This window comes from Arthrobacter sunyaminii, from assembly GCF_018866305.1.
Taxonomy (GTDB): Bacteria; Actinomycetota; Actinomycetes; order Actinomycetales; family Micrococcaceae; genus Arthrobacter_B; species Arthrobacter_B sunyaminii.
On the sequence record NZ_CP076456.1, the window covers coordinates 1029673 to 1086505 of the forward strand.

Annotated in this window: 56 protein-coding genes, 1 tRNA gene, 3 pseudogenes and 1 riboswitch (2 of these 61 running past the window's edge); of the genes and pseudogenes, 44 read left to right on the plus strand and 16 right to left on the minus strand. The window is 64.8% G+C overall.

Going from position 1 to position 56833, the window contains the following annotated elements:
* Window positions 1–95, minus strand: partial view of an FAD-dependent oxidoreductase gene (locus KG104_RS04530; protein WP_207347630.1) — the 5' end (the start) only. 1033 nt of this gene lie to the left of the window's left edge; only the first 95 of its 1128 coding nucleotides appear in the window; its start codon is at window positions 93–95; the stop codon falls past the left edge of the window.
* A 135-nt stretch (window positions 96–230) separates the two neighbouring features.
* Window positions 231–318: riboswitch (ZMP/ZTP riboswitch) on the plus strand.
* A 102-nt stretch (window positions 319–420) separates the two neighbouring features.
* Here KG104_RS04530 and glyA point away from each other — a divergent pair.
* From glyA to KG104_RS04555, 5 genes are read left to right on the plus strand one after another with little or no spacing between them, the layout of a single operon-like run.
* The gene (gene glyA, locus KG104_RS04535) at window positions 421–1704 is read left to right on the plus strand and encodes a serine hydroxymethyltransferase (protein WP_372434145.1); all 1284 of its coding nucleotides are present in this window, start codon (window positions 421–423) and stop codon (window positions 1702–1704) included.
* Window positions 1705–1709: 5 nt separating this feature from the next.
* Window positions 1710–2708, plus strand: a complete 999-nt coding sequence (locus KG104_RS04540; protein WP_237688663.1) for a bifunctional methylenetetrahydrofolate dehydrogenase/methenyltetrahydrofolate cyclohydrolase — start codon at window positions 1710–1712, stop codon at window positions 2706–2708.
* 39 nt (window positions 2709–2747) lie between these two features.
* Complete coding sequence (locus tag KG104_RS04545; RefSeq protein ID WP_104161653.1) at window positions 2748–3713, plus strand: ABC transporter ATP-binding protein; 966 nt, start codon at window positions 2748–2750, stop codon at window positions 3711–3713.
* Entirely contained in the window at window positions 3706–4611 is a 906-nt protein-coding gene (locus KG104_RS04550) for an ABC transporter permease (protein ID WP_104161654.1), read from the plus strand. The genes KG104_RS04545 and KG104_RS04550 overlap by 8 nt, the downstream gene beginning before the upstream one ends.
* Window positions 4608–5456, plus strand: a complete 849-nt coding sequence (locus KG104_RS04555) for an ABC transporter permease (RefSeq protein ID WP_207347417.1) — start codon at window positions 4608–4610, stop codon at window positions 5454–5456. Before KG104_RS04550 ends, KG104_RS04555 begins: the two co-directional genes overlap by 4 nt.
* Here KG104_RS04555 and KG104_RS04560 read toward each other — a convergent pair.
* The gene (locus tag KG104_RS04560) at window positions 5422–5988 is read right to left on the minus strand and encodes an O-acetyl-ADP-ribose deacetylase (protein ID WP_207347418.1); all 567 of its coding nucleotides are present in this window, start codon (window positions 5986–5988) and stop codon (window positions 5422–5424) included. The genes KG104_RS04555 and KG104_RS04560 overlap by 35 nt on opposite strands.
* 187 nt (window positions 5989–6175) lie before the next feature.
* Between KG104_RS04560 and KG104_RS04565 the strand changes: the two genes are divergently transcribed.
* The 6 genes from KG104_RS04565 to KG104_RS04590 all read left to right on the plus strand — a co-directional run bounded on the left by KG104_RS04565 (window position 6176) and on the right by KG104_RS04590 (window position 10464).
* Window positions 6176–6928: an SDR family NAD(P)-dependent oxidoreductase gene (locus KG104_RS04565; RefSeq protein ID WP_104055143.1), complete on the plus strand. Its 753-nt coding sequence runs from the start codon at window positions 6176–6178 to the stop codon at window positions 6926–6928.
* 11 nt (window positions 6929–6939) lie between these two features.
* A complete protein-coding gene (locus tag KG104_RS04570; RefSeq protein ID WP_104055144.1) occupies window positions 6940–7302 on the plus strand; it encodes a VOC family protein in 363 nt (120 codons plus the stop codon).
* A 73-nt stretch (window positions 7303–7375) separates the two neighbouring features.
* A complete protein-coding gene (locus tag KG104_RS04575; RefSeq protein ID WP_104055145.1) occupies window positions 7376–7891 on the plus strand; it encodes a hypothetical protein in 516 nt (171 codons plus the stop codon).
* Window positions 7892–7986: 95 nt separating this feature from the next.
* On the plus strand, window positions 7987–8835 hold the full coding sequence (locus tag KG104_RS04580) for an exodeoxyribonuclease III (RefSeq protein WP_237688664.1): 849 nt from the start codon (window positions 7987–7989) through the stop codon (window positions 8833–8835).
* Window positions 8836–8847: 12 nt separating this feature from the next.
* On the plus strand, window positions 8848–9882 hold the full coding sequence (gene trpS / locus KG104_RS04585; protein WP_104161658.1) for a tryptophan--tRNA ligase: 1035 nt from the start codon (window positions 8848–8850) through the stop codon (window positions 9880–9882).
* Window positions 9883–9903: 21 nt separating this feature from the next.
* Window positions 9904–10464, plus strand: coding sequence for a 2'-5' RNA ligase family protein (locus tag KG104_RS04590; protein WP_104161659.1), 561 nt, complete (start codon window positions 9904–9906; stop codon window positions 10462–10464).
* On the opposite strand, the gene KG104_RS04595 is transcribed toward KG104_RS04590, so the two are convergent.
* The 5 genes from KG104_RS04595 to sdhC all read right to left on the minus strand — a co-directional run bounded on the left by KG104_RS04595 (window position 10461) and on the right by sdhC (window position 14815).
* Window positions 10461–11252 (minus strand): alpha/beta hydrolase family protein, encoded by a 792-nt coding sequence (locus KG104_RS04595; RefSeq protein WP_104055149.1) that lies wholly within the window; start codon window positions 11250–11252, stop codon window positions 10461–10463. The two genes, KG104_RS04590 and KG104_RS04595, sit on opposite strands and share 4 nt — an antisense overlap.
* A 90-nt stretch (window positions 11253–11342) precedes the next feature.
* Window positions 11343–12119, minus strand: coding sequence for a succinate dehydrogenase iron-sulfur subunit (locus tag KG104_RS04600; protein ID WP_104055150.1), 777 nt, complete (start codon window positions 12117–12119; stop codon window positions 11343–11345).
* Complete coding sequence (gene sdhA / locus KG104_RS04605; RefSeq protein ID WP_207347420.1) at window positions 12119–13885, minus strand: succinate dehydrogenase flavoprotein subunit; 1767 nt, start codon at window positions 13883–13885, stop codon at window positions 12119–12121. Before sdhA ends, KG104_RS04600 begins: the two co-directional genes overlap by 1 nt.
* A gap of 66 nt (window positions 13886–13951) precedes the next feature.
* Window positions 13952–14431 (minus strand): succinate dehydrogenase hydrophobic membrane anchor subunit, encoded by a 480-nt coding sequence (locus KG104_RS04610; RefSeq protein WP_104055152.1) that lies wholly within the window; start codon window positions 14429–14431, stop codon window positions 13952–13954.
* Between the two features lie 3 nt (window positions 14432–14434).
* A complete protein-coding gene (gene sdhC, locus KG104_RS04615; RefSeq protein WP_104055153.1) occupies window positions 14435–14815 on the minus strand; it encodes a succinate dehydrogenase, cytochrome b556 subunit in 381 nt (126 codons plus the stop codon).
* A gap of 235 nt (window positions 14816–15050) precedes the next feature.
* Here sdhC and KG104_RS04620 point away from each other — a divergent pair, with 235 nt between their 5' ends.
* The 18 genes and pseudogenes from KG104_RS04620 (at window position 15051) to KG104_RS04700 (ending at window position 35042) form a co-directional block, all read left to right on the plus strand.
* Complete coding sequence (locus tag KG104_RS04620; RefSeq protein ID WP_104055154.1) at window positions 15051–16190, plus strand: mannose-1-phosphate guanylyltransferase; 1140 nt, start codon at window positions 15051–15053, stop codon at window positions 16188–16190.
* Window positions 16191–16309: 119 nt separating this feature from the next.
* The gene (locus tag KG104_RS04625; protein ID WP_181032353.1) at window positions 16310–17476 is read left to right on the plus strand and encodes an amidohydrolase; all 1167 of its coding nucleotides are present in this window, start codon (window positions 16310–16312) and stop codon (window positions 17474–17476) included.
* Between the two features lie 256 nt (window positions 17477–17732).
* On the plus strand, window positions 17733–18845 hold the full coding sequence (locus KG104_RS04630) for a BMP family lipoprotein (RefSeq protein ID WP_372434146.1): 1113 nt from the start codon (window positions 17733–17735) through the stop codon (window positions 18843–18845).
* Between the two features lie 133 nt (window positions 18846–18978).
* The gene (locus tag KG104_RS04635) at window positions 18979–20523 is read left to right on the plus strand and encodes an ABC transporter ATP-binding protein (RefSeq protein ID WP_207347421.1); all 1545 of its coding nucleotides are present in this window, start codon (window positions 18979–18981) and stop codon (window positions 20521–20523) included.
* A gap of 68 nt (window positions 20524–20591) precedes the next feature.
* A complete protein-coding gene (locus tag KG104_RS04640; protein ID WP_104055502.1) occupies window positions 20592–21887 on the plus strand; it encodes an ABC transporter permease in 1296 nt (431 codons plus the stop codon).
* Window positions 21884–23173, plus strand: a complete 1290-nt coding sequence (locus KG104_RS04645) for an ABC transporter permease (RefSeq protein WP_104055157.1) — start codon at window positions 21884–21886, stop codon at window positions 23171–23173. Before KG104_RS04640 ends, KG104_RS04645 begins: the two co-directional genes overlap by 4 nt.
* A 113-nt stretch (window positions 23174–23286) precedes the next feature.
* Window positions 23287–23700 (plus strand): cytidine deaminase, encoded by a 414-nt coding sequence (locus KG104_RS04650; protein WP_104104376.1) that lies wholly within the window; start codon window positions 23287–23289, stop codon window positions 23698–23700.
* A 5-nt stretch (window positions 23701–23705) separates the two neighbouring features.
* Window positions 23706–24995, plus strand: coding sequence for a thymidine phosphorylase (locus tag KG104_RS04655; RefSeq protein ID WP_207347422.1), 1290 nt, complete (start codon window positions 23706–23708; stop codon window positions 24993–24995).
* Window positions 24996–25130: 135 nt separating this feature from the next.
* Window positions 25131–25730, plus strand: a pseudogene (locus KG104_RS04660) (DedA family protein); the annotation flags it as partial.
* Window positions 25731–25968: 238 nt separating this feature from the next.
* On the plus strand, window positions 25969–27129 hold the full coding sequence (locus KG104_RS04665) for an adenosine deaminase (protein ID WP_237688665.1): 1161 nt from the start codon (window positions 25969–25971) through the stop codon (window positions 27127–27129).
* Window positions 27122–27814, plus strand: a complete 693-nt coding sequence (locus KG104_RS04670; RefSeq protein ID WP_237688666.1) for a MazG nucleotide pyrophosphohydrolase domain-containing protein — start codon at window positions 27122–27124, stop codon at window positions 27812–27814. The genes KG104_RS04665 and KG104_RS04670 overlap by 8 nt, the downstream gene beginning before the upstream one ends.
* A 157-nt stretch (window positions 27815–27971) precedes the next feature.
* Entirely contained in the window at window positions 27972–29255 is a 1284-nt protein-coding gene (eno, locus tag KG104_RS04675; protein ID WP_104055161.1) for a phosphopyruvate hydratase, read from the plus strand.
* 111 nt (window positions 29256–29366) lie between these two features.
* On the plus strand, window positions 29367–30203 hold the full coding sequence (locus tag KG104_RS17970; protein WP_237686982.1) for an FtsB family cell division protein: 837 nt from the start codon (window positions 29367–29369) through the stop codon (window positions 30201–30203).
* 124 nt (window positions 30204–30327) lie between these two features.
* Window positions 30328–30984, plus strand: a pseudogene (locus tag KG104_RS18345) (DUF501 domain-containing protein); the annotation flags it as partial.
* A gap of 216 nt (window positions 30985–31200) precedes the next feature.
* Window positions 31201–32019: pseudogene (locus KG104_RS18350) on the plus strand (Ppx/GppA phosphatase family protein); the annotation flags it as partial.
* Window positions 32016–33434: a S8 family serine peptidase gene (locus KG104_RS04690; protein WP_372434147.1), complete on the plus strand. Its 1419-nt coding sequence runs from the start codon at window positions 32016–32018 to the stop codon at window positions 33432–33434. The pseudogene KG104_RS18350 and the gene KG104_RS04690, both read left to right, overlap by 4 nt.
* Window positions 33435–33465: 31 nt before the next feature.
* Window positions 33466–34854 carry an NAD(P)/FAD-dependent oxidoreductase gene (locus tag KG104_RS04695; protein ID WP_104161668.1) on the plus strand — a complete coding sequence of 463 codons (1389 nt, stop codon included), beginning with the start codon at window positions 33466–33468 and terminating at the stop codon, window positions 34852–34854.
* Between the two features lie 115 nt (window positions 34855–34969).
* A tRNA-Leu gene (locus tag KG104_RS04700) sits at window positions 34970–35042 on the plus strand.
* 9 nt (window positions 35043–35051) lie between these two features.
* Here KG104_RS04700 and KG104_RS04705 read toward each other — a convergent pair.
* The gene (locus tag KG104_RS04705; RefSeq protein WP_104055164.1) at window positions 35052–35324 is read right to left on the minus strand and encodes a hypothetical protein; all 273 of its coding nucleotides are present in this window, start codon (window positions 35322–35324) and stop codon (window positions 35052–35054) included.
* 328 nt (window positions 35325–35652) lie between these two features.
* Here KG104_RS04705 and KG104_RS04710 point away from each other — a divergent pair, with 328 nt between their 5' ends.
* Window positions 35653–37053 (plus strand): ABC transporter substrate-binding protein, encoded by a 1401-nt coding sequence (locus KG104_RS04710; protein WP_104055165.1) that lies wholly within the window; start codon window positions 35653–35655, stop codon window positions 37051–37053.
* Between the two features lie 124 nt (window positions 37054–37177).
* Here the strand turns inward: KG104_RS04710 and KG104_RS04715 are convergent, their stop codons facing one another.
* The 4 genes from KG104_RS04715 to KG104_RS04730 all read right to left on the minus strand — a co-directional run bounded on the left by KG104_RS04715 (window position 37178) and on the right by KG104_RS04730 (window position 41310).
* Window positions 37178–37924 carry an ABC transporter ATP-binding protein gene (locus KG104_RS04715; RefSeq protein ID WP_104055166.1) on the minus strand — a complete coding sequence of 249 codons (747 nt, stop codon included), beginning with the start codon at window positions 37922–37924 and terminating at the stop codon, window positions 37178–37180.
* On the minus strand, window positions 37921–38868 hold the full coding sequence (locus KG104_RS04720) for an ABC transporter ATP-binding protein (protein WP_104055514.1): 948 nt from the start codon (window positions 38866–38868) through the stop codon (window positions 37921–37923). Before KG104_RS04720 ends, KG104_RS04715 begins: the two co-directional genes overlap by 4 nt.
* Window positions 38869–39008: 140 nt before the next feature.
* Window positions 39009–39989 (minus strand): branched-chain amino acid ABC transporter permease, encoded by a 981-nt coding sequence (locus tag KG104_RS04725; RefSeq protein WP_104055167.1) that lies wholly within the window; start codon window positions 39987–39989, stop codon window positions 39009–39011.
* A gap of 13 nt (window positions 39990–40002) precedes the next feature.
* Window positions 40003–41310: a branched-chain amino acid ABC transporter permease gene (locus KG104_RS04730; RefSeq protein ID WP_237688706.1), complete on the minus strand. Its 1308-nt coding sequence runs from the start codon at window positions 41308–41310 to the stop codon at window positions 40003–40005.
* Here KG104_RS04730 and KG104_RS17985 point away from each other — a divergent pair.
* From KG104_RS17985 to KG104_RS04760, 7 genes are all read left to right on the plus strand, one after another.
* Window positions 41231–41419 carry a hypothetical protein gene (locus tag KG104_RS17985; RefSeq protein WP_237688729.1) on the plus strand — a complete coding sequence of 63 codons (189 nt, stop codon included), beginning with the start codon at window positions 41231–41233 and terminating at the stop codon, window positions 41417–41419. The genes KG104_RS04730 and KG104_RS17985 overlap by 80 nt on opposite strands.
* Before the next feature lie 266 nt (window positions 41420–41685).
* Window positions 41686–42531 carry a Bax inhibitor-1/YccA family protein gene (locus tag KG104_RS04735; RefSeq protein ID WP_104055169.1) on the plus strand — a complete coding sequence of 282 codons (846 nt, stop codon included), beginning with the start codon at window positions 41686–41688 and terminating at the stop codon, window positions 42529–42531.
* A gap of 203 nt (window positions 42532–42734) precedes the next feature.
* Window positions 42735–43358 (plus strand): ANTAR domain-containing protein, encoded by a 624-nt coding sequence (locus tag KG104_RS04740; protein WP_181032567.1) that lies wholly within the window; start codon window positions 42735–42737, stop codon window positions 43356–43358.
* 20 nt (window positions 43359–43378) lie between these two features.
* Complete coding sequence (locus KG104_RS04745; RefSeq protein WP_104055171.1) at window positions 43379–44332, plus strand: aldose 1-epimerase family protein; 954 nt, start codon at window positions 43379–43381, stop codon at window positions 44330–44332.
* 53 nt (window positions 44333–44385) lie between these two features.
* On the plus strand, window positions 44386–45615 hold the full coding sequence (locus KG104_RS04750; protein ID WP_104055172.1) for an AI-2E family transporter: 1230 nt from the start codon (window positions 44386–44388) through the stop codon (window positions 45613–45615).
* Entirely contained in the window at window positions 45612–46853 is a 1242-nt protein-coding gene (ilvA, locus tag KG104_RS04755) for a threonine ammonia-lyase (RefSeq protein ID WP_207347424.1), read from the plus strand. The genes KG104_RS04750 and ilvA overlap by 4 nt, the downstream gene beginning before the upstream one ends.
* A 3-nt stretch (window positions 46854–46856) precedes the next feature.
* Window positions 46857–47459 (plus strand): rhomboid family intramembrane serine protease, encoded by a 603-nt coding sequence (locus KG104_RS04760; RefSeq protein ID WP_104055174.1) that lies wholly within the window; start codon window positions 46857–46859, stop codon window positions 47457–47459.
* 26 nt (window positions 47460–47485) lie between these two features.
* On the opposite strand, the gene greA is transcribed toward KG104_RS04760, so the two are convergent.
* Both greA and KG104_RS04770 read right to left on the minus strand, forming a co-directional pair.
* Entirely contained in the window at window positions 47486–47977 is a 492-nt protein-coding gene (gene greA / locus KG104_RS04765) for a transcription elongation factor GreA (RefSeq protein ID WP_104055175.1), read from the minus strand.
* Window positions 47978–48272: 295 nt separating this feature from the next.
* On the minus strand, window positions 48273–48731 hold the full coding sequence (locus tag KG104_RS04770; RefSeq protein WP_237688667.1) for a DUF4307 domain-containing protein: 459 nt from the start codon (window positions 48729–48731) through the stop codon (window positions 48273–48275).
* Between the two features lie 59 nt (window positions 48732–48790).
* Between KG104_RS04770 and mca the strand changes: the two genes are divergently transcribed.
* The 3 genes from mca to KG104_RS04785 are packed head-to-tail and all read left to right on the plus strand — an operon-like array spanning window position 48791 to window position 52282.
* Window positions 48791–49708 carry a mycothiol conjugate amidase Mca gene (gene mca, locus KG104_RS04775; RefSeq protein ID WP_207347425.1) on the plus strand — a complete coding sequence of 306 codons (918 nt, stop codon included), beginning with the start codon at window positions 48791–48793 and terminating at the stop codon, window positions 49706–49708.
* A gap of 48 nt (window positions 49709–49756) precedes the next feature.
* Window positions 49757–50107 (plus strand): hypothetical protein, encoded by a 351-nt coding sequence (locus tag KG104_RS04780; protein ID WP_207347426.1) that lies wholly within the window; start codon window positions 49757–49759, stop codon window positions 50105–50107.
* A gap of 9 nt (window positions 50108–50116) precedes the next feature.
* Complete coding sequence (locus tag KG104_RS04785) at window positions 50117–52282, plus strand: thioredoxin domain-containing protein (protein ID WP_207347427.1); 2166 nt, start codon at window positions 50117–50119, stop codon at window positions 52280–52282.
* A 17-nt stretch (window positions 52283–52299) separates the two neighbouring features.
* On the opposite strand, the gene trhA is transcribed toward KG104_RS04785, so the two are convergent.
* Complete coding sequence (trhA, locus tag KG104_RS04790) at window positions 52300–53043, minus strand: PAQR family membrane homeostasis protein TrhA (RefSeq protein WP_104055179.1); 744 nt, start codon at window positions 53041–53043, stop codon at window positions 52300–52302.
* Here trhA and KG104_RS04795 point away from each other — a divergent pair.
* The 3 genes from KG104_RS04795 (at window position 53042) to KG104_RS04805 (ending at window position 55637) form a co-directional block, all read left to right on the plus strand.
* Window positions 53042–53197 carry a hypothetical protein gene (locus KG104_RS04795; protein WP_181032568.1) on the plus strand — a complete coding sequence of 52 codons (156 nt, stop codon included), beginning with the start codon at window positions 53042–53044 and terminating at the stop codon, window positions 53195–53197. The two genes, trhA and KG104_RS04795, sit on opposite strands and share 2 nt — an antisense overlap.
* Window positions 53198–53278: 81 nt before the next feature.
* Complete coding sequence (locus KG104_RS04800; RefSeq protein ID WP_104055519.1) at window positions 53279–54040, plus strand: isoprenyl transferase; 762 nt, start codon at window positions 53279–53281, stop codon at window positions 54038–54040.
* Between the two features lie 265 nt (window positions 54041–54305).
* The gene (locus KG104_RS04805) at window positions 54306–55637 is read left to right on the plus strand and encodes a PhoH family protein (RefSeq protein ID WP_237688668.1); all 1332 of its coding nucleotides are present in this window, start codon (window positions 54306–54308) and stop codon (window positions 55635–55637) included.
* 19 nt (window positions 55638–55656) lie between these two features.
* On the opposite strand, the gene KG104_RS04810 is transcribed toward KG104_RS04805, so the two are convergent.
* On the minus strand, window positions 55657–56571 hold the full coding sequence (locus KG104_RS04810; protein ID WP_237686983.1) for a DUF1206 domain-containing protein: 915 nt from the start codon (window positions 56569–56571) through the stop codon (window positions 55657–55659).
* A gap of 103 nt (window positions 56572–56674) precedes the next feature.
* Here KG104_RS04810 and KG104_RS04815 point away from each other — a divergent pair, with 103 nt between their 5' ends.
* Window positions 56675–56833, plus strand: partial view of a prepilin peptidase gene (locus KG104_RS04815; RefSeq protein ID WP_104055522.1) — the start only. 354 nt of this gene lie beyond the right edge of the window; 159 of the gene's 513 nt are visible here — the first part of the coding sequence; it begins with the start codon at window positions 56675–56677; the stop codon falls past the right edge of the window.

Below are 56833 nucleotides of genomic sequence, written 5' to 3' on the forward strand. Positions count from 1 at the left end.
GGGATAAGGCCCCGGCGTGCAAGGTAATACGCTGCGCTCAGGCCAGCCTGCCCGGCACCGATCACCGCCACGTCAATTTCGCGGTCCGCCACCATCACATCCCCTCCTGAAGGGAAAACCCTGCATGTTTCTACCTCCAACCGCTTCCTTGCCGGTGCTATTCCTCAGCCGCCGAACCGCCGCCGATGCCGAGGAAACATTCGGCCGCGGAGGAGCAGGGTCCGCTACGATGGTTAGGTCGCAACTGGCGTTAGGTGGGTCACCACCAGGGAGCGGCACAGCAGCACAGACCACGGATCGCACGCCTGGGCCGAAGGTCAAGCCTTCATCTGTTGTCATGCCCGAACTGTTTTTCAAACAGAGGCCGGGGGTGCCCGGCAGATAGCCTGACCCATAGAACCCCTTCCCCAGGAGATCCTTGTGAGACTATCCACCCAGCCCGTCACGGACGCCAAACTGTCCGACGTCGATCCGGAAATTGCCGCCGTCCTCAACGATGAACTGGCCCGTCAGCGCAACACCCTGGAAATGATCGCCTCGGAGAACTTTGCTCCGCGGTCCGTCCTCGAGGCCCAGGGGTCTGTCCTGACCAACAAGTACGCCGAGGGATACCCCGGCCGCCGTTACTACGGCGGGTGTGAACATGTGGACGTGGCGGAAAACCTGGCCATCGAGCGGGTAAAGGCCCTGTTCGGCGCCGAGTTCGCCAACGTCCAGCCGCATTCCGGTGCGCAGGCCAACGCTGCGGCGCTGGCTGCGCTCCTTCAGCCAGGTGACAAGCTCATGGGCCTGAACCTGGCCCACGGCGGGCACCTGACCCACGGCATGAAACTGAACTTCTCGGGCAAGCTCTATGAAGTGGCAGCCTACGGAGTGGATGAACAAACCTACCGGGTGGACATGGACAAGGTCCGTGAACAGGCTCTGGCCGAACGGCCGCAGGTCCTTATTGCCGGTTGGTCTGCGTACCCGCGCCAGCTGGACTTCGATGCCTTCCGCTCCATTGCCGATGAAGTGGGCGCCTACCTGTGGACCGATATGGCGCACTTCGCCGGCCTGGTGGCCGCGGGCCTGCACCCGAATCCGGTGCCGGCGTCCGACGTCGTGACCTCCACCGTGCACAAGACCCTCGCCGGCCCGCGCTCGGGGATGATCCTGGCCAAGGAGGAGTACGGCAAGAAGCTGAACTCCAGTGTGTTCCCGGGCCAGCAGGGCGGACCGCTGATGCACGTCATCGCCGCCAAGGCCGTGGCGTTTCGGATCGCCGGTTCCGAGGAATTCCGCGAACGCCAGGAGCGCGTGCTGGAAGGAGCCCGGATCATTGCCGAGCGGCTGAACGCACCCGACGTCGCAGAGCACGGAGTCTCGGTGCTCACCGGCGGCACCGATGTGCATTTGATTCTGGTGGATCTGCGCCACTCGGCGCTGGACGGCAAGCAGGCGGAGGACCTCCTGCACTCGGTGGGCATCACGGTGAACCGCAACTCCGTGCCGTTCGATCCCCGCCCGCCCATGGTCACCTCCGGCCTGCGGATCGGCACGCCGGCGCTGGCCACTCGCGGCTTTGGCGCCAAGGAGTTCACTGAGGTGGGAGAAATTATTGCCGCTGCACTGAAACCGGCCCCGGAGGTCGAAGCGCTGCGGGCACGGGTTACCGCGCTCGCCGAAAATTTCCCGCTGTATCCCGGACAGGAAGAGTGGTAACGAACATGGAGAAGGGTAACAACATGGAAGGTTCCGTCACGGAAACCCCCGAGAATGACAGCGTCAACCTGGGATGGGAGAAGAAGGAGCGAACCGAATTCGGCACCCCGGTTGCCGCAAAGATCCTCGACGGGCGCAAAGCCGCCCGGGAGATCAAGGACGAACTCGCGCAGCGCGTGCAGGTACTCAGGGATGAGCACGGGATCACCCCCGGGCTCGGAACTGTGCTGGTGGGCGATGACCCGGCGAGCCACTCCTATGTGGGCGGCAAGCACAAGGACTGTGCCCAGGTGGGCATCAACTCCATCCGCCGCGACCTGCCCGCTGACATCAGCCAGGCGGACCTGGAAAAGGTCATCGACGAACTGAACGAGGACCCGGCCACCACCGGCTACATTGTGCAGCTGCCGCTGCCGGCACACATCGACACGAACGCCATCCTGGAACGCATCAGTCCGGAAAAGGACGCTGACGGCCTGCACCCGGTGAACCTCGGCCGGCTGGTCCTGAACGTGAGCGAACCGATGACGTCGCCGCTGCCCTGCACTCCGCACGGAATTGTGCAGCTGCTGGTGCGCAACGGAATTTCCCTTACCGGCAAGAAGGTCCTGGTCGTGGGCCGCGGCGTCACCGTGGGCCGCCCGCTGGGGCTGCTGCTCACGCGCCGCCCGATCAACGCCACGGTAACCCTCGCGCACACCGGAACATTGGATCTGTTCGAGCACCTGCGCGAGGCCGACGTGGTGGTGGCCGCCGCCGGGTTCCCGGAAATGATCAAGGCCGAGGACCTCAAACCCGGCGCCATTGTGCTGGACGTTGGGGTCACCCGGGTCACCGACCCCGACACCGGCAAGACCACCCTCACCGGTGACGTGGAGAAGGCGGCCGCCGACGTCGCATCCTGGATTTCTCCCAATCCCGGGGGCGTGGGGCCGATGACCCGCGCGATGCTCCTGTCCAACGTAGTGGAGGCGGCGGAGCGCGCAGCAGGCATTCTCGCCTAACTGTTCCTCAGGTCGGGGCTGGTGCACTAGGCTGTTGCAGTGCCGCAGATCACATCAGTCCCGACCGTCCCCAAGACCGCCTCCGCCACCGTCATTTCGGCCCGGAACCTACGTAAGACCTACGGCGATTTCAATGCCGTGGACGGCATTAGCTTTGACGTCCCGGCGGGGGAGTCCTTTGGACTTCTTGGCCCCAACGGCGCCGGCAAGTCCACCACCATGAAAATGATCGGCGGGGTGTCATCGCGCACCTCCGGGGACCTCACCGTCATGGGGCTGGACCCGGACCGGTTCGGACCCGAAGTGCGCGCCCACCTGGGGGTGGTGCCGCAGCAGGACAACCTCGACGAAGACCTGCGCGTGCGGGAAAACCTCCTGGCCTACGGCCGCTATTTCGGTCTGCCCAAGAGCTATCTGGGGCCCAAGGCGGACGAACTGCTGGAATTCGCCCAGCTGACGGACAAGGCCAAGGGCCGGGTGGAATCCCTCTCCGGTGGAATGAAGCGGCGGCTGACCATCGCCCGGTCCCTGATCAATGACCCCAAGATCCTCCTGCTGGATGAGCCCACCACCGGGCTTGACCCGCAGGCGCGCCATATCCTCTGGGACCGGCTGTTCCGGCTCAAGGAAGCAGGGGTCACGTTGATCCTGACCACTCACTACATGGACGAAGCGGAACAGCTCTGCGACCGCCTGGTGGTGGTGGACAAGGGGAAAATCATGGCGGAAGGATCTCCTGCTGCCCTGATCCGAGAGCACTCCACGAGGGAAGTACTGGAACTGCGCTTTGGCTCCGAACGCAACACCACGGTGGCAGGCGAACTGCAGGGAATCGGCAGCCGGATCGAAACCCTCCCGGACCGCGTCCTGATTTACGCCGACGACGGCGAGGCCGCTCTGGAAGCTGTCAGCGCCCGAGGGCTGCAACCCATCACTTCGCTGGTGCGCCGCTCTTCGCTGGAAGACGTGTTCCTCCGGCTTACCGGCAGGAGCCTCATTGACTGATCAGCAGCTATCAGGGGCACCGGTGGGGAAAGCGGGAGCAGACCAGCATGCTGTGCTGGGGCTGCGCTCTCCGCTGACACCGGAGCAGACCGCATCCCGGGCACGGCGCTTCGGCGCCATCTACTACGCCGAGCACTGGATCCGGCGCATGCGCGGCTACCGGTGGACCGTGCTCATGACGGCGGTGGGCACCCCGCTGGTGTATCTCTTCGGTATGGGCGTGGGGCTGGCGTCGCTGGTGGACACCGGCGACGCCAGCTTCGACGCCGGCAACGGGACCACGGTCTCCTACCTCGTCTTCGTGGCTCCGGCTCTGCTGGCCACCGCAGCCATCATGGTGGCGACCGAAGAAAACACCTACATGGTGATGGGCGGCTTCAAATGGCAGCGCACGTACTACGGTCCCAACGCGTCGCCGCTTTCCAGCAGCCAGCTGGTGGACGGGCACCTGATCGGGTTTTCGGTCCGGATGCTGATCACCACCGCCCCGTACTTTGTCTTCCTGCTGCTCTTTGGTGCAGTGGAGCAGCCGGGCACTGCCTGGCTAATGATTTTCACCGCGGTTCTTGGCGGCGTGGCCTTCGGCCTGCCGCTGTTGGCCTACAGTGCTTCGCTGGAGGAAGACAAGGGGCAGTTCGCCATGGTGCAGCGCTTCATTGTGATGCCGCTGTTCCTGTTCTCCGGCACCTTCTTTCCCCTGGATTCCCTGCCCGGGGCCATCCGATGGATCGGCTGGATTTCTCCGCTGTGGCACTCCACCGAGCTGGGCCGGATCCTCAGCTACGGCTACGCCGAGGCCCCGGCACTCACCGCGGTCCATGTGGCGTATCTGCTGCTTCTCGGCTTTGTCGGCTGGGTCCTGGCACGCCGGAACTTCACCCGGAGGCTGGGAAAATGACCGCAGAACACACGACGGCGCCACCGCGCCTGGCACCCGCCCAGCTGGCCCCGAAGGGCCGTTTCCTGGGGTCCCTCTATGCCCGCAATATCCGTTCAGTGTTCGCCCGCGGGCTGAAAGCCACGTGGGGCAGCAACTGGGCCATCATGATCAGCGGGTTCGTGGAACCGGTGCTCTACCTGGTGGCGATGGGCATCGGACTCGGCTCCCTGATTGGCACCGTGGCCGGACCCGGCGGCGAACAGATTGGTTATGCCAATTACATTGCCCCGGCGCTGCTGGCCGTCTCCGCCATGAACGGCGCGGTGTACGACTCCACCATGAACGTGTTCTTCAAGCTGAACTACGCCAAGCTCTACGAAGGCATGCTCGCCACCTCGCTGGGCCCGCTCGACGTGGCACTGGGCGAAATTCTGCTGGCGCTGCTGCGCGGAGCCATGTACGCCACCGGCTTCACGGCGGTGATGGCGGCCATGGGGCTGGTGACCTCTCCCTGGGCGCTGCTCATGATTCCCGCCGCAGTGGTGGTGGCCTTCGGCTTTGCCTCCTTCGGCATGGCGATCACCAGCTGCATGAAGACCTTCCAGCAGCTGGAGTGGGTGAACTTTGTCATGCTGCCCATGTTCCTGTTCTCCGCAACGTTTTATCCGCTGAGCGTGTACCCGCAGGGCCTCCAGTGGGTTATCCAGGCGATGCCGCTATGGCACGGAGTGGAAATGATGCGGCAGATCAGCGTTGGCATGCTGACCTGGGCCACCGCGGGCCACCTGCTGTACTTCATCGTGATGATCGCGCTGGGACTGGTGGTGACTACCGGGCGTCTTCGGGCCCTGTTCCTGAAGTAGCCCCTCCCGGAGACCTCTCCAGATCCTGCCACGCGGACCGGAAGATCCGTTCGGTGCTGCGGTCAAAGAGCACAAATTCCACCGCCTGCACGGACCGGGCCGGAAAGTCCCGGACGGATCGGAGGCCGATGTCCGCTACGACGGCAGCATCCCAGCCGTACACTCCGGCGCTGACCGCGGGAAAGGCCACGGTTTCAGCCCCGAGTTCCTCGGCGACTTCGAGGGAGCGCCGGAAGCAGGATGCCAGCAGCGCGGAGTCGGTCTGTCCCGCACGGGCATTCGGTCCCACGGTATGGATGACCCAGCGGGACGGCAGATCAAAGCCGGGGGTGGCCACGGCGTCTCCGGCGGGAAGCCCCTGCGCATAGGCCCCGGACCGCAGCTCCCGGCAGGCCGCCAGCAGGCCCGGTCCCGCAGCACGGTGGATGGCGCCGTCCACGCCCCCGCCGCCCAGCAGGGAGGAATTGGCCGCATTCACGATGGCGTCTGCCGTGCTGTCCGTGATGTCTCCGGTGGAGATAGTGATCTGCATGCGGTCAGTCTGGCACTGCGCCCGCCCTCCCGCCAGTTCGCCGGGAACAGATGCCCGCCTGCTCCGGGACCTTCCGCATCGGCAGGCGGGACAGGATCATGGAACCGAAGGACGGACCGGGATCAGGACAACCGGATCCACACCAGCGTGAGGCCCGGCGGCGCCGGGAACAACGGGAGGAGTTCCAATGGCTGATCAGTTTGAGGGAAGGACGGCCCTGGTGACAGGGGCGGGCTCGGGAATCGGGCGGGCAGCGGCCGTGGCGCTCGCGGCGGAAGGCGCCAACGTCGTCGTCAATGACCTGGACCTGGAAGCGGCGCAGGACGTGGTGAACTCGATTCTGGAAACCGGCGGCACCGCCGTCCCCTCGGTTGGCGATGTTGGATCCGCCGAAGACGTCAAGGGCGCCGTGGAAACTGCGGTCAGCGAGTTCGGCGGCTTGCACCTGGCCTTCAACAACGCCGGTATCAGCGGGCCGCTGGGACTGCTGACCGATATCGACCTGGAGGGCTACCGCCGGGTCATCGATGTGAACCTCAACTCCGTGTTCTACGGGATGTATTACCAAATCCCGGAAATGCAGAAGGCCGGGGGAGGCGCCATCGTGAACATGTCCTCCATCCTGGGTGTGGTTGGTTCAGCCACCGCCGTTCCCTATGTGACGGCCAAGCACGGCGTGACCGGCATGACCCGGGCGGCAGCCCTGGGATACGCCAACCAGGGCATCCGGGTGAACTCGGTGCATCCGGGCTACATTGACACTCCGCTCCTGGCAAACCTGCCTGAGGAGGTCTACGCCTCGCTGGTGGGGCTGCATCCGGCGGGCAGGCTCGGCACTGCCGAGGAGGTGGCGCAGGTGGTCCTTTTCCTGCTCTCAGACAAGGCAGCCTTTGTGACGGGCGCCCAGTACGCCGTGGACGGCGCGTACACCACCCAATAGGAAGGAACGCAATGATCGGTTCATGGCACGCGACGGTGATTGACTGCCCCAACCCTGATTCGCTGGCCTCCTTTTACGAATCCCTTCTGGGCATGATCCGCGTAGAACATGAAGATGACGGCTCATGGGTGACCATCGGGGATGCCCCGGACCGCCCGGCGCTCGCCTTCCAGCAGGTCTCCGGTTATACCCCGCCGCAGTGGCCGGGGCAGGACAATCCCCAGCAGCTGCACCTGGACGTCCGGGTGCCTGACCTGGATCTCGCCGAAGCCCAGGTCCTGGCGCTGGGGGCAACCAGCATGGACAGCGGGAGCGCATCCTTCCGGGTGTTTCTCGACCCCGCCGGTCATCCGTTCTGCCTCGTGGCCTGGTAACCGGGTCCGTTGCCGGTTTCGCCGGAGGAGGACGGTTTAACGGCTTCGGTCCCGAGTTTGAGACAATGAAGCCATGCAGTCGCTCCCTCACGGCAACAAGCCGCAGCCCTCGTCCAAGCCCCGCCGCGGGGTGAGCCAGAAAATGGCATCCTACGGCATGACCCTGATGCTGTTCGTCTTCCTGGTTGCCGTCTTGTTTGCGGCCAATGAGAACGACGTCGTTGGCTGGATTGTGGCCATCATCTCGCTGTTCTGGCTGTGCCTGTTCACGGTTGTGGTCTTCAGCGTCCGCGGAGCCGCCCGCAAGGCCGGCGCGAAGCTGGCCGAGGCACAGGACACGCTCAACCGGGCCGCCGGCGGAACGCCGAGTGTGCAGGTCATTGACGAGGCCACCACCGTCCGGGACCAGAAACTGGACCACAGCTTCAAGATTGTCCAGGTGCAGGCCCGCGTCATCCGCGAGAACCTGGGCAAAGATGAGGACCAGGTGAGCCGCGCCCTGGAGACCATCGAAATCACCTCCCACAACGCCCGTTCCATGATCAAGAAGGACGACAGCGGTCCGGTGGAAGGCACCCTGGTGGACTGACGCCCCGGGCCCGGGGAACCGGAACCGCTGCGCGGACGCAACGCGCCCCGCGCTCCAAGATGAACCGCATGCTACTGAGGAGTATGGTTATTCGCGTGAGTTTGGCATCAGCAGGAGAATCAGCCGTTTCGGCAAAGGCGCTGCGCATTGCGACGGTGAACGTGAACGGCATCCGTGCCGCCTATAAGCGCGGAATGGCGCAGTGGCTGGCGGAACGGGACGTTGACATCCTTTGCCTGCAGGAAGTTCGAGCGCCCGATGCGGTGGTCCGTGAACTCCTCGGTGAGGAATGGCACATCCTGCACGCCGAAGCGGAAGCCAAAGGCCGGGCCGGCGTGGCCATCGCGTCCCGGATTGAGCCGGTTGCCACGCGTGAGCACATCGGTGATGACTACTTCGCGTTGTCCGGCCGCTGGGTGGAAGCGGACTTCAAGGTGACCGAAGACGGTGCGGAGAAGATACTCACGGTGGTCAGTGCCTACGTTCATTCCGGTGAAGTGGACACCCCCAAGCAGACTGACAAGTACCGTTTCCTGGACGTGATGACCGAACGCCTGCCCGCGTTGAAGCAGCAGAGCGACTTTGTCCTGGTGGTGGGTGACCTCAACGTGGGCCACACGACCCTGGACATCAAGAACTGGAAGGGCAACGTCAAGCGGGCAGGATTCCTGCCGGACGAGCGCGCCTACTTTGACCGCTTCTTCAGCGATGAGATCGGCTACACCGACGTGGCCCGCAAACTGGCCGGCGACGTGCCGGGCCCGTACACCTGGTGGTCCTGGCGCGGGCAGGCCTTCGACAATGACAGCGGTTGGCGCATTGACTACCACCTGGCCACTCCCGAGCTGGCCGAACGCGCCGTTACCGCCGTCGTCGACCGCGCGCCCACCTATGACAGCCGCTTCTCAGACCACGCTCCCGTAGTGGTCGACTACCAGTTCTAAGGGTTGAAAACCATGAGTACCTCCACTCCCTCCGGCCGCCAGCGCATCCTTTCCGGGATGCAGCCCTCCGCGGATTCCCTGCACCTGGGCAACTATCTTGGCGCGCTTGTGAACTGGGTCCGGCTGCAGGACCAGTACGACGCCTACTTCTTCATCCCTGATCTGCACGCCATCACCGTGCCGCAGGATCCCGCTGACCTGCGCCAGCGCACCCGGGTCACCGCAGCGCAGTACATTGCCGGCGGTGTGGACGTGGATAAGGCAACGCTGTTTGTCCAGTCGCAGGTCCCCGAGCACGCACAGCTGGCCTGGGTCCTGAACTGCCTGACCGGCTTCGGCGAGGCTTCCCGCATGACGCAGTTTAAGGACAAGCAGCAGCGGTTCGGTGCGGACGCCGCCTCCGTGGGACTCTTCACCTATCCGATCCTGCAGGTCGCGGATATCCTCCTTTACAACCCGCACGGCGTTCCGGTGGGGGAGGACCAGCGCCAGCATGTTGAGCTCAGCCGGGATCTGGCCAAGCGGTTCAATTCACGCTTCGGCGAGACCTTCGTCATTCCCGAGGTCTTTGTGCAGAAGGAAGCGGCGAAGATCTACGATCTGCAGAACCCCACCGCCAAAATGTCCAAGTCGGCAGCCTCCCCTGCCGGACTGATCAATCTGCTGGACCCGGACAAGGTCATCGCAAAGCGCATCAAGTCCGCAGTGACGGACGACGGCACGGAAATCCGCTTTGACCGGGAGGCCAAGCCCGGCGTCTCCAACCTGTTGTCCATTTACTCGCTGATTTCCGGCCGCAGTGTCGACACGCTGGTGAAGGAATATGAGGGCAAGATGTACGGACACCTCAAAGTGGATCTGGCCGAGGTAGTCACTGAACACGTCCGTCCCATCCGGGAGAGGGCACTGTACCTGCTGGAAGATCCGGCCGAATTGGACCGGCTCCTCGCCGTCGGCGCCGCAAAGGCACGGGAAACCGCGTCAGCTACACTGGCCGATGTGTACAGCAAAGTGGGTTTCCTGCCCCTAGGCTCTTCCGCGGTCTGACCGATGAGAATCCGGAATCCGATGATCCAAGAAGCCGCCGTCCCTGGTGACGGCGGGGTAATGGACGTGCCTGAGTGCACCGGCGTCGGGATTGTCATCGGGGTGCCGGAGCCCATGGCCACGGAACTGCGGCGGGCCAGGGCATCATTCGGGGACCCCATGGCCGCTGTCATTCCGGCCCACATCACGCTGGTCACCACCACGGAAACCGATGACTGGGAGACGATGGCAGCGCACGTGCGCAGGGTGGCCCAAGGTCATGAAGCTTTTGATGTGACCCTGCGGGGGACTGCCACGTTCCGTCCGGTGTCCCCGGTGGTCTACGTCCAGCTGGACGAAGGCTACGAAGAGTGCACAGCCCTGCACAAGGAAATGCAGAGCGGGCCGCTGGCACGGGATCTGCCCTTTCCCTACCATCCCCACGTCACCGTGGCACACGACGTCAGCGACGCCGGCATGGACCGGGCCATGCACTCGCTGCGGAACTACGAGGCGCGGTTCACTGTCCGTACCGTCGGCCTGTACGAGCATGATGTGAGCGGACTGTGGAAGATGCGCGAAGAGGTTGAGCTCCGGGGCTAGCTCCCGGCGGCGGCCTTGTCCGCTCCCGAAGACAGATACACGGCGGACCAAGCGGCGATGATGTCCGCAGCCCGGCTGGTTTGGGCACGGTCCACCATCAAATGATCGCTGCCCTCCAGGGAAATGAAGTTCCGCGGATGGCGCGCCGTGGAGAAGATCTCGCTGGCATTGTCGATGCCCACGGTGTTGTCGGTGGGGGAGTGCATGACGAGCAGGGGACGGTGCAGTTCCCTGATGCACCCGGTGAGGTCATGGGATTCAAGGTCGCTCATCAGCTCTTCCCTGATCTCCATTTTGCGTCCGCCCAGGTCCACCTTCGCTGAACCTTCCTGCAGGATGGTGTCCCTCTCATCCTCGAACAGATGAACCACATGGGACGGCCGGAACGGAGCGGCGATCGTGACCACGGCGTCGATGTCCGGAAGGCTCCCCGCCGCCGCCAGGACGGCTGCTCCGCCGAGGGAATGGCCGATCAGCAGTGACACTTCATGCCCCTGCCCGCGCATGAACTCAGCGGCGCTGCGGACGTCGGCCACCTTGGTGCTGAATGTTCCGTCCTCCCAGGCACCGCTCGATCCGCCCAACCCGGCCGCGTCGTAGCGCAGGACCCCGATGCCGTGTCCGGCCAGGGCCTTGGAGATGCGGGAAGCAGCCGCGCTGTTCTTGCCCAGCGTGAAACCGTGGCAGAACACCGCCCAGGCCCTGACATCGCCGTCGGGCACGTCGATGGTGCCGGCAAGGGTGGTGTTGTTGACGCCGGGAAAAGACACGGACTCGAAGACGGGCATGGAAACAACCTATACATGAAATGGCCGGAGGCGGCGTCCGGCTGCCCTTTCGGACTGCCAGACGCCGCCTCCGGCGGCGAAACGGAACTGCTAGACGGAGCGGCTCAGGATAGCCTGCTTGACCTCGGCAATTGCCTTGGTCACCTGAATGCCGCGGGGGCAAGCTTCGGAGCAGTTGAAGGTGGTGCGGCAGCGCCACACGCCTTCCTTGTCATTGAGGATTTCCAGGCGCATGTCTCCGGCGTCGTCGCGCGAGTCGAAGATGAAGCGGTGGGCGTTCACAATGGCGGCCGGGCCGAAGTACTGGCCGTCGGTCCAGAACACCGGGCAGGAGGACGTGCACGCAGCACACAGAATGCACTTGGTGGTGTCGTCGAACCGTTCGCGGTCCTCTGCGGACTGCAGGCGTTCCTTCGTGGGCTCGTGACCCTTGGTGACCAGGAACGGCATGATCTCGCGGTAGGACTGGAAGAACGGTTCCATGTCCACAATCAGGTCCTTCTCCACGGGGAGGCCCTTGATGGGCTCCACGAGGATGGGCTTGGATGTGTCCAGGTCCTTCAGCAGGGTCTTGCAGGCCAGCCGGTTGCGGCCGTTGATGCGCATGGCATCGGAGCCGCACACGCCGTGGGCGCAGGAGCGGCGGAACGAGACCGAGCCGTCATGCTCCCACTTGACCTTGTGCAGGGCGTCCAGCACGCGGTCCGTGCCGTACATGGTCAGCTTCCACTCATCCCAGTATCCTTCGTCAGATACCTCGGGGTTGTAGCGGCGGACCTTGAGCGTGATCTCGAACGAGGGGATGTCCCCGCCCACAGATTCCGGGAGTTCGATCTTGGAGGCAGGCTCCGCGATTTCCGTTGTCATTAGTACTTCCTCACCATCGGCTCGTAGCGCGTGAAGACGACCGGCTTGGTGTCCAGCCGAATGCCGGCGGTGTGCTCGTCATTGGCGGCCTCATCAACCTTGTACGCCATCGAATGCTTCATGAAATTCTCGTCGTCACGTTCCGGGAAGTCCTCGCGGAAGTGTCCGCCGCGTGATTCCTCGCGGTGCAGCGCCGCCACGGTCATGACCTTGGCCAGTTCCAGCAGGAAGCCCAGTTCCACGGCTTCCAGCAGGTCCAGATTGAAGCGCTTGCCCTTGTCCTGGACGCTGATCTTCTTGTACCGCTCTTCGAGCGAGGCAATGTCGGTCAGCACCTGGTTCAGCGTGTCTGCGGTGCGGAACACCTGCATGTTGGCATCCATGGTGTTCTGCAGGTCCCGGCGGATTTCCGCAACCCGCTCGGTTCCCTCGGAGTTGCGGACCATGTCCAGCAGCTCGATCGTGGTGGCTTCCGGGTTTTCCGGCAGGTCCACGAAATCAGCGCTCAGGGCATACTCGGCGGCGTAAATGCCGGCGCGCTTGCCGAAAACGTTGATGTCCAGCAGGGAGTTGGTGCCCAAGCGGTTGGAGCCGTGCACGGAGACACAAGCCACTTCACCGGCTGCGTACAGGCCGGGAATCACGGTGTCGTTGTCCTGGAGGACTTCGGCCTTGATGTTGGTCGGGATGCCGCCCATCGCGTAGTGCGCGGTGGGGAACACCGGCACCGGCTCAGTGTAGGGCTCCACACCGAGGTAAGTGCGGGCAAACTCCGTGATGTCCGGGAGCTTGGCGTCAATGTGCGCCGGCTCCAGGTGCGTCAGGTCCAGCAGGACGTAGTCCTTGTTCGGGCCGCAGCCGCGGCCTTCACGGACCTCGTTGGCCATGGAACGGGCCACGATGTCACGGGGAGCAAGGTCCTTGATGGTGGGGGCGTAACGCTCCATGAAGCGCTCACCCTCCGAGTTGCGCAGGATGGCGCCTTCGCCGCGTGCTGCTTCGGAAAGCAGGATGCCCAGGCCGGCAAGGCCTGTCGGGTGGAACTGGAAGAACTCCATGTCTTCCAGGGGGATGCCGCGGCGGAACGCGATGCCCATGCCGTCACCGGTCAGGGTGTGTGCATTGGACGTGGTCTTGAAGACCTTGCCCGCGCCGCCGGAGGCGAACACCACGGACTTGGCCTGGAAGACGTGCAGTTCGCCGCTGGCCAGGTCGTAGGACACGACGCCGGCAACGCGCTTCTGGCCGAAGGTGTCCTCGACCGTCAGCAGGTCCAGGACGTAGTACTCGTTGTAGAACTCCACGTTGTGCTTGACGCAGTTTTGGTAGAGCGTCTGGAGGATCATGTGGCCGGTGCGGTCAGCGGCATAGCAGGCACGGCGGACCGGGGCCTTGCCGTGGTCGCGGGTGTGACCGCCGAAACGGCGCTGGTCAATACGGCCTTCGGGCGTGCGGTTGAACGGCAGGCCCATCTTTTCCAGGTCGAGCACGGCGTCGATGGCTTCCTTGGCCATGACCTCCGCTGCGTCCTGGTCCACCAGGTAGTCGCCGCCCTTGACGGTGTCAAAGGTGTGCCATTCCCAGTTGTCTTCTTCGACGTTGGCCAGTGCTGCGCACATGCCGCCCTGTGCCGCACCGGTGTGCGAACGCGTGGGGTACAGCTTGGTCAGTACCGCCGTACGTGCGCGCTGGCCGGATTCGATGGCGGCACGCATACCGGCGCCGCCGGCGCCGACAATTACGACGTCGTACTTATGGACCTGCATACCAGATGCTCTTTCTGTTGAAACTTGAAAAACTGTGGGGTGGCCCGCAGGGAGCGGACCCTGCGGCTATGCCTTGCAGAAGTCCGCGATCATGTCTGCGGGGGCACCGGCCGGGCACGGATCAAAGGTGAAGATCACCAGGGTGCCGAGAACGATGATGACCACGGAGGCAATGTAGAGAATGCTCTTCAGTGTCATCCGGGTGGTGTTCTTGTCGGCGTAGTCGTTGATGATCACGCGGACACCGTTGGTGCCGTGCAGCATAGCCAGCCAGAGCATGACCAGGTCCCAGACCTGCCACAGGGGGCTGGCCCACTTGCCGGCCACAAAACCGAAGTCAACGGCATGGATTCCGTCGCCCACCATGAGGTTGACGAACAGGTGGGTGAAGATCAGCACGATCAGGATGGCACCGGAGACGCGCATGAACAGCCACGCGAGCATCTCGAAGTTGCCTTTGCCGCCTGCGGTGCGGGCGTACTTGGGGGAGATGCGGCCGGAGCGCGGAGCCTCGACGGAGACGGCCTCGTTGGTTGATGTACTCATGGCTTAGTGACCCCCGAAAACGATGGGAAGGTGGCGAATGGAGAAACCGATCATGGTAATCACCCAAAGGCCGACGACGCTCCACAGCATCTGGCGCTGGTACTTGGGGCCCTTCTTCCAAAAATCGATCAGGATCACGCGCACGCCGTTGAAGGCGTGGAACACAATGGCGCCGACGAGCCCGAGCTCGCCGAGGCCCATGACGGGGTTCTTGTACGCGCCGATCACGACGTTGTAGGCCTCAGGTGAAACGCGCACCAGTGAGGTATCCAAAACGTGGACCAACAGGAAGAAGAAAATCACCACGCCGGTAATGCGGTGGGCAACCCACGACCACTGGCCTTCACGGCCGCGGTAGAGAGTGCCTGCTGGTAACTTCGACACTGAATTTTCCTCCCTGCAACGCAGCGGCGCTGGCGTGTCTTCCACGCAGTGATGACGCCGGTGCGACAGCAATATAAGCTCAAGCATAATCTAGGTCTCCTGCTGAGCGCTTTCAATTTAGGTGGCCCTATCATGTGACCCTCGTTACACTGCGTGGCGCGCTGCGCAACGCGTGGCTGATCAGTCCAGCGTTCCTCCGGGCTGCGGCGGCCGCCGTCGGCTAATCTTGGCTCTGATGAATACAGAATCGATTGACCCTGATACTTCCGCCGCGGACTTCGACCGCTTTTACGGCGTGATTCCCGCCGGCGGCGTAGGTACGCGCCTGTGGCCGCTGTCCCGGGCCGCAGCCCCCAAGTTCCTCCATGACCTGACGGGATCAGGCTCCACGCTGATCCGGGCCACGTATGACCGGCTGCGTCCGCTCAGCGGTGACCGCGTCATGGTGGTGACCGGTACGCTGCACCGCCAGGCCGTGCGCAAGCAGCTGCCTGAGATCTCCAGTGAGAACCTGGTGCTGGAGCTGGAACCCAAGGATTCCGCGGCTGCCATCGGGCTCGCGGCAGCGATCCTCTTTAAAAGGGATCCGCACATCATCATGGGTTCCTTTGCAGCGGATCAGGTCATTGCCCCGGTGGACGTCTTCCAGGACGCGGTGCGGGAAGCCATCCACACGGCAGCACAGGGATACATCGTCACCATCGGTATCCATCCCACCCATGCCGCCACCGGATTCGGGTACATCCGTGCGGGGGATCCGCTGGAGATTGCCGGTGCCCCGAGCGCGCACGCCGTCGTCGAATTCGTGGAAAAGCCCTCGGAAGAGGTAGCCCGCACCTACCTGAAAAACGGGCATTACAGCTGGAACGCCGGAATGTTCGTGGCTCCGGTGGACCTCATGCTCAAGCATCTGGAAGCGAACGAGCCGGAACTCTACGCCGGTCTGACCGAGATCGCCGAGGCCTGGGATACACCGAAGCGGCGCGAAGTAGTGCGCCGGGTGTGGCCCACCCTGCCCAAGACGGCAATTGACTATGCCGTGGCGGAACCGGCAGCGGCGGCCGGGGACGTAGCCATGATCCCGGGCATCTTCAACTGGGACGACGTCGGGGACTTCGCTGCCATCGGACGGCTCAATCCCGCTGCAGAGAACAGTGACCTCAAGGTGATGGGTGAGGGTGCGCGCGTGTACTCGGAAAACGCATCCGGGATTGTGGTCTCCGACACCAAGCGGGTGATCGCCCTGATCGGCATTGAGGACGTTGTCATCGTCGACACCCTGGATGCACTGCTCGTGACCACGAAGGAGCACGCCCAGGAAGTGAAAAAGGCGGTGGAACACCTGAAGGCCAGCGGGGACACCGACGTCCTGTAACGGGCTTCATTTGGACGCGTAACACAGAACATCGTCACACGGTTCCCGTAACGGGAGCCTCAGTGACTACCCTAGAAAATGTGTCTACCATTCCATTGCACAGTTCATCGGTTCCGTCTATGCGGGGGAGCGTCGCACCGATTCTGGGTGAGCTAATCACGTTCCGCAGGGACCTCCATCAGCACCCGGAACTGTCGACGAAGGAATTTCGCACTACGGACCGCATCGTTGAGGCCCTGGAGGCGGCAGGCCTGCACCCGGTCCGGCTGGAGGGCACGGGTGCCTACGTTGACATCGGGGACGGTCCGCTGATGATTGGCCTGCGCGCCGACATTGATGCGCTGCCGGTGCTGGAGGAAACCGGACTGCCGTACGCCTCCGTGAACACCGGCATCACCCACGCCTGCGGCCACGACATTCACACAACGGTCATGGTGGGCGTGGCATCGATCCTCGCCAAGCTCAATGCTGCCGGCGCCCTCGGCGGACGGGTCCGGATTGTTTTTCAGCCCGCTGAAGAGGTCATGCCCGGCGGTGCGCTGGGCGTCATCAACCAGGGTGTCCTGGAAGGCATGCCGAGGATTCTCGCGCTGCACTGCGATCCGCGGATCGACGTTGGGCAGGTGGGCACCCGGATTGGGGCCATTACCTCGGCATCGGACACCATCCGCATTGAACTGACCGGCCGCGGCGGCCACACCTCCCGGCCGCATCTCACCGAGGACCTCGTCTTTGCGCTGGCGGAGATCGCCGTCAGCGTCCCTGCCGTGCTGTCCCGCCGCATCGACGTGCGCAGCGGCGTGTCGGTTGTTTGGGGCCAAATGCACGCCGGTTCCGCGCCCAACGCAATTCCCGCGCACGGCTTTATGGCAGGAACCATGCGCTGCCTGGACGCTGAAGCCTGGTACGCAGCCGGGGAACTGCTGGACGACGTCGTCCGCCAGATAGCTGCGCCCTTCGGTGTGGATGTGACGCTGGAACACACCCGGGGAGTGCCGCCGGTCATTAATACTGACGCGGAGACGAGCCTGATCGAGGTCGCAGCACGCGCCGAACTGGGGGAGGACTCCATCGTCCTGGCTCCGCAGTCCATGGGCGGCGAGGACTTCGCCTGGATGACGCAGGCCGTGCCCGGTGCTCTGATGCGGCTGGGGACGCGCACGCCCGGCGGCGAAACCTATGACCTGCACCGCGGCGACTATGACCCTGATGAGCTGGCAATCAGCACCGGCGTCAGCGTGATGGCAGCGGCCGCGGTCCGGGCCGCGCGGAGATTGCGGCACTAGCCCCAAGGCCTGCCCCCTTGTTGCACCTCACCGGCAGACGTATCGCGTCATTTGCTTGCAAATAATAACAACATGTAAACAAATTCATCCCCTGAGCGTTATTTGCATCACGGTGTGTGTTGCAGGACATAGGATGGCCTTGCCGCGATCCACCGATGGACGGAGCGCTGCGCCACGCGATGCCCCGCTTCTCTCCGGAGCGGGCAGGAACAGAGTGACTCTGCGTGTGGACCCCATTTTCTTTCCTGGAGGAACATTGAAGAACTTCCCGCGCAGCTTCAAGCGCAACGCCGGCGTTTCCGCCGCCATGCTGGGCGTTTCGGCGCTCCTGCTCTCCGGCTGCGGCGCCGCCCCCGAAGAAGAGGACAGCTCCTCCGAGGCCGCGGGCAGCGCGAACAGCGACTTCACCGCCTGCATCGTTTCCGATGAGGGCGGCTTCGATGACCGCTCGTTCAACCAGTCCAGCTATGAGGGTCTGAAGGCTGCAGAGAAGGATCTGGGCGTCACGGTCCGCGAAGCCCAGTCCCAGTCCGAGACTGACTTCCTTCCGAACCTGGACTCCATGATCAGCGAAGGCTGCAACCTCACGGTGACGGTCGGCTATCTGCTGGCAGACGCCACCAAGTCCGTGGCAGAGGCCAACCCGGACCGCAACTTCGCCATCGTCGATGACAACAGCATCGATCTGGACAACGTCAAGCCGATCATCTACGACACGGCCGAGGCAGCCTTCCTGGCCGGCTACGTAGCGGCAGGCACCTCCGAAACCGGCAAGGTGGCCACCTACGGCGGCATCAACATCCCCACCGTGACCATCTTCATGGACGGTTTTGCGGACGGCGTGGAGTACTACAACGAACAGAATGACGCCGATGTAGCGCTGCTCGGATGGAACAAGGCCGACCAGACCGGATCCTTCGTGGGTAACTTCACGGACACAGTGGCCGGCAAGACCACCACTCAGAGCTTCCTCAACGAAGGCGCCGACATCATCATGCCGGTTGCCGGCCCGGTTGGCGACGGCACGCTGGACGCCGTTGTCGAAGCCAACGCAAATGGCGGCAGCAACAAGGTTATCTGGGTCGACTCCGACGGTTTCCTGACCAACGACAAGGGCACCGAGTACATCCTGACCTCGGTCATGAAGCTCATGGGCGAAGCCGTTGAAGAGGTCATCTCCACCGACGTCGAGGGCAGCTTCGACGCCGCTCCGTACATCGGCACCCTGGAAAACGGCGGCGTGGCCCTGGCCCCGTACCACGACCAGGAAGATGCCGTTCCGGCCGACGTCAAGTCAGCTGTGGACGAGATCAAGGCCAAGATCATCTCCGGTGAGATCACCGTGGAATCTGCCGCCAGCCCCCAGTAAGCAGGGGTAAGCGGCACCTGAACCGCCGTTCGTCCGGCTGCGTTGCAGCGGGGGGACGGCGGTTCATTCTGTTCCGGGTACTCTCCATAGAGAGAAGCCCACACACTCAGACACAAACAGATTGGTTGGGGTTGTGAAACTCGAACTCAAGGGCATCACCAAGCGCTTCGGCACCCTGGTTGCCAACGACCACATAGACCTGGTCATCGAACCGGGTCAGGTCCACAGCCTCCTCGGGGAGAACGGCGCGGGCAAATCCACGCTCATGAATGTCCTCTACGGCCTTTACGAACCCACCGAAGGCCAGATCCTGATCAACGGCAAACCCGTTGTCTTCTCCGGTCCCGGGGACGCCATGGCGGCCGGAATCGGCATGGTCCATCAGCACTTCATGCTGGTGCCGGTCTTCACCGTCGCGGAAAACGTGGCGCTGGGACATGAAAGCACCAAGTTTGCCGGCACGCTGAATCTTGAAGCCACCCGCACACGTATCCGGCAGATTTCTGACCAGTACGGGTTCGACGTCGATCCCGATGCCGTGGTGGAGGACCTGCCGGTGGGCGTGCAGCAGCGCGTGGAGATCATCAAGGCGCTGATTCGTGACGCCGAAGTTCTGATCCTCGACGAGCCCACTGCAGTGCTCACTCCGCGTGAAACCGATGAACTGCTGGCCATCATGCGGCAGCTGTGCGACGACGGAAAATCGGTGGTCTTCATCTCGCACAAGCTGCGTGAGGTCAAGGCGGTTTCCGACGTCATTACCGTGATCCGGCGCGGCAAGGTGGTGGGTGATGCGCCTCCCAGCGCTTCGACCACCGAGCTGGCCTCGATGATGGTGGGCCGCTCCGTCAGCCTGAACCTCAACAAGGCCCCAGCGGAGCCCGGCGCCAATACCTTCTCCATCCGTGATCTGGTGGTGCGCTCCGACACCGGGCAGGCCGTCGTCGACCACGTGAGCTTTGACATTGCCAAGGGCGAGATCCTCGCCGTCGCCGGTGTCCAGGGCAACGGGCAGACTGAACTGACCGAGGCCATTATGGGCCTGCAGAACCACGTCACCGGCTCCATTCTGCTGGACGGCAATGAACTGGTGGGACGCAGGGTTGAGCAGGTTATCGACGCCGGCGTGGGCTTTGTGCCCGAAGACCGCAGCGTTGACGGCCTCGTTGGCACCTTCACCGTCGCTGAGAACCTGATCCTCAACCGCTACAACAAGGCCCCGTTTGCACGCGGGCTGTCCATGCGGCCGGCGGTTGTGGCAGCCAACGCCGGCGAAAAGATCGAGGAGTTCGATATCCGGACCCAGTCCGCCGAGGCTGCGGCGGGAACACTTTCGGGCGGCAACCAGCAGAAGGTGGTCATGGCGCGTGAGCTCTCGCGTCCGCTGTCGCTGTTCATTGCCTCCCAGCCGACCCGCGGCGTCGACGTCGGGTCCATCGAGTTCCTGCACAAGCGGATCGTGGCGGAGCGCGACGGCGGGACCCCGGTTCTGATCGTGTCCACCGAGCTTGACGAGGTTCTGGAACTGGCCGACCGCATCGCCGTGCTGTACGGCGGCAAAGTCATGGGAATTGTCCCGGGCAACACTTCACGCGATGTCCTGGGCCTCATGATGGCCGGGATGCGCGCTGACGAAGCACTTTCGCACGAACGCGAGACTAAGGGAGGGGCGCAGTGAGCCCGGAGGAGAAAAACAGGCAGCCGGGCGAACCAGCCCACCGGAAAGAGGAAGCAGAGGCAGAAGAAATGCGGCTGCTGACCGCTGCCGAAACCGCGGGCGGGGCGCTGCCGCCGCCGCCCGTTCCGGTCCCCGAAACAGAGTTGCATCCGGAAGAGAAGCAGGCATCGGTCCTGCACCGCATCGTCACGGGCGACGCACTGGTTTCAGTGCTGGCAGTGGTGATGGCGCTGATCGTCGGCGGGCTGCTCATCGCGCTCACTGACGAGGACGTTGCCGAATCAGCGGGGTACTTCTTCTCACGGCCCGGGGACCTGCTGGGTGCTGCCTGGTCGGCTGCCTCCGGCGCCTATGCCGCCCTGTTCCAGGGATCAATCTTCAACTTTAAAGCCGATTCCTTCTCCCGGATGATCTATCCGCTGACGCAGACCCTGACGGTTGCAACACCGCTGATCTGTGCCGGACTCGGCGTGGCCCTGGCCTTCCGGGCCGGTCTGTTCAACATCGGTGCGCAGGGCCAGATCATCATTGGCGCCACTCTGGCCGCATGGGTTGGCTTCAGCTGGCACCTGCCGGTTGGCCTGCACCTGATTGTGGTCATCCTCGCCGGAGCCATCGGCGGCGCAGTCTGGGGCGGCATTGCCGGCCTGCTCAAGGCACGCACCGGCGCGCACGAGGTCATCGTGACCATCATGCTCAACTACATCGCGATCCAGCTGGTGCTCTTCCTGCTGACCACTCCGGGTTTCCAGCGCCCGGGATCCACCAACCCGATCAGCCCGCAGCTTGACGACACCGCCATGTTCCCGCCGCTGCTGGGCAGCGGCTTCCGCCTGCACTGGGGTTTCATCATGGCTATCGCAGCCACCGTCTTCATCTGGTGGCTGTTGAACCGCTCAACCGTTGGCTTTGAACTGCGCGCAGTGGGCGCCAACCCTGCGGCTGCGCGGAACGCCGGCATCAGCACCACCAAGGGCTACGTCATCGTCATGCTCATTGCCGGTGCACTGGCCGGTCTCGCCGGCGTCGCGCAGGTCTCCGGCACCGAAAAGGTGCTGACCTCCGGGGTGGCCGCAAGCTTCGGCTTCGATGCCATCACCGTGGCGCTGCTCGGCCGCTCCTCCCCGTGGGGAACGTTCGCCGCAGGCCTGCTGTTCGGCGCCTTCCGCGCCGGCGGTGTCACCATGCAGACCAGCACCGGCACCAACATCGACATTGTGCTGGTGGTCCAGTCGCTGATCGTCCTGTTCATTGCTGCACCGCCGCTGGTCCGTTCCATCTTCCGGATTCCGCCGCCCGGTGCCTTCAAGACGGCCGGCAAACGCAGCACCAAGAAAGCCAACGCAGCCGGAGGAGCAGCATGAGCACCGCAACCGCACCCGCCTCCACCGGCCGTCCGGCCGCATCCGAGGCGATCCGCAGCTGGAAGACACCCATTATTCTGGGCGTCCTGGCAATCCTCGGCTTCATCCTCTTCGGGCTGGAAGCGCCGTCTTCCGACGTCACTTTCCGGCTTACCGAGGACAACGCAGCCATCCAGCTGCCCAACATCGTGGTCTCGGCGCCCGTCCTGGGCTGGATCGCCTCGGTGGTTCTGCTGGCCTCGGCGGCTTACGCAGCCATTTTGGTCAGCCGGTACCAGCGCATTCCCGCCTGGCTCATTGCCGTGTTTGCGGTGTTCTTCATCGCAGCCTTCCTGACCTGGTCCATTGGCAGCGCCCGCAGCCCCAGCGTGGCCCTTTACGGGTTGCTGGCGGGGTCCTTCACCCTGGCCTTCCCGCTGATCTTCGGTTCACTCTCCGGGGTGCTCTGCGAACGCTCCGGCGTGGTGAACATTGCCATTGAGGGACAGCTGCTCTTCGGAGCTTTTGCTGCCGCCGTGGCAGGTTCGCTGTCCGGCAATGCCTTTGTGGGACTCTTCGCCGCGGCCGTTGCCGGTGTGCTGGTGTCCCTGGTGCTGGCCGTCTTCAGCATCAAGTACATCGTGAACCAGGTGATTGTCGGCGTCGTCCTGAACGTGCTGGTCTCCGGCCTCACGGGCTTCCTGTTCTCCACGGTCCTGGCTACGGACGCGGCCAAGTGGAATTCCCCGCCGCGCCTGCCCTCCATCCGGATCCCGCTGTTGGCGGATATCCCCATCATCGGCCCGATCCTGTTCAACCAGTCCGTGATCGGGTACCTGATGTACATTGCCGTGGCGGCCATCTACTTTGGCCTGTTCCACACCAAATGGGGCCTGCGCACGCGCGCCGTCGGCGAGCACCCCAAGGCAGCTGACACCCTCGGCGTGAACGTCAACCGCACCCGGTTCATGAACGTTCTGCTCGCCGGTGCCGTCGCCGGCGTGGGAGGCGCGTTCTTCACCCTGGTGGCTGTCTCCTCCTTCAACCGGGACATGACCTCCGGCCAGGGGTACATTGCCCTGGCGGCGCTCATCCTCGGGCGGTGGAACCCGATCGGGGCGCTGTTCGCAGCGCTGCTCTTCGGCTTTGCCTCCAACCTGCAGTCGGTGCTGAGCCTGCTCGGCACCCCGGTTCCGAACCAGTTCCTGGCCATGCTGCCTTATGTGGTGACCATCTTCGCCGTTGCCGGCGTGGTGGGGAAGTCGCGCGGCCCCGCCGCGGGCGGCATACCGTACATCAAGGGCTAGCGGCGCGAAGGCGCCCTTTCCGGCTATTGCTGCCGGGAGGGGCGCCTTCGGTTAATCCGCACAACCACAGGCCGCCGGCCTGAACCGGCAAAACCGCTTGAAGCGAGGAAACAATGACTGAGAACACCGAAACTCCCGCACCCGTTGACTGGGCCGCCCTCACGGACACGGCCCGCGCGGCGCTGGCACACGCCTACGTCCCGTATTCGAAGTACCCGGTAGGCGCAGCGGCCCTGACGGATGACGGCCGGATCATCTCCGGCTGCAACGTGGAAAACGCCTCCTACGGGCTGACCCTCTGCGCCGAATGCGCGCTGGTCAGCTCCCTGCACATGACCGGGGGAGGTCGCCTGGCGGCGTTTGTCTGCGTGGACGGGGCCGGGGAAATCCTGATGCCCTGCGGCCGGTGCCGGCAGCTGCTGTACGAATTCCGGGCACCGGGCATGCAGCTGCTGACCGTCAGCGGCATCAAGACCATGGATCAGGTCCTGCCTGACGCCTTCGGCCCCCAACATCTGGAAGGATAACCACCATGAGTGCTGAGAAGTTTGACGCCGTGGACATTATTGGAATCAAGCGGGACCGGGGCGTTTTGTCACCGGAACAAATTGACTGGACCATCGATGCCTACACCCGCGGGGCCATCGCCGATGAACAGATGGCCGCACTGAACATGGCCATCCTGCTCAACGGCATGACCCGCTCCGAGATCTCCCGGTGGACCGCAGCCATGATTGCCTCCGGGGAGCGGATGGACTTCTCCTCCCTGGGTAAGCCGACCACCGACAAGCATTCCACCGGCGGCGTGGGGGACAAGATCACCCTGCCGCTGGCACCCCTGGTCGCCGTGTTCGGCGTCGCCGTTCCGCAGCTCTCCGGCCGCGGCCTGGGGCACACCGGCGGAACCCTGGACAAGCTCGAAGCCATTCCCGGCTGGCGTGCCGATCTGTCCAACGAGGATTTGATGAAGCAGCTGGCCGACGTCGGCGCCGTCATCTGCGCCGCCGGCGCAGGCCTGGCTCCGGCGGACAAGAAGCTCTATGCCCTGCGCGACGTCACCGGAACAGTGGAAGCCATCCCGCTGATCGCCTCCTCGATCATGAGCAAGAAGATCGCCGAGGGCACCGGCTCACTCATCCTGGACGTGAAGGTGGGCTCCGGAGCGTTCATGAAGGACGAAGCGAACGCCCGCGAGCTGGCCGAAACCATGGTGGCGCTGGGCAAGGACGCCGGCGTCAACACAGTGGCACTGCTGACCAACATGGCCACGCCGCTGGGCCTCACCGCCGGAAACGCCATTGAGGTGCAGGAATCCGTCGACGTCCTGGCCGGCGGCGGCCCCGAGGACGTGGTGGAACTGACCGTGCGGCTGGCCGAAGAAATGCTGGCCGCCGCCGGCCTGCCCGACGCCGACCCGGCAGCAGCCCTGAAGGACGGCCGAGCCATGGATGTGTGGAAGCGCATGATCTCCGCGCAGGGCGGCGACCCGGACGCCGCGCTGCCGCAGGCACGCGAATCGGAGACCATCTACGCACCTGCTGACGGTGTGCTGCTGGAACTGGATGCCCTGTCCGTTGGTGTCGCTGCATGGCGGCTCGGAGCAGGACGGGCGCGGAAGGAAGACGCAGTCCAGGCTGGTGCCGGTGTCCGCATGCACGCCAAGCCCGGCGCCCAAATCCGGGCAGGCCAGCCGCTCATGACGCTGCTGACGGATACGCCGGAGAAATTTGAGCGTGCCAAAGAAGCCCTGGCCGACGCCGTTGTCATTGGTCCCGATGGATCCCGCCCCGCGCAGAAGCTGATCATCGACCGCATCAGCTGACTCCGGCTATCCGCCCGCCATCCCCGCACTGTCCGCCGGGCCCCGGGGTTGGCGGGCACCAATGCACTGATGGCATCGTTGTAGGTACCAGAGACCGATTCCGAGGAGAGCAGCCTGCCCGTGCTGAGCGCCGCAATGGACAGTATTAACAACTTCATCCTGACCTCCGCTGACGCTTGGTGGGTCTACCTGGTTCTGTTTACGTTCTGTCTGATCGACGGGTTCTTTCCCCCCGTGCCGAGCGAATCCATTGTGGTGGGGCTGGCCGCGCTGGTGGCCACCGGTGCCGGCGCCAATCCCTGGCTGCTGATGGCCGCTGCTGCGGGCGGCGCATTCCTGGGTGACAACCTGGCGTACCTGATGGGGCGGGGGATCGGCATTGACCGGTTCCGGTGGATGCGCGGACCCCGGATGCAGCGCGGATTCGTCTGGGCCCGCAAGGAGCTGGACAAGCGTGCTGTCTCCCTGATCCTGGTGGCCCGCTTCATTCCCATTGGTCGTGTGGTCGTCAACCTCACCGCCGGAGCGACCGGTTTCCCGCGGCGGCTCTTTGTGGGCCTGACCGCGATGTCCGCAGTGTTGTGGGCGGCATACAGTGTTGCCGTTGGAGCAGTGGCCGGCACCTGGTTCAAGGACAACCACCTGCTGGGCGTAGTGGTGGCCATCGCAGTGGCCATGGTCCTGGGCCTCATCATCGACCGGGTCATCACCAAGCTCCGCGGCCCCACACCCCTGCAGACCAGCCGGGACGCGGCCCGGCTGCGTGTCGAAGCGGCGCGGGCAGCCCAGTCGGCAAGCGCATCCCAGTCTTCCAGCGCCAGCCGGACCGACGGCGGTACCGACGGTGGCACCGACGGCGGCACCGACGGTGCCAGGCATGCCGATGACACCAGGCAGGACATTGAAAACCGGGCCGAAACACCCTGAACCGGCCCGCCCGGAACAGTGCCGCAGCTCACGTAGAGTTGGAACCGTGACTGAGCCTATTCTTCTTCCCGCCGCTGACCCGACCCTCGACATCCTCAACCTGCCCAAGGTTTCGCTGCACGACCATCTTGACGGCGGACTGCGTCCCGCAACGATCATCGAGCTGGCTGCACAGGCCGGACACGAACTGCCCTCCACCGATCCGGTGGCACTGGGGGAGTGGTTCCGCGAGTCTGCGGACTCGGGCTCCCTGGTCCGGTATCTGGAAACGTTTGACCACACGATTGCCGTCATGCAGACCCGTGAGGGCCTGGCGCGGGTGGCCCGTGAATTCGTTGAGGACCTCGCCGACGACGGCGTGATCTACGCCGAAATCCGCTGGGCACCGGAGCAGCACCTCAAGGGCGGACTGAGCCTGGACGAGGTTGTGGAAGCGGTCCAGGATGGGCTGGACGCGGGAGTGGAAGCAGTGGAAGCGCAGGGGCGCCTGATCCAGGTGGGCCAGCTCCTCACCGCCATGCGCCATGGCGACCGCGGCATGGAGATTGCCGAACTGGCCGTCCGGCACCGCCACAACGGAACCGTGGGCTTTGATATCGCGGGAGCCGAGGACGGATTTCCGGCCTCCCGCTTCGCGGATGCTTTCACGTACCTCGCGGAGAACCAGTTCCCCGTTACCGTTCATGCCGGCGAGGCTGCCGGGGTCCAGAGCATCAAGGACGCCCTGGTGCACGGGCGCGCGCTGCGCCTGGGGCACGGTGTGCGGATCGCCGAGGACATCGAGGTTGACTTCGACGACGACGCCGGCAGCGCGGCAGACGGCCTCGGAGACGACACTGCGGTGGGCATGGTGACCATTGGACAGGTGGCCGGCTGGGTGCGGGACCGCGGCATTCCGCTGGAAATCTGCCCCTCCTCAAATCTGCAGACCGGTGCCATTGCCTCCTTCGGTGAGGACATCGAATCGCACCCGATCGACCTGCTGTACCAGACGGGTTTCCAGGTCACGGTGAACACCGACAACCGGCTGATGAGCGGTGTCACGCTGACCGGCGAGTTCGAGCTGCTGGCCGAGGCCTTCGACTACGACCTGGACGACATCCTGGAACTCACCATGAACGCCGTGGATGCCGCGTTCCTTCCGCTGGAAGAACGCGACGCGCTGGCCGCCTACGTGACGGAAGGCTTCAATCAGGCCCGTGGCTGATTCAGCGCCAAACAGCGACGGCGATGACCTGGGCCGGCGGTTCACCCGCCTGGCCGGGATCATCGCTGTCCTGCGGGAACGCTGCCCGTGGACGGCCGCGCTGACGCACGAGTCCCTGCTGGAGTACCTCGTCGAAGAAGCCTACGAGGTTGTCGAGGCAGTGGAAGCAGGCCACACAGGTCCGCAGGATGCCGGTGAGCTCGCCGGAGAGCTGGGCGATGTCCTGTTCCAGGTACTGCTGCACGCCCGCCTGCAGGAAGAATCCGGCCATTTTGGGATCGGGGACGTGGTGGATTCGCTGACCGCCAAAATGATCCGCCGCAATCCGCACGTGTTTGCCCCCGACGGTTCCGTCCGAACGGAAACCACGGACGATCCCGGGGAAATTGAACGAGCCTGGGACGAGGTCAAAAAACGGGAGAAACCCGGACGGACCTCGCCGTTCGACGGCATTCCGGCAGGACTCCCGGCACTCCTGCTGGCCGCCAAAACCCTGGACCGGGCCCGGCGTGCCGGGCAGGAGGCCCTGCCTGCCGCCCCCGACACAGCCCCGGAGCGTATCTGGCGGGATTCGGAGGAGCTGGGAGACCACCTGTTCGACGTCGTGCGCCAGGCACAGGCGCAGGGCCTGGACGCGGAAGCCGCTCTGCGTGCCGCAGTGCGCCGCTTTACGGCCGGGCAATAGGGCGCTCAGCGTTTGAGTGCAACCGGGTATAAGTCGGATTGGCGCCCAAGGGCCTTACTACGGCGCCGGTTTCAACTAGGCTGGAAGCAGACAGCGTGGCCCGTTTCATAGGCCGGGCTCAAGTTACCCCTAGGTTCCAACGAACAGGAGCATTCCCATGGCAATCATTGATGCCATTCACGCCCGCGAAATCCTGGATTCCCGCGGAAACCCCACCGTTGAGGTAGAGGTTCTGCTGGATGATGACACGTTTGGCCGCGCAGCGGTTCCCTCCGGAGCTTCCACCGGAGCCTTCGAAGCCAATGAGCGCCGCGACGGCGAAAAGACCCGTTACCAGGGCAAGGGTGTCCTGCAGGCCGTTGAAGCGGTCATCGAGCAGATCCAGCCCGCACTGCTGGGCTTCGACGCCGCCGACCAGCGCGCGATCGACCAGGCCATGATTGACCTGGACGGCACCGAGAACAAGTCCGGCCTGGGCGCCAATGCCATCCTCGGCGTTTCCCTGGCCGTAGCCCGTGCCGCAGCCGAATCCGCCGCCCTGCCCCTGTACCGCTACCTCGGCGGACCCAACGCGCACATCCTGCCCGTGCCGCTGATGAACATCCTCAACGGCGGCTCGCACGCGGACTCCGACGTCGACATCCAGGAATTCATGATTGTTCCCCTGGGCGCCCAGACCTACTCCGAGGGCCTGCGCTGGGGTGTTGAGGTTTACCACAACCTCAAGTCCGTGCTGAAGGAAAAGAACCTTTCCACCGGTCTGGGTGACGAAGGCGGCTTCGCTCCGAACCTGCCCTCCAACCGTGCAGCCCTGGATCTGATCCTCGAGGCCATCACCCGCGCCGGCTACACGCCGGGCACCGACATCGCCCTGGCCCTGGACGTTGCCTCCTCGGAGTTCTTCAAGGACGGCGCGTACCTCTTCGAGGGACAGAACCGCAGCGCCGAGGAAATGTCCGCGTACTACGAGGAACTGGTCCGCGACTACCCGCTGGTTTCCATCGAAGATCCGCTGGACGAAAACGACTGGGATGGCTGGGTTGCCCTGACCGCGCGCCTGGGCGACAAGGTGCAGCTCGTTGGCGACGACCTCTTCGTCACCAACCCCACCCGCCTGGAGACCGGCATCAAGATGAACGCCGCCAACTCCCTGCTGGTCAAGGTCAACCAGATCGGTACGCTCACCGAAACCCTGGACGCCATCACCATGGCCCAGCGTGCCGGTTACACCACCATCACCTCGCACCGCTCCGGCGAAACCGAGGACACCACCATCGCTGACATCTGCGTGGCCACCAACGCAGGCCAGATCAAGACGGGCGCCCCCGCCCGTTCCGAGCGCGTAGCCAAGTACAACCAGCTGCTGCGCATCGAAGAAGAGCTCGACGACGCCGCCCGTTACGCAGGACGCAGCGCGTTCCCGCGTTTCACGGCAGAGTAAGCCTGCTGCTGGTGGGTACCCTCGTTAACGAGGGTGCCCGCCAGTTGTGTTTAAGCCCTGTGTTATCGAAATAGCTGCGCTTCAGGCCAGTCCGCATTATCAAGGAGTTCCATGCCCACCCGACGTCCGAAAGTCCCCAAGGCATCCGGCGGGGACGGCTCCAGCACCGGGGGGCGCACCAGCCGAAGTGCACAAAAGCCAGCCCGTAAGCGGAACGCCGCTGCGGATCCGGACATCATCAGCGCCACAAAACCGGTGGAGGGCGCCTCGGACGCTGGCATAGGGGTGTCCCGGTCTCGGGCGGAATCAGCGCCGTCATCCAAAGCGTCCGCCAAAGCCCCGTCCGTCAAAGCCGCGTCCGCTAAAACCTCAGCTCCGAAAAACACCAAATCCCGGGCTGAAACCGCCAAAAAGCCAACCGGCCCGGGAACTGCACGTTCCGTCGACGATGCAGCGGCGCCCGGCAAAGCGGCTGCCGCTGCCGGCAGGCTGCGGCGGCGTTCCCGGATCCTGTCCGAAGACAGCGGCACCACAGGATCCCCGGCGGAGTCCTCGGATGAGCTGCGTCCGGTTCCGGCGAAGGCCTTCTCCGGCCGGCTGCTGGTCCTGGCCATGGTCACGCTGGTGGTCACGGTCCTGCTGGCGCCGTCGGTGAACACCTACCTGCACCAGCGCTCGGACATCGCGGCGCTGGAAGCCGAGATCGCCGAGCAGAAGGAAACCTCGGGCGCCCTTCAAGCCCAGCTCCAGCGCTGGGAGGACCCCAGCTACATCAAGCAGCAGGCCCGGGAACGGATTTTCCTGGTCATGCCGGGGGAGACCCGGTATCTGGTCAAGGGCGAGCAGGGCGTGGAGGACGTGGAGCAGGAAGCCCAGGAACAGGTGGAGGACCTGCGGTGGGTTGATGCACTGTGGGACTCCGTCAAAAGAGCAGCCAACGCGCCCTAAGCCGTTCCGCCGCTCCGGCCGTTCCGGCGGTCCGGACGCCGCGGCTTTCTGCGCACAGTAATCTTAGAAGCGCAGTTATCAATAGCCCGGGCCTCGTCCAGGCCCTCAGGAAGGAACCTCCGGCATGACCCAGGAGCAGCTCACCCCCACCTCCGAAGACTTGGAGACCCTGAGCCGGCAGCTCGGCAGGCCGGCACGCGACGTCGTCGAAATCGGTGCCCGCTGTGTCTGCGGGAATCCCCTCGTTGCCACCACGGCTCCGCGCCTGAGCAACGGCATTCCTTTCCCCACTACCTACTACTTGGCGCACCCGGTCATCACGGCAGCCGTTTCCCGGCTTGAAGCCTCCGGTCTCATGACCGAAATGACCGAGCGGCTGGAGCAGGATCCGGAGCTCGCAGCCCGTTACCGGAAGGCGCATGAGGCGTATCTTCAGGTGCGCAATGAAATTGGTGCCCGCACCGGCGTTGGTCCCGTTCCCGAGATCGACGGCGTCTCCGCCGGCGGCATGCCCACCCGGGTTAAATGCCTGCATGTGCTGGTTGGCCACTCGCTGGCCGCAGGCCCCGGGGTGAACCCGCTGGGCGACGAAGCGCTGGAGCGCATCTCTGAATGGTGGACCGCGGATCGCTGCTATTGTGAGGGCGCGTGGGACACCACGGGTGCGGCGCCCAGCCGTGACCTGAGCCGGCACACCAAAACCCAGGGGCTGTCCCCTCAGGAGCTGGATGCCAAGCGTGCCGCCCGACGCGAGGCCGTCGAGGCCGCAGCCAACGCCGAACATCAGGGGGATGCCGTGCAGGAACAAAGCAGCGCACCACAGCAGCCGGACACCGAAGCCGGCGCAGCGGACACCGTGCGGCCGGCCGTGAGGGTTGCCGCCGTTGACTGCGGAACAAACTCCATCCGCCTGCTGATCGCCGACGTGACTCAGGACGAAGGCGCAGCCAAGCTGACCGACGTCGTCCGCCTGATGCGGGTCAACCGCCTGGGACAGGGCGTGGACGCCACCGGACGGCTGGCGCCTGAGGCACTGCAGCGCACCTTCGAGGCAGCGGATGAATACGCTGCCCTCATCCGCGAGCACGGTGCCGAACGCATCAGGTTCGTGGCCACCTCCGCCAGCCGCGACGCAGAGAACCGCGGGGAATTCGTGGCGGGAATCCGCGAACGGCTGGGTGTGGAGCCCGAGGTCATCAGCGGAGACGAAGAGGCCGCACTTTCCTTCGCCGGGGCCACCAGTGTCCTGGGCGCCGGCAATGGTGCCAAAACGCTGGTGGTGGACCTTGGCGGCGGCAGCACCGAATTTGTCCTCGGCACCTCGGACCGTGTGCTGGCGGCTAAGAGCACCGACATGGGATGCGTGCGGTTCACCGAACGCCATCTCACCTCCAATCCGCCCACCGACGCCCAGATTGCGCTGGCGCGCGGAGACGTCCTGGACATGATTGCCCAGGTGCTCTCCACTGTTCCGCTGGCCGAGGCCGACCGGCTGGTGGGTGTTGCCGGCACCATCACCACGGTGACAGCGCACGCCCTCCGCCTGCCGGAATACTCCGCCGAGGCGATTCACGGCACCGAACTGGACATTTCCCGCATCGACCAGGCTGCCCGGGAGCTGCTGCACATGGACCGGGAAGCACGGGCGGCGCTGCCGTACATGCACCCGGGCCGGGTGGACGTGATCGGTGCCGGTGCACTGATCTGGCAGACCATTGTGGACCGCGTGTCAGAACTGACGGATGGAAAGGTCTCCTCGGCGATCACCAGCGAGCACGACATCCTGGACGGCATAGCCCTGAGCGCCGCGCGGTGACCACAGCGTCGGCGGTTTTGGGGCTGCGGCAGCGGAAGGGGCGGGGTGGAATCCTGGTGGCGGCGCTGGTGGCGCTGACCCTCGTTCCGGCTGCCCCGGCCTCTGCTGACGAATGGCGGGACAAACAGTACTGGCTGGCGGACTATGGCTTCGACGAAGCCTGGGCCGTGAGCCAGGGCGAGGGCGTGAAGGTGGCGGTCATCGACACCGGAATTGATCCCACCCACCCGGACCTTATTGGTGCAGTTACCGGGGGAACCGACGTTTCCGGTGCCGGAGACCCGTCCGGAAGCAGCGGGCTGGGCGACAATCCCTCGCACGGGACGCTGGTGGCAACACTGCTGGCCGGACGGGGCCATGCTCCCGACGAGCCGCCGGCAACCTCCGCACCGAAGAAGGACGGGGACAAGGACGAGAAGAAGGAGCCGGCGCCCGCCAAGGAGAAGAAGAACTCCGAAGGCATCATCGGCGTGGCGCCCAAGGCTGAGCTGCTGGCGGTATCGGCCTGGATCGGACCGGACAATCCGGCCGGAATTCCTATTGAGGACCAGATTCCGGCCGCCATCCGGTGGTCCGTGGACAACGGCGCAAAAGTCATCAACATGTCCCTGGGCAGCAGCTCCACCTCCTGGCCGGAAAGCTGGGACGACGCCTTCCTCTACGCCGAGCAGCAGGACGTGGTGGTGGTTGTCGCCGCCGGCAACCGCGGTGTGGGCATAGTCCAGGTGGGCGCTCCCGCCACCATCCCCGGTGTGCTGACAGTGGCCGGGGTTGACCGCAACGGTGAGGCAAGCTGGGATTCGTCCTCCGAGGGGATCAGCATCGGGGTTGCGGCTCCGGCGGAGAACCTGGTGGGCGGCCTGCCGGGCGGTCCTGCCCGGTATGCGGGCTGGAGCGGAACCTCCGGTGCAGCGCCTCTCGTGGCGGGCACCGCGGCGCTGATCCGTTCCGCGTACCCCGAACTGAGTGCGGCAGAGGTCATTAACCGCATCATCAGCACAGCACGTGACGCCGGGGCCCCGGGACAGGACACCCTGTACGGCTACGGCATCCTGGATGCAGGGGCGGCGCTGACCTCCGATGTTCCGTCCGTCACCGCCAACCCGCTGGGCAACATCGCTGACTGGATCCGCATTCATCGCCGGGACGCTTCCACGGCTCCGGCAGTGGACGCTCCGGTTGCCGTGGAACCGACGGCACCGAACCTGCCCGAACCCACCGTGCCGGAAGCTCTGGCGCCCGGAACGAAGACCGATTTACTGCCCGGAACCCTTGTCCTGGGCTTCGCTGGACTAACGCTGGCCGTGGCGGCGGCGGGCACGGTGGCCGTTGTCCGGGCACGTCGCCGGGAGGCGGAATGCCCCGCTTCGGAGGACATGGACACCGGGGAGCTGGAGTCTTCCAAACTCTCGTGAAGGTTTTCACAAACTCGGGTACCATGAGGATATGGCATCTACAACACAGTTTTCAGACCGTCCGCGCGTCCTGGTGGTAGGCGGTGGCTACGTAGGTCTCTATGTAGCCAAGAACCTCCAGAATAAGGTCAAGGCTGAGGGTGGCATCGTCACCGTTGTGGACCCGCTGCCGTACATGACGTACCAGCCGTTCCTCCCCGAGGTTGCAGCTGGCACCATTGAGGCCCGCGACGCTGTTGTATCCCACCGCATGCACCTGAAGAACACCGAACTGATCACCGGCAAGGTTATTTCCATCAACCACGCCGCCCGCACGGCCATGGTTGAGCCGGCCGACGGCGGAGAGCCGTTCGAGCTTCCCTACCAGGACGTTGTCCTGGCCGCAGGCTCGATCACCCGCACCTTCCCGATTCCGGGCCTCGCCGAGGCCGGCATCGGTATGAAGAGCATTGAAGAAGCCGTCGCCACCCGCAACCACGTGCTGGAGCGGATCGAAACCGCTTCCCTGATGCCCGCCGGACCGGAGCGCGAGCGCGCCCTGACGTTCGTCGTCGTCGGCGGCGGCTTTGCCGGCATCGAAACCCTCACCGAACTTGAGGACATGGCCCGCGACGCCGCACGGCTCAATGACCGGCTGAAGCGTGAAGACCTCCGCTTTGTGCTGATCGAAGCCATGGGCCGCGTCATGCCCGAGGTCAAGCCCGACCAGGCTGAGTGGGTTGTCTCCAGCATGCGCGAGCGCGGCATCGAGGTGCTGCTGAACACCTCGCTGGCCTCCGCCGAGGACGGCGTCCTGAAGCTCATCAACATGGCGGACAAGTCCCCGGCCGGTGAATTCGGTACCGACACCCTGATCTGGACCGCCGGCGTGCAGGCCAACCCGATGGTCCGCGCCACCGACTTCCCGATCGACGAGCGCGGCCGCGTCCGTGCCAACGCTGAACTGCGCATCACCGGCGACGACGGCCCCCTTGAAGGTGCCTGGGCTGCCGGCGACGTCTCCGCTGTTCCGGACCTCTCCGGCGGCGGCGTGGGCGGCTTCTGCGTTCCGAACGCCCAGCACGCGGTGCGTCAGGCCAAGCTGCTTGCCAAGAACATCGTGGCCGCACGCTACGGCGAGGGCAGCATCGAAGAGTACAACCACAAGAGCCTCGGCGCCGTTGCAGGCCTGGGCCAGTACAAGGGCGTCGCCAACATCATGGGCTTCGGCATGAAGGGCTTCCCGGCCTGGCTGGCCCACCGCGGCTACCACGGCATGGCCATGCCCATGTTCGAGCGCAAGTTCCGCGTCATCTCCGGTTGGGTGCTGAATGTAGCGTTCCGCCGCGACCTCACCGATCTGCGCAATCTGAAGAACCCGCGTTCCACCTTCAAGGCTGCCGCTACGCCGCCGAAGAAGAAGGAAATGGCCGGCAAGTAGGCCTGAGCCTCCAGCAACGCGTACGACGGCGGTTCCTCCTTGGCGGAGGGGCCGCCGTCGTTGTTTCCGGGGTGCAGCGTCCATCCAGTAGGCTTGAGCAGAAGCTTTTGCTTCAGCCCCAGTAGCCCAATGGCAGAGGCAACAGACTTAAAATCTGCGTGTTGTCGGTTCGAGTCCGACCTGGGGTACCGCAGGGCCTACGACGTCGGCCCTGTGCGGCCGCCCGGATCCACCACCCCCGTCTCGTCCGGATGTGCCACCCGCAGGTGCGCCGTGATCATGCGGACTGCCTCTTCCTCCGTGTCCACGTCATATTCCCAGCTGCAGGAACAGCACCGCGCGTGCGGGGACCCGTCCTCTGCCACCGAGACGCCCCACGCATCGTCGGGAAGCAGGTAGAACCCGCCGTAGGTGCCGGACCATTCCCGGAGCGGGGGATCCCTGTGGCTGCTGCCGCGCTGCTCGATCATGCAGGTTATTCGGAGCCGCCCGGTGTAGGGATGGGTTCCGGTCGTCACCGTGAACACCGGGAACGGCGGCTGATTCGTTCCATGAAAAAACCGGGATCCTGGTGGTGGCGGTCCTGGCTTCGCCGACGTCATGCTGCGCAGCGGGGTCACGTTCTAGCCGGGTGACCCCCGTGAAGCAAGTGGTTGGAGCGCTCCCTGTGACGAGTGTTACAAGGACGTAACCCTAAACTCTTATTTTTGACTCATTATTCAACTAGCTTTTCTCCTAGATCAGGAACACCTGACAAGGGCATCAAAGGCCTCCGCCTTTCGATCTGGGAGATTATCTATGACTGCACTACGCACCACGGGCCGCCCCGGCCTGGAAGGTTACAGCCGGGCGGCCAAGATCGCGGCGCTGGGGCTCGGTTTTGCGCTGTTCGCTTCCGGCTGCAGCGGGGGAGACTCGGGAACCGAGTCGAATGAATCGGCAGCGCCGTCGTCCTCCTCCGCTGACGCCGCTGCGGCAGGAGCCGTGACCTGCCCGGAAAACGAAGGCGGCAAGGGCACGGATCCGGGGGAGAAGGGCGATCCCACCGCGGTTCCGGCCAGCACCGGGACCACCGACGTCCCGCTGAAAATCGGCACCCTGCTGCCCACCACCGGTGAGCTCGCGTTCCTCGGTCCGCCCGAGATAGCGGGCACCAACCTTGCCGTCGAGGAGATCAATGCGGCAGGAGGCGTCCTCGGCAAGCCGGTGGAAATCATTCACCGCGACTCCGGCGACACCCAGACCGACATTGCCACCCAGTCCGTGACCAACCTGCTCAGCCAGGGCGTCAGCGCGATCATCGGTGCTGCGTCCTCCGGGGTGTCCAAGACCGTCATCGGCCAGATCACCGGCGCCGGCGTCATTCAGTTCTCGCCGGCCAATACGTCCCCTGATTTCACGACCTGGGATGACAACGGCCTGTACTGGCGCACCGCGCCCTCGGACGTCCTGCAGGGGCGCACCCTCGGCAACTACATCATGAGCTGCGGCGCGCAGACCGTGGGCATGATTGTCCTCAATGATGCGTACGGCACCGGGCTGGCCAGCAACATCCGCAGCTCGGTGGAGTCCGCGGGTGGCCAGATCATCGCCGAAGAGATGTTCAACGAAGGTGACTCTCAGTTCAGCAGCCAGGTTGACGCCGTCGCTGCCTCTGATCCGGACGCCATCGTGGTCATCAGCTTCCAGCAGGCAACGAGCATCGTTCCCCTCCTGACGGCCAAGGGCGTTGACCCCACGCAGCTGTTTTTCGTGGACGGCAACACCTCGGACTTCAGCGATGACCTCGATGCGGGAACCCTCGAAGGCGCCCAGGGAACCATTCCGGGGCCGTTCGCCTCGGACAACTTCAAGGAATCCCTGCTGGCGATTGATCCGAGCCTGAAGGACTGGTCCTACGCCGGCGAGAGCTACGACGCCGTCACCATGACGGCACTGGCCGCAGAAGCTGCGGGCAGCACCGACGGCGCTGCCATTGCAGCCGAGCTGCAGGGCGTCTCCGCCGAAGGCGAGAAGTGCTTCGACTACGCCGGTTGCGTCACCATCCTGCGGGGCGGCGGCGACATCGACTACGACGGCTACTCCGGACCGGTGACCTTCGATGAGAATGGTGACCCGACCGAAGCGTTCATCGGTATCTACCAGTTCGACGCCGACAACAAGCCGGTGCCGAGCCGTTCAGAAGAGGGCAAGCTCTAAGAACCTCTTCAGCACCGCACAAAGCAACCCCCGCCGGTCGGTACCGGCGGGGGTTGCTTTTGTTTGGCGGGGGAGGCGCCGGGGAGGCGCCGGGGTGGTGCCGGGGTGGCGCCGGGGGCGGAGCTCAGGCGGTGTCGGCGAGGGTTCCGAGGTAAAGCTGGATGACCTTGGGATCCTTCATGAGCTCCCGGCCGGTCCCTGTGTAGGCGTCCTTGCCCTGGTCCAGGACGTAGGCGCGGTCGCAGATCTGCAGGCACCGGCGTGCGTTCTGTTCCACCATGATCACCGAAACCCCGGCGCGGTTGATTTCATGAACCCGCAAAAACGCTTCGTCCTGCTTGACGGGGGACAAACCCGCGGACGGTTCGTCCAGCAGCAGCACGGCCGGCTCCATCATCAGCGCCCGGCCCATGGCTACCATCTGGCGTTCACCGCCGGAGAGCGAGCCCGCGCGCTGCGCCCGCCGCTGACGCAGTTCCGGGAACAGCGTCGAGACAAAATCAAACCGCTCTGCGAAGCGTTTCGGTGCCTGGTACAGGCCCATCTGCAGATTCTCTTCAATGGTCAGGGACGGGAAGACGTTGTTGTTCTGCGGCACGAATCCCACGCCCCGGCTGACCAGCTTGTTGGCCTTCAGCCCGGTGATGTCCTGACCGCGGACCACAACCGTTCCCGAGTGCACCTTGACCAGGCCGAACATGGCCTTGAGCAGTGTTGACTTGCCGGCACCGTTGGGCCCGATGATCCCGATCAGCTCGCCGCGGCGGGCCTCGATGCTGCATCCGTTCAGGATATTCACGCCCGGGATGTAGCCGGCCACCAGATCGGTTACCTTGACGACGGAATCGCCGTCGAATTCCTCGGCGCTCATGCCTGTCCCTTCCGTTCATCAATACGCCTGCCGACAACGCCGTCAGGCTCGGTTCCCACTGAAGATTCGGGGTCATGCTCCAGTTCGGCTTCCAGCTTTTCAAAGCCCTCGGAATCACCCAGGTCCACGTCATGGTGTGCCCCCAGATAAGCGTCGATAACGGCCTGGTCCTTCATGACCACATCCGGCGGACCCTCGGCAACCACTTTTCCTTCAGCCATGACGATGACCCAGTCGGCAATATGGCGCACCATATGCATGTCATGTTCCACGAAGAGAACGGTCATGCCCTCGGCCTTGAGGTTCTTGATGTGGTCCAGCAGAGACTGCGTGAGCGCGGGGTTCACGCCGGCCATGGGCTCGTCGAGCATGACCAGTTTTGGTTTGACCATCAGCGCCCGGGCCATTTCCAGCAGCTTCCGCTGGCCGCCGGAGAGGGAGGCGGCATAGTCGCTGCGCTTGGCGTCCAGCTTGAACTTGGCCAGCAGGACATCGGCCTGCTGGGTGATCTCCCGTTCACGGCCGCGCCACAACGGCGGCAGGAATGCCCGCCACAGCGACTCGCCCGGCTGGGACGCGGCGCCCAGGCGCATGTTCTCAATAACGGTGAGCTTGCCCATGACCTTGGTCAGCTGGAAGGTGCGGACCATCCCCAGCCGTGCCACCTTATAAGCGGAGACTCCGGCCAGGTCCCGGCCCTCGAACTGCCAGTCGCCGGACTGCGGAGTGTCGAACCCGGTGAGCAGGTTGAACAGCGTCGTCTTTCCGGCACCATTGGGACCGATCAGGGCGGTGATCTTGTGCCGCGGAATCTCCACATGCGCCACGTCCACGGCATTGATTCCGCCGTAGGTCCGTGTGACGTTGCGTGCCACCAGGATGGGATCGCGCTTGCGGCACCCCGGTTCCACGGCGCCCTCGGCGATGGGACGGCTGTCCGCCATGTACTCGTTGTCCGCCAGCGGGTCTGCTGGCGCCTCAGGGGCGCCGGCATCACTGACCCCGACGCGGGAAACCTCTGCCGGTTCAGCAGCGTGCGCGCCGCGGGGACGCCCTGCGCGCTGCGGTTCGTTTGCCTGGGAACTCATGCGAACGCCAGCTCCTTCTTATTGCCCAGGATGCCCTGGGGCCTGAAGATCATCAGCAGCATCAGTGCCACACCCACAAGGATGTAGCGAACCTGCCCTGCCTGGGAAGTGTCAATGAACGTGATGTAGCCGGCTTCAATGGCTCCGTAGAGGAGACCCTGGGTCAGGGACAGCAGGACCCAGAAGAGCATGGCGCCGATCACGGGGCCCAGTACTGTGGACATGCCGCCCAGCAACAGAGCGGTATAGAGGTAGAAGGTCAGCTCGGTGCCGTAGTTTGCCGGTTGTACCGCATCGCGGGGGAGGGTGAAGACGATGCCTGCGATGGAGCCCAGCAGGCCGCCGAGGATCAGGGCCTGCATCTTGTAGGCATAGACGTTCTTGCCCAGGGCCCGGACGGCGTTCTCATCCTCGCGGATGCCTTTCACCACCCGGCCCCACGGGCTGCGGATCAGCATCCACACCAGCAGGCAGGCAATGATGACCAGGGTCCAGGCGACGATGCGAACCCACACATCGCGTTCATTCATGCCGAACGGTCCCAGGTTGTAGCTTCCCGGGGGAATGGGGTTCAGGGCATAGAAGTCTCCGGTGAAGGCGGACAGTCCGTTGGCTGACCCGGTGACCGCCGTCATGCTGTTGGTGGTGACGATGTAACGGATGATTTCCGCGGCCGCGATCGTCACGATGGCCAGATAATCGGCCCGCAGGCGCAGGGTGGGTATGCCCAGGATGACGGCAAAGACGGCGGATGCCGCCAGCGCGATCAGCACCGCAACCGGCAGCGGGGCGTTGAAAGACAGGATGGGAACGGCGAAACCGTAGGCCCCGACGGCCATGAAACCGGCCTGCCCGAAGTTCAGCAGCCCCGTGTAACCGAAATGCACCGCGAGACCGAGGGCTGCCAGTGCGTAGGCGGCCGTCGTGGGGCTGATGATCTCGTTGAGAGCCCCCAGAAAAATATTTGCAAAGTCCATCGCTGCTAAGCCCCTAACCTATGCGCTCGCGGCGGCCGAGGATTCCCTGCGGCCGGACGAGGAGGACAAGAATCATGATGACCAGGGCACCCACATATTTGAGGTCCGCGTCCAGCCAGATAGTGGAGATCTCCACGAAGAGCCCAACAATGATGGAGCCGATCAACGCTCCGAAGACCGTGCCGAGTCCGCCGAGCGTCACGCCGGCAAAAATCAGCAGCAAAATCTGCTGGCCCATGTTGAAGGAAACTCCGGGCCGGTAATAGGCCCACAGGATGCCGCCCATGGCTGCAAGGGCGCCGCCGGTTACCCAGACCAGACGGATCACGCGGTCCACGTCGATGCCGGAGGCCGCGGCCAGGGACGGGTTGTCCGCGACCGCCCGGGTGGCCTTGCCGATCCGGGTGCGCAGCAGGAGAACGGCGATGACCAGGATGACCGCGAGCGAGACAAACAGGGAAATCAGGGTGTTCCGGGGTATGGATACGGGCCCGAGCTCGAGGGTGGGGCTCTGCGCTCCGGGCAGCTGCTGCATGGCACCGCCGAAGAAGAAGAGGACGGTGTAGCGGACGGCCACCGCCAAACCAATGCTGACGATCATCATCGGCACCAGGCCGGTGCCGCGCCGCCGCAGCGGTTTCCACAGCACCCCGTCCTGCAGATACCCGAACGCCGCCCCGCCAAGGACGGCGAGCGGCAGTGCCAACCAGGCGGAAAGGCCCAGAGCTGAGAACCCGAAGGCCAGGACTGCGCCCAGGGTGACCATCTCGCCGTGCGAAAAGTTGGTCAGGCCGGTGGTGCCGAAGATCAGGGAGAGACCCACTGCGCTCAGCGCCAGCAGCATTCCGAAGCTCAAACCGGCCACGGCACGCTCAGTCAGAGTGGAAAGGAAGCTGTCCTGCTGCAGGACAATGCCCTCGCCGAGCAGAAACAGCGTGGTGATGTTGGAGGTGCCGGCAAAGGTGACGGTGCGCGGGTTCTGCTGGTTCTCCGCCAGCGCCACATCCTCCGGAAGCGTTGATTCGTCCAGTTCCACTTCAAACGCACCCTGTTCGGGAACGCCGATGGACCAGGAACCGTTCGCTGCGGTCAGTGTTTCGCCTTCATAGCCGTTGCCGGTGGCGGTGATCTTTACTCCCTCGAGGGGAACGCCCGCGTTGCGGAGCACTCCGCTGATTCGGTCGCTGTATTCAGAACCGTCCGTTGGAGCATCAGGATCTTGGCCTTCAGCAGTTGCGGATGTGCTCTCCGACGGCGACGGCGCCGGGGTGGCTGTTGTTGCGTGGACGGCAGGAGCGGAGAACAGCAGGGCGGCGAACATTGCCGCCACCGCCGCCAGCATCCCCAGATACCTGGTCAGCGCCGATGTTCTTAGCAAATTCGAAAACCTCCACGCCAAGGCCGTGCGCACCGAGGAAATCGGCACTTAGGCGGATCTGTTTGTGACGTCTGTCACGGACTGGGGAACATGCTACCCACGAAATGTTTCAGGCAGTGACGTTTGGCCCGGCTCGAATGTCGCGATCGGGTAACGACTTATCGTGAAGCCGCGGAACGCCAGTGCCGGGGCTTCGGAAGTGGCCGGGTATGCGGAACTGTTATCCCGGCTCACTCCGTCGCAGGGAATCTTCAGTGCCCGGCGGCCGTTGACATTGGTAGGCTCTAGGTAAACAGCCCCCCAGATGGAGGACATTTCATGGCACTTGGCGGTAATCCGGTTTTTAACGGAAAGAATTTCAATTCACAGGTTCGCGGCGGCAGGATGAACCAGGGTTCCCTGGCCACCCAGCCCCATGGACAGATGACACCGCAGCAGTTGCAGGAGCTCTACACCGCTCCCTCCGCAGGTCCCGCCCAGACGGGCCGGATGACCTACGACGACGTGATCATGAAGACTCTCGCCTGCCTGGCCGTGGTGCTGGTGGGCGCTGCCATTCCGATGCTGGTGATCCCCGGTGCGGCTGCACCGCTCATGATCGTAGGCGCCCTGGGCGGCTTCGTCCTGGGTCTGGTGAACTCCTTCAAGCGGGAACCCGCTCCGGCGCTGATCCTGGCGTATGCAGCGCTTGAGGGTCTGTTCCTTGGTGGCCTGACCCTGGTGCTGGACAACATGTTCCCGGGCATCGGCCTGCAGGCCGTCCTCGGTACGCTCTCCGTCTTCGCCGTGACCCTGGTGCTGTTCAAGAGCGGCAAGGTCCGCGCCACCCCCAAGGCCATGCGCTTCTTCATGATCGCGATGATCGGTTACGCCGTCTTCTCCCTCGTCAATGTTGGCCTGATGATCTTCGGTGCCGTGGATGACCCGTGGGGCGTGCGCGGTTTCACTATCGCCGGCATCCCGCTGGGCATCATCATCGGCCTGTTCGCCGTTGGCCTGGCCGCGTTCTCCCTCATCATGGACTTCACCTCCATCGAGCAGGGTGTGCAGGCCGGCGCTCCGGTGCGTTATTCCTGGACCGCAGCGTTTGGCCTGACCGTCACTCTGGTCTGGCTGTACGTGGAAATCATCCGTATCCTCGCCATTCTCCGCGGCGACGACTAACGCTGCTCTCCGGCTGGTCCGGAGGCATGCGGGTAGACGACAGAGGCCGGCAGGCATTGACCTGCCGGCCTCTGTCGTTTAATCCCGGGAGTAGTGAATCCGCCGTTCCCGGAGAAAAGTCGGCCATCACCCTGTGCACCACTCTCCCGGGACCGTAGGCTCTGGCACGTCTCGAGATCCAGGTGCTGAGGGGAGGGGCCGCCGTGCCAGAGCCCGCCACAACCGAACTGTCTCCGGTGCGTCTTCAGGAACTGCTGCTGGAGCATCCTGCACTCGACGGTTTCCTGACCGCGCTGGCCTGTGACCTTGCCGGCCATCTGGCGGAATGGGACGTCTCCGACGCCGCCATCACCGTTGTGCGGCCCCGGCGGCAGACGGTCCACGCGGGAAGCGGTCCCGGAGTTTCGGCCCATGGACAGTCCGCTGCAGATCCCGCGTCCGGCGTCCTAACGATAGGATTGCCGGTTCCCCTCGCCGGGGCCGGGGGAGCGGTGCTCACCGTGTATTCGGAGCATCCGGGGGCCTTCGGGCCGGAGGCCGTGCAGGCAGTCGAGCGTGCCGCCGCGGAGACGGCAACCGCAGTGGCGCTGGCTCTGCGCCTGGACGCCCAGACACACCGCGCGGAGAACCTGCAGGCGGCGCTGGAGTCCAGGACGGTGGTGGATCTCGCCGCCGGTATCATCATGGCCCAGAACAACTGCAGCCAGCAGAGCGCCGTGGACATTCTGCGCAGCGTGTCCAACAGCCGCAACGTCAAGGTCCGGGACATCGCGGCCGGTGTCGTCGCGGTGGTTTCAGACCGGGTGAGCACCCACTTCGAAGAGTAAGCGGTTGGTAGGCTGGAACGATGAGCTTCCCAGCCACGGGCGCAGTTCCAAGTCCTGCCACCGGCACCCAGTACCAGATCACACGCCAGACTCCCGGCGGCCGGGCCGAAGCCCGCATTGCGGCGCTTGCGGGAGGGCTGCGCAGCTACAGCGTGGCCGGCACCGGGTACGTCGAGACCTACCCGGACACTTCGCTGCCGCCGTCGGCCTGCGGCATCCTGCTGGCGCCCTGGCCAAACCGCGTGGCCGGCGGCCAATGGACCCTGGACGGCAAGGTCCAGCAGCTGGATATCACCGAACCTTCCCGGGGGAACGCCAGCCACGGGCTCCTTCGCAACACCGGCTACCGGCCTGCCGGCGACACGGCCGGGCAGGACAGCCTGACCCTGCAGGCCGAAATCTTCCCCCAGCACGGCTATCCGTTCCACCTCATCCACCAGGTCACTTACAGCCTGGACGACGACGCCGGCTTGCGGGTGCGCCAAAGCCTCACCAATGTGGGGGAGGACCGGGCGCCGTTTGCCCTCGGCGCACATCCGTTCCTGCGGATCGGTTCGGTACCGGTGGAAGACCTGACGCTTACCGTGGCCGCGGAAACCCGGATAACGGCTGACGAGCGTCTGATCCCCGTAGGGCGGGAGCCGGTTGCCGGGGACTATGACTTCCGGGCCGGCCGCCGGATCGGAGACCAGGCGCTGGACAGCGCCTTCACCGGACTGGAGCTGGCGGAAGGACAGCACCGGCACCGCCTGGCCGCACCGGACGGCAGAAGCGTCACGCTGTGGAGCGCTCCCGAGTTTGGTTACGTCCATGTTTTCCTCACAGACCAGCTTCCCGGACGGAGCCGGGCCGTTGCCCTGGAACCCATGACTGCTCCGGCCAATGCCCTGAATTCCGGTGAGGGACTGCGCTGGCTGGACCCGGGAAACTCCTTCGCAGCAGAGTGGGGGATCCGGCCCGGCCTGGACGGCTGAGAGGCGGACGTAAAGGTGGGAACAACAGCCATCGAGTGTGGAAAGATGACCCCATGAGACCTCACGCACGCAGCATTGCCGCGCCCAAAGCGGTGCAGGCTGCGGCTGTCCGCTCCAGCCGGGGCAACGACGACGTCCCGTACGCTCTGCGCGTCAGCGCAGCCTGGGCCTGGCGCCTGGGTGTGGTGCTGATTGTCGCGGCCGGGCTCATCTGGGTCCTGCGTGATTTCTCCCTGCTGCTCATTCCCCTGATGATCGCCGGACTGCTGGCCGGCCTGCTCTCTCCGGTGACCGAGTGGCTGCGGCGCAACAAGGTGCCCGGCGGTCTGGCCGTGGCCGTCACCATTGTCACCTTCCTGGGCTTGATCGTGGCCGCCCTGACTCTGGTGGGCCGGCAGTTGGCGCTGGGGTTCCGTGACCTCTGGGATGAGACCCTTGCCGGTGTGGACCAGGTTCAGGAATGGCTTGCAGACGGGCCGCTGAAGATCACCACAACCCAGATGGATTCCCTGCTGGGCGGAGCCACCAACGCGATCCAGTCGAACTCTGCAAACATCGTTTCCGGGGCGTTGTCGGTGGGCACCGGAGCCGGGCACTTCGCCGCGGGCGTGCTGCTGACACTTTTCGCCCTGGTTTTCTTCCTGCTGGACGGCCGGCGCATCTGGCGCTTCGTGACAGGGCTCCTGCCGCGGCGCGCCCGCCCGGCTGGTTACGGAGCCGGACTCCACGGCTGGGAATCCATGGTCAACTACGTCCGGGTGCAGCTGCTCGTAGCATTCATCGACGCCGTCGGAATTGGAGCCGGCGCCGCCATCATCGGAGTGCCGCTGGCGCTGCCGCTTTCGGTCCTGGTGTTCCTGGGCTCCTTCGTGCCGCTGCTGGGCGCCTTCGTCACCGGATTCGTAGCTGTGCTGCTTGCCCTCGTCGCCAACGGCTGGGTCAATGCGCTGATCATGCTGGGCATTGTGCTGCTCGTCCAGCAGCTCGAGTCCCACATCCTGCAACCGCTGATCATGGGCCGCGCCGTCGCCCTGCATCCCCTGGCCGTAATCCTTGCCGTCACCGGCGGCACCCTGGCCGCCGGAATCCCCGGAGCCCTGTTCTCCGTACCGCTGCTGGCCATCCTGAATACCGTGGTGCGTTACATCGCCTCCCGGGGATGGGAACAGGACCCGGCGCTGGACGCAGACCCCGTCTTTGGGGCTGCGGGCGGACCGGTGCCGAGGACAAATGAATCCATTGAGGCGTTGGATGACAACGCAGAAGAAGAGAAACAACCGTGACCGATCTGTCCGACCTGCCCGTGACACTGGACGACATCGAGGCAGCCGCGAAACTGCTGGACGGTGTGGTTGCCCGTACCCCCATTGAGGTTTCCCGGGCACTGGGCCGCCAAACCGGTTCCAATGTCTACTTCAAGTGTGAAAACCTGCAGCGGGCCGGGTCATTCAAGGTCCGCGGCGCCTATGTCCGGATGGCCAAGCTTTCACCGTCCGACCGGGACCGGGGCGTGGTGGCGGCCTCCGCCGGCAACCACGCGCAGGGCGTGGCGGTTGCGGCTGCGCGGCTGGGCATCAAAGCCCGGATCTTCATGCCGCTGGGCGTGGCACTGCCGAAACTGGCAGCCACGCAGAGCCACGGCGCCGAGGTAGTGCTGCACGGCTACAACGTGGATGAAGCGCTGGCGGAAGCCAAGCGGTATTCGGACGAGACCGGTGCCGTGTTTGTGCACCCGTTCGACAACGTGGACGTAGTGGCCGGGCAGGGAACCATCGGTCTGGAGCTGCTCGACCAGATCCCTGACCTGGACACCGTCTTGATGGGTGTGGGCGGCGGCGGGCTGCTGGCCGGCGTCGCGGTGGCCATCAAGGCGAGGGCAAAGGAACTGGGCCGGGAGGTGCGCATCATCGGTGTCCAGGCCGAGAACGCTGCTGCTTATCCGCCCTCACTCGCCGCCGATGCCCTCGTCCCGCTGACCAAGGTGTCCACGATCGCCGACGGCATCGCCGTCGGACGCCCGGGCCAGCTGCCCTTCTCCATCATCAGGGAACTGGTGGACGATGTGGTGACCGTCAGCGAGGACTCGCTGGCACGGGCACTGATCTTCCTGCTGGAACGCGCCAAGATGGTGGTGGAACCGGCCGGAGCTGTGGGCGTGGCTGCGCTCATGGACGGCAAGATTGAAAACCCGGGGAACACCGCGGTGATTCTCTCCGGCGGCAACATTGACCCGATGCTGATGCTCAAAGTGATCCAGCGCGGTCTGGCCGCCGCAGGCCGGTACCTGGTGGTGCGGATCCTGCTCGATGACCGTCCCGGTTCGCTGGCCACCATTTCCCGGATCATTGCCGAATCCGATGCCAACGTCACCGGCGTCGACCACACCCGGGTGGGCGGCTCCATCAGCATGGGGGATGTGGCCATCACCATCAACATGGAAACCAAGGGGCACGAGCACTGTGAACTGGTGTTGAACAACCTCCGCGCCTCCGGCTTCCAACCCATAGTGCTGCACGGGTAGGCGATGCTCGCCAAGCGGGCCAGGACGGCCCTGTACATATCCCTCGGCCTGGCCGCACTCATTTGGGCGTGCTATTTCGTTGCCCTGCTCATAGGCCCGTCATCCCTGCGGGAGTTCGGAGTTCTGCCCCGGCGGCTCGAAGGGCTGGACGGGATCCTGTTTGGCCCGCTGCTGCACGCCGGCATCAACCACCTGCTCGGAAACACCCTGCCGCTGGTGGTCTTTTCCTTCCTGACGTTGCTGGAAGGGGTGCGGCGGTATGCCGTGGTGATCGCCTCGTCCTGGCTGGCGTCCGGACTCGGTGTCTGGCTCTTCGGCGGCGGGCTGACCGTGGGGATATCAGGGGTTGTCTTCGGATTGTTTGCGTACCTGATGGTCCGCGGAATCTACAACCGGGACATCCTGCAGCTGCTGCTGGCCGGAGTGCTTTTCCTCATCTACGGGTCACTGCTGTGGGGCGTACTGCCGGTGAACATCGGCGTGTCCTGGCAGGCGCACCTCTTCGGTGCCGCCGGCGGTGTGCTGGCCGCGGTGCTGCTGAGCCGCAACCGGCAGAACAGGCGCACAAGCAAAAGCGGGCCCTCCCGTTGGGAAGACCCGCTCTAGCGCACAAAATCAGGCAGTGCGGAAAACTAGCCGGCGTAAGGCTTGGCCGAGATGATCTCCACCGAGATCTCCTTGCCGTTCGGTGCCTTGTAAGTGACGCTGTCTCCTGCCTTCATGCCCTGGATTGCGGCGCCCAGAGGAGACTTTTCGCTGTACACGTCGATGTCCGAGTCGCCGGCGATTTCACGGCTTCCCAGCAGGAAGGTCTCCACGTCGCCGGCAACCTTGGCTTCCACCAGCATGCCGGGTTCAACGACGCCGTCATCTGCCGGAGCTTCGCCCACGTGGGCGGTTTCCAGGAGCTGCGTCAGCTGGCGGATGCGGGCCTCAGCCTTGCCCTGCTCTTCCTTAGCTGCGTGGTACCCGCCGTTTTCCTTCAAATCGCCCTCGGAACGTGCCTGCTCAATGCGGGCAACGATTTCCGTGCGGCCGGGGCCGGACAGGTGATCCAGTTCCGCCTTCAGGCGGTCATAAGACTCCTGAGTGAGCCAAGCGGCAGGTGCGCTGTTGGTAGACACGGGTCTCTCCTTTTAAGTGACGACCAAACCACTGAATCTGGTTCGGCAGGCTGAAATTGCTTCGGGGCCGGAACGGCCTGACAAGCAAAGACCCCGCCGGGCGGTGACCGTTCACTGGGATGATCACCTGGCGGGGCATAACGTAGGCTCCATACTAGTCAGCCAAAGCGAATTACCCAAGAACCCGCCGGATTTGACGGAACGGGCCAATCCTGCACCCCGGCCGCGGGAAACGCGGCGCAGCGGAACCGGAAGAATGCGCCCGTGAAGTTAAGCCTAGAGCGTGTTTTCAGCGCTAGTCGTCAAGGAGCCAGCAGGCGTTCACTCCGCCGGTAACGCCCAGGGAATCGGTACGGATGTCCAGCCGGTGCCCGGTGGTTGCTTCCTCAGACGGGCCGATGGTGACCTGCTTCCACCCCACCACGGCGTAGCTCGAGCTGAGGACCTGAACGGCGCAGGACGCGCTGTCTTCAGGGTCTTTGGTGACTTGGAAGTCCACGCTGGCATGTGTGGCATCGGCAATGCTGAAGCCCACATCCTTGAAACTCACTTCGCCGCGCGGGGAAGGCATCGCCATGAGAGCGGCCGCTCCGCAGGCCAGCAGGACGGCAGCGCTGCCGGCAATGGTCTTGGCCCGCCGGGACCAGCCCGGCTTGGGTGCGCCGTAACGATTGGCTAATCTTGATGCGGACGGAAAATCATCCGGGGTCTGCTCGGGGGCGGGCTGCTTAACAGGACCTTCCTCAGTGCTCACCGCTTCATTTTATCCGAGTTTCCCGTCCGATTTTCGCCAACCTTCTCAGGAGCTGCTTCGTGCCGACCGCCCCGCTTGATAATTCCAGCCGCCAGGAACCGCTGCGGCTGCTGGCCGTGCATGCTCATCCCGACGACGAAGCCAGCAAAGGCGCGGCCATGATGGCTTTCTACGCCGCCCGGGGCGTGGACGTTATGGTCGCCACCTGCACCGGCGGTGAGCGCGGCAGTGTGCTGAATCCCGCACTCGAGGACAACGCTGCAGCGAAGCGGGACCTTGCCGGTCTTCGCCGAACCGAAATGGCCAATGCGCAGCGTGAGCTGAACGTGCAGCACCGCTGGCTGGGATTCATGGACTCCGGCCTTCCGGAAGGGGATCCGCTGCCTGACCTGCCCTTTGGATGCTTCGCGCTGGAGCCGCTCGAGCGGGCCGCGGCACCTCTGGTCAAGCTGGTGCGGGAGTTCCGCCCGCACATCATCATCAGCTACGACGAGAACGGCGGCTACCCGCACCCGGACCACATCATGGCGCACAAGGTGGCTGTGGAGGCCTTCAACGCTGCCGGGGATCCGAAGCGGTACCCGGGCACCGGCTCGCCCTGGGAGCCGCTGAAGCTGTACTACGACCGCGCCTTCAATCCGGAGCGGTTCACCGCTCTGCATAATGCCCTCGTGGAAGCAGGCGTGGACTCTCCCTACGCCGAGCGCATTGCCGCCTGGCAGGAAGCCGACGCCGAGGGCCACCGGCTGCCGGCCCCAACCCACCCGACCACCACGCAGATCCCGTGCGGAGACTATTTTGAAACCCGGGACCGGGCACTCAAGAGCCACCGCACCCAGGTGGACCCCAACGGATTCTTCTTTGCCGTTGACGCCGAAACCCAGCGCAAGATCTGGCCCTGGGAAGATTATTCGCTGATCATGTCCAGGGTGGACACCAAGCTTCCTGAAACGGATCTGTTCGCTGGCCTACGATAGAGGGCAGGGACGGCGCACAGCCGTCCGCTGCCAAGAGAGAGAATCACCGTGAACTTCCTGTACAGCCTGCCCCTGACCGTTCCCCCCGGCCCCGAGGACGGCGAGCTGAAAACCGGACTGAGCATTGCCGATGTTACCCCGGGCCTGCTCGGCTTCCTGGCGACCCTCTTCCTGGTGCTGGCAGTGGTGTTCCTCATCCGTGACATGGTGAAGCGCATCCGCCGGGTCCGCTACCGCGAGCAGGCCCTTACCGGGGTTGGCACCGACGTTTTCATTCCCAGCACCGAGGATGTGAAGGCTGCCGAAGCCGGCAAGGCTGCCGAAGCCGGCGGGGCGTCCGCTTCAACCACCGCAGCTGACGGGTCAGACACCACTCCGGGTTACTACAAGCGCGGCTAGGAGCAACCCATGGCCGGCAGACTGCAGGGAGAGGCTTCGGCCTATTTGCGCCAGCATGCCGGCAACCCCGTGGATTGGTGGCCGTTCGGGGATGAGGCTTTTTCCGAGGCACGTCGCCGGAACGTGCCTGTCTTCATCTCGGTGGGGTACGCCGCCTGCCACTGGTGCCATGTGATGGCACATGAATCCTTCGAGGACCCCGTTACCGCCGCCTACCTGAATGAGAACTTCGTTTCCATCAAGGTGGACCGCGAGGAGCGACCCGATGTGGACGCCGTCTACATGGCAGCCACCCAGGCCATGACAGGCCAGGGCGGATGGCCCATGAGCGTCTTCACCCTTCCCGACGGCCGGACCTTTTATGCCGGAACCTACTTCCCGCCCCGGCCCGTCCAGGGAATGCCGTCCTTCCGGGACGTCCTGGAAGCCGTAGCCTCCGCGTGGAAGGACCGTCCCGGCGAGGTCCGGGAAAGCGCTGCCCAGCTGGCGGCACACCTGGCCTCGGCCCAGCAGGGGAACCGGCGGCTGCTCGGCCCGGTCCTGGATACCGGCCTGGACACGGATCTGGACCCAGGAGACGCTGCAGCGGACGGGACGGCGGCGCAGCACGTTCTGTCCGCCGCCGTGGAGACGCTGGCAGGTCTTGAGGACCGGCAGCTCGGCGGCTTTGGCGGAGCACCCAAATTTCCGCCCTCCACCGTTTTGCGCTTCCTGCTGGCTCACGCCGCCGCCGGAGGCTCCACGGCAGCCGAAGCCGGTGCACTCGCGGACCGGACTCTGGGAGCGATGGCCCGGAGCGCACTGTATGACCAGCTGGAGGGCGGATTCGCCCGCTACACGGTGGATCGCCGCTGGGCGGTGCCGCACTTCGAAAAAATGCTCTACGACAATGTGCAGCTTCTTTCGCTGTATGCGCAGTGGGCCCGGACGGCCCTCGGTGAAGGGGACCGCCGGCTGGCACTGCGCGTGACACGCGAAACTGCTGACTGGATGATCCGCCGGCTGCGTGTGGAGGAAGGCGGCTTTGCTTCCTCCCTGGACGCGGACACCCTTATCCAGGGACACCGGGTAGAGGGCGGCACCTACGTATGGACGCCGGAGCAGATGAGGGAGGTCCTGGATCCGGAGCATGCGGACGCCGTGTTGGGCCTGCTGGACCTGGAATCCGGGAACATGGCAGCCCATGGCGGCACCGGCAGCACCCTGCATTTCGGCCGGGTGCTGAGCGCTGCCGAAGAGGAGCTGTGGCTTCGGCACCGGCCGTCCCTGGCGGCCGCACGGAACCTCCGCCCGCAGCCGGAACGCGATGACAAAGTGGTGGCCGGGTGGAACGGGCTGGCCGTTGCAGCGCTGGCCTCCGCCGCCGTCGTCCTTTCTGATGCAGGGGAGGCCGGGGAAGCCGGGCGTATCCTCCGTGCTGCCGGGGACGCCGCGTCCTACCTGCTGCGCGTGCACCGAACCGGCCCCACCCTGCGGAGGGTCTCCCACGACGGGCGCGCACGGGGCATTGAGGGGCTGCTGGAGGACTACGCCGGAGTGGCCGAGGGGTTGTTCACGCTCTACGCCGCCACCGGTGATGAGCACTGGTACACCGAGGCGGAGTCCCTGGTGCTGGCCGCGGAAAACCGTTTCCTCACGGCGGGCTGGCTGCAGGACACCGCGGTCCGGCCCAACGAGCTGGTCAATGCCCAGGGAACGCAGGCCGCCGCCGATCCACTGGACGGACCCACCCCCAGCGGTGCTGCGCTCTTCGCGGGGGTCCTGCTCACGTACTCCGCGTATTCGGGATCGCTGCGTCACCGGGCGCTCGCGCAGTCGCTCCTGAAGCACGTTGAAGTGGTGGGTGCCCAGGCGCCGCAGGCAGCCGGCTGGGCCATGTCGGTGCTGCAGTTCCTGCTGGACGGTCCCCGGGAACTGGCGGTCGCCGGTACGGATGCTGCAGCCGTTGCGGAACTGCTGCGGGCAGCGCGCGACGCCGGCGGGCCGGGTTTGGTGATCGCCTCACGGATTGCGGCGCCCGGGTCTGCGGGTGCTGTGTTTGAAACCCGGGTGCCGCTGCTTGAGGAACGGGACCCGGGCGGCGCGCCTGCGGTGGCTTACCTGTGCCGGGGGATGGTCTGCCGCCGGCCGGTCAGCTCAGCCGCCGAACTGCAGGCACTGATCACGGGGGAATAACCGGGGACTAAGGCGGATCAGCCCGAAGCGCCGACTGAGAGCACTGCCATCAGAATGGCGGCGTAGTGGCACGCGAACCCCACCAGTGTGAAGGCATGGAAAATTTCGTGGAAACCGAACCAGTCCAGTGAGGGGTTGGGTTTCTTCAGGGCGTAAATGACGGCGCCGGCAATGTACATGGCCCCGCCCACCAGCACCAGCACGGCCGCTGCGGGATTGATCCTGAAGAAATCCGGAATGTAGATCAGTGCCGCCAGACCCAGGACAATGTAGGCCGGGGTGTAAACCCAGCGCGGCGCGTGCAGCCAGAGCAGCCGGAACAATACCCCCGCCAACGCTCCGCACCAGATGAACCACAGCAGGACCTTGGCCTTTTCCGGCGGCAGCAGGGACCAGGCAAGGGGCGTGTAGGACCCCGCGATGACCAGCATGATGTTGGTGTGGTCCAGCCGCTTGAGAATGATTTTGACCCTGGGCGACCAGTTGCCGCGGTGGTACACGGCGGAAACGCCAAACAGCAGCACCCCGGTCAGCGCGTACACCGCGGAGGCGATCCGGGTTCCGGTGGTGGGTGCCAGGCAGATCAGGATGATGCCGGCGGCCAGGACAAATGGTGTGGCTCCGGCATGAAGCCAGCCCCGGAGCTTTGGTTTGATCTCCAAGATGTCCGCGGCTCGTTCCACGGCGGATTCAACCGGACCGGGAGCCTTTCGCGAGCTGGGATTGTGCTCCGGCGGAGCGGACGACGATGAAGATGTCATGGAGAAAATCCTAGCCTACGATCCGGTAGGTTACGGGTCGGCGGGAGGTTCATCGGGCACCTCCCGGGAGGAGCGCGGACCGCTCGCCGGACCGGTGGGGAGCGGGGAATCCGCCGGTCCGGACGAGCCGCCGAAACTGTTCGCGGTTTTTTAGGAATACACTTTTTAGTGCGCCTCCCACATCCGCGGAGACGTTTTTCTTCCCGCAGGACAGGACAGGCAGGTGCAGCTCCGCATGAGGTTCCCGGGCGTTGTTTATGCCTTCTATGAACGCAAGCTGCGCCGAAGCCTCAGCCCGGACCGCATTCCCGAGCATATTGGCGTCATGGTGGACGGCAACCGGCGCTGGGCGAAACTGGCAGGTGCCCCCACGGCGGACGGCCATCAGGCCGGCGCGGACAAGATCCTGGAGTTCCTGGGCTGGTGCCAGGAACTCGGTGTGCGCCGGGTGACGCTGTATATGCTCTCCACCGATAACCTGAACCGGAACCCGGATGAACTCGATCCGCTCCTGGACATCATTGGCAACACCCTGGACCGGCTGGGGGAGAAGGGCGACCTGCGGGTCAACGCCGTCGGCGCCCTGGACATCCTGCCCGCCAACCTCGCCGAGAAGCTCAACGCACTGGGCGCCAGCACCAGCGGTGCCGACGGGCTGCACGTCAACGTCGCCATTGGCTACGGCGGCCGCCGGGAAATTGTGGACGCGGTCAAAGAACTGCTGCATGACGCCGCCGCCCACGGTAAGTCGATCGAGGAGATCACCGGGGAACTGTGCGATACGCAGATTTCGGAGTATCTCTACACACGCGGCCAGCCAGACCCGGAACTGGTCATCCGCACCTCGGGCGAGCAGCGGCTCTCCGGGTTCCTGATGTGGCAAAGCGCGTACAGCGAGTTCTATTTTTGTGAAGCACTGTGGCCGGACTTCCGCCGGGTGGACTTCCTGCGTGCCCTGCGTGACTACGCCAACCGGCAGCGCCGCTTCGGTTCTTAAGGACCCTTTCCCGGTTGCGGACCCGCCGGACCGCCGCCGTGTGAACAGCAGATTAACTCCGGGCAGGCAGATAAAAACCGGGCCGTGTCCTGCTGCGGCCCGGGACCTAAGCGGCGTACCTTGGTGCTATTGATCAGCGACCCGCTGATGGAACCGGAGGCCGGATGCTCAACAGAGTGTTGCAGAAAGGCCGCAGCCCGGCCTTTCCCGGTCTGCGGACCTCCCCGCCCAGCTATCCGGGGCGCTGCCCCTGACTGGAGTCTCCGTGGCCCTTTCTTCTTCCCCGCGAACCGCTCCCGACGTCGACCAGGCCGGCTATGTGCTGGACACCTCGGTCCTGCTCTCGGACCCCAGGGCCATCCTGCGTTTCGCCGAACATGAAGTGATTGTTCCGCTGGTCGTCATTACTGAATTGGAGAAAAAGCGCCATGATCCCGAACTGGGCTATTTTGCCCGGGCTGCCCTGCGCCTGCTGGATGACCTGCGGATTGAACACGGCGGGCTGAGCGAGCCCATCCCGCTGGGCGATTCCGGGGGCACCCTGCGCGTGGAACTGAACCATGTGTCGGTGGACGTCCTTCCGGCAGGCATCCGCGGAACCGACAATGACAGCCGCATCCTCGCCGTGGCCCGGAACCTGGCCGACGAGGGACGCAACATCACAGTCGTCTCCAAGGACCTGCCCATGCGGGTCAAGGCCTCCGCCGTGGGACTGAAAACCGACGAGTACCGCAGCGAGCTTGTCCGTGACACGGGCTGGACCGGCGTCGTCGAACTGGATGTGGCCGAAGCCGACGTGGACGGCCTGTATGAACACCGCCCCGTGTTCATTCCGGCAGCGGCCGAACTGCCGGTGAACACCGGGGTGGTGCTGCTCTCCGGCCGGGGCTCCGCACTGGGACGGGTGGGCGCTGACAAGCAGGTGCGGCTGGTCCGCGGGGACCGCGATGTGTTTGGCCTGCACGGCCGTTCGGCGGAGCAGCGGCTGGCGATCGACCTGCTGATGGACTCGGAGGTGGGAATTGTGTCCCTCGGCGGCCGCGCAGGCACCGGCAAGTCCGCCCTGGCCCTGTGCGCCGGGCTGGAAGCCGTGCTGGAGCGCCGGGAACACCGCAAGGTGGTGGTCTTCCGCCCGCTGTACGCCGTCGGCGGGCAGGAGCTGGGCTACCTGCCCGGCACGGAGGCCGACAAAATGGGGCCGTGGGGACAGGCTGTGTTCGACACACTCGAGGCGCTGGTGTCCAAGGAGGTGCTGGAGGAGGTCCTGGACCGGGACATGCTGGAGGTCCTTCCACTGACCCATATCCGGGGCCGGTCCCTGCACGATTCCTTTGTCATCGTGGATGAGGCACAGTCACTGGAAAAGAATGTGCTCCTGACCGTGCTGTCCCGGATCGGCCAGAACTCACGCGTGGTCCTCACCCACGACGTCGCGCAGCGTGACAACCTGCGGGTGGGGCGCCACGACGGGGTGGCCGCCGTCGTTGAGACGCTGAAGGGCCATCCGCTGTTTGGGCACATCACTCTGACGCGCTCCGAGCGCTCGCCGATTGCCGCGCTGGTGACGGAACTGCTGGAGGAGGGGCAGATCGGCTGAAGTCTCTGGCCAGGTCCCGCTACATCCGGCCGTAGCGGGACCTGACCACCGCGAAGATTCCGTAGAAGATCAGACCCACAGCTATGACTGCAACAACGGGCGGGCCCGCAGGCGTCTCCAGGAGGCGCTTGAGGCTGCCGTCCAGGCCCGTGGATTCTCCGGGGCTGTTGTGGATTGCCGCCAGGATGAACAGCCCGCCGGCAAGGATCAGGGAGATGCCTTTGGCAATGTGCCCGGTCAGCCCCAGCAGATCGATGACCTGCCCGCGCCTGGTGCCTGCGAAGTGCCGCAGTTCGGCGCGGAACTTGCGCCGGGCGCCCTTGTAGATGAAATAGACTCCGATGCCCAGGATCAGCAGGCCGACGGCTACCAGCGCCGGCATGCCGGCAGGGGAGGCCAGGACGACGGTGCTGAACGATGCCACCGAATCGCCCGAGTCCCTGCCGCGGCCGCGGGCAAAGGAGGCGAACGTCAGGGCCACACTGCCGTAGATGAGGACCAGCGACCCCGAAGAGACCGCTTTGGACCATCGCTGGCCCACGGATTTGCGGCGGACCCTCACCGTTGCCTCACCCAGCTGCCACAGGGCGAGGGAGGCGCACGCCGTGCAGCCTCCCCACATCAGGAACGGCCCGGCAGCTGAAGCAGCCAGCGGGCTCAGGGCGCCGCCGGTGTCAGCATCGCCGTAGCCGCCCAGCACGAGGCGCAGAGCAATGAATCCGATCAGGATGTGGAGCAGTGCCATCACGGCAAAGCCGGCCCGGGCGAGCACGTTGAGGCCTTCGCTGTTGGATGCCCGTTCCAGGGTCTGGGCCGTGCCGTCAGCGGTATCCTCCGCCGCCGGCGGGTCCTGGGGTTCCGGCGGGTCCTGGGGCGCCGGAGCAGCGGCGGGATGGGCGGTTCCACGTTTGGCGTTGCGCCAGCCAGTGCTCATTCCGCCAGTGTATTCCGGCTCGGCCCCGCGGGGCGGCGGTTCGGTTTTCCACAAGCCCGCAGGTCCGGGCCGGGTTGGCGCTGCGATGGCGTACCGTGAGCCCATGGTGGGGATTATGGGGGAATACCGGTCCATGGGTGGAGCTGCCTTCTGGGTGCTGTGCGCAGCGGCCGTGTACTTTGTGGTGCTGGCGGTGCGGCTTGCCGCGGTTGATGCAGCCACCCACCGGCTGCCCAACCGGATCGTGCTGCCGGCCTATCCC

Bases quoted from the DNA above. Each gene is read 5' to 3' on its own strand.
- KG104_RS04715 (WP_104055166.1), bottom strand. From the start codon at position 37,924: ATGAGCGCCGAGGAATTCGACGGCGATTCCGTCGTCAAGGTAACCGAT.
- KG104_RS04725 (WP_104055167.1), bottom strand. From the start codon at position 39,989: ATGGACTTTGCAAATATTTTTCTGGGGGCTCTCAACGAGATCATCAGC.
- KG104_RS04735 (WP_104055169.1), top strand. From the start codon at position 41,686: ATGGCACTTGGCGGTAATCCGGTTTTTAACGGAAAGAATTTCAATTCA.
- KG104_RS04750 (WP_104055172.1), top strand. From the start codon at position 44,386: ATGAGACCTCACGCACGCAGCATTGCCGCGCCCAAAGCGGTGCAGGCT.
- KG104_RS04540 (WP_237688663.1), top strand. From the start codon at position 1,710: ATGGAGAAGGGTAACAACATGGAAGGTTCCGTCACGGAAACCCCCGAG.
- KG104_RS04655 (WP_207347422.1), top strand. From the start codon at position 23,706: ATGAGTGCTGAGAAGTTTGACGCCGTGGACATTATTGGAATCAAGCGG.
- KG104_RS04760 (WP_104055174.1), top strand. From the start codon at position 46,857: ATGCTCGCCAAGCGGGCCAGGACGGCCCTGTACATATCCCTCGGCCTG.
- KG104_RS04595 (WP_104055149.1), bottom strand. From the start codon at position 11,252: ATGCCCGTCTTCGAGTCCGTGTCTTTTCCCGGCGTCAACAACACCACC.
- trpS (WP_104161658.1), top strand. From the start codon at position 8,848: ATGAGTACCTCCACTCCCTCCGGCCGCCAGCGCATCCTTTCCGGGATG.
- KG104_RS04730 (WP_237688706.1), bottom strand. From the start codon at position 41,310: ATGTTCGCCGCCCTGCTGTTCTCCGCTCCTGCCGTCCACGCAACAACA.
- KG104_RS04795 (WP_181032568.1), top strand. From the start codon at position 53,042: ATGGAGAAAATCCTAGCCTACGATCCGGTAGGTTACGGGTCGGCGGGA.
- KG104_RS04800 (WP_104055519.1), top strand. From the start codon at position 53,279: ATGAGGTTCCCGGGCGTTGTTTATGCCTTCTATGAACGCAAGCTGCGC.
- KG104_RS04565 (WP_104055143.1), top strand. From the start codon at position 6,176: ATGGCTGATCAGTTTGAGGGAAGGACGGCCCTGGTGACAGGGGCGGGC.
- KG104_RS04560 (WP_207347418.1), bottom strand. From the start codon at position 5,988: ATGCAGATCACTATCTCCACCGGAGACATCACGGACAGCACGGCAGAC.
- KG104_RS04720 (WP_104055514.1), bottom strand. From the start codon at position 38,868: ATGGCGGACAGCCGTCCCATCGCCGAGGGCGCCGTGGAACCGGGGTGC.
- KG104_RS04610 (WP_104055152.1), bottom strand. From the start codon at position 14,431: ATGAGTACATCAACCAACGAGGCCGTCTCCGTCGAGGCTCCGCGCTCC.
- sdhA (WP_207347420.1), bottom strand. From the start codon at position 13,885: ATGCAGGTCCATAAGTACGACGTCGTAATTGTCGGCGCCGGCGGCGCC.
- KG104_RS04645 (WP_104055157.1), top strand. From the start codon at position 21,884: ATGAGCACCGCAACCGCACCCGCCTCCACCGGCCGTCCGGCCGCATCC.
- KG104_RS04600 (WP_104055150.1), bottom strand. From the start codon at position 12,119: ATGACAACGGAAATCGCGGAGCCTGCCTCCAAGATCGAACTCCCGGAA.
- KG104_RS04575 (WP_104055145.1), top strand. From the start codon at position 7,376: ATGCAGTCGCTCCCTCACGGCAACAAGCCGCAGCCCTCGTCCAAGCCC.
- KG104_RS04745 (WP_104055171.1), top strand. From the start codon at position 43,379: ATGAGCTTCCCAGCCACGGGCGCAGTTCCAAGTCCTGCCACCGGCACC.
- KG104_RS04570 (WP_104055144.1), top strand. From the start codon at position 6,940: ATGATCGGTTCATGGCACGCGACGGTGATTGACTGCCCCAACCCTGAT.
- KG104_RS04590 (WP_104161659.1), top strand. From the start codon at position 9,904: ATGATCCAAGAAGCCGCCGTCCCTGGTGACGGCGGGGTAATGGACGTG.
- KG104_RS04705 (WP_104055164.1), bottom strand. From the start codon at position 35,324: ATGATCGAGCAGCGCGGCAGCAGCCACAGGGATCCCCCGCTCCGGGAA.
- KG104_RS04555 (WP_207347417.1), top strand. From the start codon at position 4,608: ATGACCGCAGAACACACGACGGCGCCACCGCGCCTGGCACCCGCCCAG.
- KG104_RS04710 (WP_104055165.1), top strand. From the start codon at position 35,653: ATGACTGCACTACGCACCACGGGCCGCCCCGGCCTGGAAGGTTACAGC.
- KG104_RS04695 (WP_104161668.1), top strand. From the start codon at position 33,466: ATGGCATCTACAACACAGTTTTCAGACCGTCCGCGCGTCCTGGTGGTA.
- trhA (WP_104055179.1), bottom strand. From the start codon at position 53,043: ATGACATCTTCATCGTCGTCCGCTCCGCCGGAGCACAATCCCAGCTCG.
- KG104_RS04640 (WP_104055502.1), top strand. From the start codon at position 20,592: ATGCGGCTGCTGACCGCTGCCGAAACCGCGGGCGGGGCGCTGCCGCCG.
- KG104_RS04810 (WP_237686983.1), bottom strand. From the start codon at position 56,571: ATGAGCACTGGCTGGCGCAACGCCAAACGTGGAACCGCCCATCCCGCC.
- KG104_RS04620 (WP_104055154.1), top strand. From the start codon at position 15,051: ATGAATACAGAATCGATTGACCCTGATACTTCCGCCGCGGACTTCGAC.
- KG104_RS04625 (WP_181032353.1), top strand. From the start codon at position 16,310: ATGCGGGGGAGCGTCGCACCGATTCTGGGTGAGCTAATCACGTTCCGC.
- eno (WP_104055161.1), top strand. From the start codon at position 27,972: ATGGCAATCATTGATGCCATTCACGCCCGCGAAATCCTGGATTCCCGC.
- KG104_RS17970 (WP_237686982.1), top strand. From the start codon at position 29,367: ATGCCCACCCGACGTCCGAAAGTCCCCAAGGCATCCGGCGGGGACGGC.
- KG104_RS04650 (WP_104104376.1), top strand. From the start codon at position 23,287: ATGACTGAGAACACCGAAACTCCCGCACCCGTTGACTGGGCCGCCCTC.
- KG104_RS04785 (WP_207347427.1), top strand. From the start codon at position 50,117: ATGGCCGGCAGACTGCAGGGAGAGGCTTCGGCCTATTTGCGCCAGCAT.